The following is a 57,671-nucleotide window of genomic DNA, read 5'->3' on the forward strand; positions in this document are numbered from 1 at the left end:
TCGTGCGTGCAATTCGGAAATGTCAAAATGTAATTGTTCGTGACCTAATACCGTATCATTGACGCTTTCTTTTAGATACCAAGATTCTTGCGGATAAAACTGCGCCATGACTTTGGTTTCGTATTCTATTTTGTCACTGTTAGAATAGGTTTTTAAACTCAAACCATACGTAATTCCAGAAGCGGTAATCGCTACTGCATCCGAATCATAATCGGGTGTACCTTCAAAGTTTCCCCAATGCAGTTTTTGATGTGGCGACCACGTAATGGTTTCGTCACTTTGAACGAACAAAAGAATACATAGTATGCCAATCAATTTATACATTTATTTCCAGTGAAATTCGACTATTTTTTCAATATCAGGATGCAAACTGTAATGAACAGGACAGGTGTTTGCAGTGTTTTCTAGTATTTTTTTTGTTTTTTCATCCGCTTCAAACGGCAAATGTAATTGTACTTCTATCTTGGAAATACGTCTCGGATTGGAAGCCATCGTTTTGGTGACTTCTGCCGTTGTGTTTACCATATTTACGCCCAATTGTTCCGCTTTGATGCCCATAACAGTCAACATGCAACTTGCGAGTCCTGTCGCAACCGTATCTGTAGGAGAAAACGCTTCACCTTTGCCATTATTGTCCGTTGGCGCATCTGTAATGAATTCATTTCCAGATTTGATATGTGTAGAAACCGTTCTTAGATTTCCTGTGTAGGTCACTTTTGAAGTCATGTGTGTTGCGTTTTATTTTGCTTCTTTAATTTCCAATCCGTCATACTTTACAATATAAACACCTTCATTAAAAAAGCCGCCCAATAATTTTTTTCGGTAATCAAATTTATTTTCTACATAGCTCGTTTCAATGCCTGTTCGAACACTTTTTGCTAAGTTTTGATCGTAGAGCAATCGCACTAAAACATCAAACGTAACGTCAAATCCGCGCGTGGCAATTCGGCTTGGCGAAATACCATACTCCGCTTCGTATTTTTTTACAAATTTATTGTTTAAAGACGAAGGTTTGTCGATTGACGGATAGTGAAAACTAAGATTTGCCAAGTGACTGTGATAAATATTATCGCTGTTATCGTAGCTGTCATCTTTGTTGGTTGTTAACAATACGATTTTGTATTTTTCTTTGGCGGCGTACGAGTTTAAGACGGACGTTGCATTGGCTATTAAATTTAATTCGTCAGATTCTAGAATTACCCAATTTACCACATCTTCTCGCAAGTGTGGAAGAATGAGCGTTGGTTTGATGTAATTTCCTTCTTCCGGATTGAACATTTTATGATTAGGAAAGATGGATTGTAATTTCGCTTTTATCGCTGTTTTGTCTTTGTCTGCAATGATAATTACATTTTTATCTTGTCCATTTTTTTTCATGAACTCCAGCATTTTTCCCTCTAACAGTTCTTTGTCTGGAATACTTTGATACACATTTCTGTGATCTACTTTTTTACTGGTTAATGGAGAAATGACAGGAATTCCGTCAGATTTCAACTCAGAAGCCACAATATTGACGTTGCCATCTAAAAAAGGGCCAATTACGGCATGTACATCCGAAAAATCATTGTCATAAATTGCAGAACGTGTTGTGGAAGCACTTCCGCCGTTGTCTATCACTTTTACATTTACTGAAAAGCCTAAGCTTTTGATAGAATCCAACGCCATGAGCGAACCTGTGTAGAAGTCAGTTGCATAACTTAACAAGCGATCTTTTTGCAGTTTTTCTTTGGTTTGACTGATGGAATCCATGTTGATTTCGTTCAACTTGAACGGCAACATGAGCACAATATTGGATACGTTTTCAGGATTGGCGTTTTCTAAAAAGTTGAACTTATCCACAATTACCGCATCTACTACATCAATATTTTCTTCTTCCGTTTTAGCAAGTGGCAATTTTAAGACCATTCCTGCTTTTAAACCATCTTTCAAGGCTGGATTTAGCAAAACCAACTCTTCTTCCGTCACGTTTAGTTTTCGCGTGAGCGAATACATCGTCTGTTTCGGCTTAACATCATAAAACACATAGTTTTCAGTGCTGGCTACTTTCGGTTTTTTGGAACGAATCGGTAATTTAATTTCTTGTCCAATTTGCAAACCATCTTTGATTTCTGGGTTGATGTCTTCCAATTCATCAATGGTAAGTCCATAACTATGCGCAATTCCCCATTTGGTTTCTTTCGCTTTTACTTTGTAAATTTCAAACGAAGTTTCCTCGTTGTCTTTTTCATCTTTTGTATTCGTTTCAACGGTTTCTGTAGTTTCTTTTGGCTTTTTATTGAATTGTGGAATGGCGATTCGATCACCTTTTTTTAAGCCTTCTTTTGCAACATTTTCGTTGTATTTTAGAATATCTTCTTGCGAAATGCCATATTTTTTAGCGATACCATATAAGGTTTCTTTACGCTTTACTTTATGATTGATAAAGGTAACATCGGTATTTGAAGTAGTTTTTAAAGATTTTGAAGGAATGACCAACATGCTGTTTTTGCGCACGCCGTTTCTTGCTTCAGGATTGAGTTTAAGAATATCATCCACACTTACATCGTATTGTTTTGCAATACTTTCTACCGTTTCTCCTCTAGATACTTTATGGTTTTTGTACGATTGTGCTGTAGCAGAACAACCTGACATTAGTATCACTAAAAAAAATCCTAAAAGCTTTTTCATTCTATAATCAAATTTATTATTCCCACTCAATAGTTGCGGGCGGTTTTGAGCTGATGTCATATACTACTCTATTAACGCCTTTTACTTTATTTATTATGTCGTTTGATACTTTTTGTAAAAATTTATAGGGTAAATCTACCCAATCTGCCGTCATTCCGTCAGTACTTTCTACCGCACGTAAAGCGACTACTTTTTCGTAGGTTCGCTCATCACCCATCACTCCTACTGAATTTACGGGTAATAAAATTGCGCCTGCTTGCCATACCTTATCGTACAAATCCCACTGACGCAATCCGTCAATAAAAATAGCATCAACTTCTTGTAAGATACGAACTTTTTCCGCAGTGATATCTCCCAAAATACGAATTGCCAATCCTGGACCTGGAAACGGATGACGTCCTAAGAGTTGTTTGTCCATTCCCATAGAAGCACCTACTCTTCGCACCTCATCTTTAAACAAGGCTTTTAACGGCTCTACGATTTTTAATTTCATAAAATCTGGCAAACCGCCTACGTTGTGATGACTTTTTATAGTTGCACTTGGTCCGCCTGTAGCACTGACACTTTCTATCACATCAGGATAGATAGTTCCTTGTGCCAACCATGTAACGTCTTTGATTTGGTGTGCTTCATCGTCAAACACTTCTATAAACACACGTCCAATCGCTTTTCGTTTTTTCTCAGGATCACTTTCTCCAGCAAGAGCTTCCAAAAAACGTGCCGAAGCATCTACGCCTTTTACATTGAGTCCCATACCTTCGTACTGTTGTAATACGCTTGAAAATTCATTTTTGCGCAACAAACCGTTGTTTACGAAGATGCAATATAGGTTTTTACCAATGGCTTTGTGCAACAACATGGCAGCCACGCTAGAATCAACGCCGCCCGACAAACCTAAAACCACTTTGTCATTACCCAATTTTTCTTTTAACTCCGCTACGGTTTCTTCTACAAAGGCGTTTGGTGTCCAATCTGGATTGACGCCTGCAATGTGTACCAAGAAATTTTCTAGCAATTGTTTCCCATCGGTAGAATGGTATACTTCTGGGTGAAATTGAATGGCAAACGTAGTTTCACCTTCTATTTTGTATGCCGCATTTTCTACATCGTGTGTGCTGGCTAATAGTTTTCCGCCTGTTGGTAATTGTTTGATGGTATCACTATGACTCATCCATACTTGACTTCCCGCAGAAATTCCTCTTAAAAAAGGTTCATTTTCTTGTACAAAACTCAAATTGGCACGTCCGTATTCACGTGTGTTGGATTCGGCAACTTGTCCACCCGAAAAATGTGCTAAATATTGTGCGCCGTAGCAGACACCTAGCAATGGTTTTTTACCACGAATTTCGCTTAAATCTGGATGAAATGCTTTTTCAGAACGTACAGACATTGGACTTCCCGAAAGAATGACCGCTTTGTAATCGTGTACGTTGGTTGGAATTTTGTTGAATGGATGAATTTCGGAATAGATGTTCAACTCTCGAACTCTGCGCGCAATTAGTTGTGTGTATTGCGATCCGAAGTCTATGATTAATACCTTGTCGTGTTGCATACGCAAAAGTAGTATTTACATTTTAAATTTTAACTTTTGCCATGGAGATTTTTTCACAGGATATTCACAACCAAATAAGGAAGCTTTTTCACGATATCAAACTATAAAAATTATCCTAAAATTACGTCGCCAAATCATCTTCAACGATGTTCATTTCTGTTTTTGTTTTTCGTTCAAGTAGGGCAAATCCAAAGGTTAACACACCAACACGTCCAACAAACATAAGAATAATGACTAAAAATTTTCCAACCGCAGAAAGTTCTCCTGTAATTCCAGTACTTAAACCAACTGTTCCAAGTGACGAAGCGACTTCAAATAGTATTTTTTCAAATTCAAATGGTTCTGAATACGTCAGCAAGAAAGTAAAGAAAAATATCGTAATAGTATACAGAATGAACGTTGAAGTTGCCACATATAAGCGTTCAAAAGGAATTGTTCTGTTGAGAAATGAAATTCGTTTTTGACCAAATAATCTACTCTTTAATACCGACAACATTGCCGTAAGCGTTGTAATCTTTAATCCGCCCGCAGTTCCAGATGGCGATGCACCAATGTACATTAAGAAAACGACAAAGGTTAAAATTGGCATGCTCAGATTTCCTGTAGAAATGGTATTGAATCCTACCGTAGTCATAGCTGTCATTGCTTGAAAGAAAGATTCCGTGAAGCGAGCATCTGAGTTTTGGACGATTGGTTCTGTAAAGTATACCAACGCTGTTCCTATAAATAATAATAGGATAAAACCGTAAATGACTATTTTAGTCGTAAATGAAATTTTCTTCGATTTACGCCTGATTCTGTACCAAATATCCGTAATAACAATAAAACCCAACGAACCAGCAATTGCCAATACTGAAATAATTGTATTGATGAATGTGTTGTCGCTGTAACTTTCAAAACTATCACTAAACAAGCCAAAACCCGCAGTACAAAAAGTAGAAACACTGTGAAAAATGGAAAACCAAACCGCTTTTAACGATTCCATTCCTGTGTTTGTAAAGGCTATGTAAAAACAGATGGTTCCGATAATTTCCATCGCTAACGTAAATACAATCACACTTTTGATAAAATCCTTGATTTTGATAGTTTTTGGCATGGTGAATTCCGCATCAATTATGTTGTTATGCCAACGCGTGATTTTTTGCGTGGTGAATAACAAATAATACGTAGTAAGGGTCATATAACCAATACCGCCAATTTGAATGAGCGTCATAATGATGAACTGCCCAAAAAAGTTGTACGATTCGTAAATATCTACCGTTACGAGTCCTGTAGTAGAAATAGCAGACGTAGAAATGAAAAGATTGTCTAGCGCACCAACGCTATTTTTGTGAAATAACGGAATGCATAACAATAAAAAACCAACAAGTGTATATAGAAAAAATCCCCAAACCAAATTCATTTGAGGAGAATTGCTAATTTGAAATCGCTTATACCAACTTAGAATTTTGGTGAAGATGGTTCTTTTTTGGCTCATTTTACACGTTGGTTAGTCTATTTTTTCAAATATTGAAAATAGTGCTTTTTTAAAAACTTAGAAACGTAAAAACCGTAATTTTTCTTTACGATTTTATAGTTGCTACAACTCCAACACCAAAAATTCTCCTTGCAACGGTTGTAACTGTTCCACTAATGTGGGAATGAGATTTTCGCCGTATTCCAAATAGAATTCAGAGAAGTTTTGCTTGCGTTCTTGCAGTGTGTTTTTTGGGAAGAGTTGTTTTTGAATATCCCTACTTCTAGAAACTTTGTCTTTTAACATGCGTTTTTGTGCTTTGAGCAAGCGTTTTTCCAAATGCTTTAAGCCTTTAAGTTGCTTTTTTTCTTGTGCTGCTACAGCACCAATAAACGATTTATCGGTTTGTTCTGCAAGTTTGTATAAGTCTTTAAATTGCTGTTTGAGATGTTCTTTTTGCGGTGTGAAATCAATGTCGATTTTACTTAATTCTTTGACTTTTTTCGTAATGAAATCGTCTTTCGGCAAGAACAAATCGCGGTTGAAAATGTTGAGCTTTTCCATCTTTTTGGACTGTTTGGACGTTTTCAACACTACAGAATTTCGCAGTAGCAAGATGGGAAAAGTCACGTTTACCGCTTCAAAATAACTTTTCAATTCAAACCAATATGCCAATTCGCCGCCGCCGCCAATGTAACATAAGTTTGGCAGAATGATTTCTTGATACAACGGACGCAATAAGGCATTGGGTGAGAAACGTTCGGGATGTGTGTGCAATTCGGCTTTTAATGTTTCCGCGTTCCATCTCACGGAAGTGTTATATACGCCAAAAACACCATCTTGCTCCACAATACGCTCGCGGATTCCGTCATTAATATAAAATAAATTGATTTCTCTGGGATTGACTTGAATTTGATAATCGTCACTCGCTTTTGTTAACTTTTTCGCAGTTTCTGTCACTTTTTTGTGTGATGTTTGCTGAAAAAGTTCGTTTTCTATGAACGGAATGTACAATTCTTTTAGTGCTGCATCGTTTCCATCCACAATGACCAAACCGTACTGCTTAAAAAGTTCGTTGGCGATATAGCGCGTTGCATCTGTCAGATTATCGTGTTTGATGTATCCATCCTCAAAAAGCGATTGTAAATATTTTGCGTTATTACTGTTTCCGAGTGCTTTAGAGAATTTGCTAAATACTTCGTCTAATCCTTCTGTAGACAATTCGCCAACAGCGCCACTTGCCTCACGCTTCCAACGAAGTTTTTGGTCTTTAAAATTGAAAAAAGAAATTTCGTCAAAATCATGGTCTTCCGAAGCCATCCAATAGATTGGTACAAATTCGTAGTTGGGATATTTTTCTTTTAATTCCGTTGTGAGGTTAATCGCAGATATGATTTTATACAAAAAGTACAACGGACCTGTAAAGAGATTCAATTGATGTCCCGTAGTAATGGTAAAGGTATTTTCTGTAGCTAATTTTTCAATGTTTTGTTTGGTTTTTTCAGAAGTTGCAACCTTTTCATATTGTGCCAACAATGCTTTTGACAAAATAGCTCTTTGTGAAGCATTTGTGAGTGAAGATTCCTTTTTTTCAAGAAGTTGCGCTTCAAAGTTTTCCAATTTCGGAAAACGATGGTAAAATGGTTGCAATGATGACTTTTCAGCTAAATAATCACATATAATTGGTGTAAAATATCCAGTTTCTTGATAGGGAATACATTCAGTTGGCATAGTGGTTCGTCAGAGTTATAAAGTTGCAAAGATAAGGTTATTTGAAATGTGGTTTTCTCAAAATTTCGTTAAGAAATGGGAATCTATAGAATTACGGTTTTACCATACACTTTTTATGCAATGTATTTGTATTTTTAGGTCATAACTTAAACCAATACATCATGAAAAAAAGAAATTTTAAAAAATTATCGCTTCAAAAAAATGTGATTTCCAACTTTAAAAATACTGCTGTTAAAGGTGGTGCACCAACTAACGGGAAAAATTGTGATCCAGTTCCTCCTGCAGAATCTGAATTATGCGTAACATTGATAACTTGTTATTGTAGTGATATTAACGGATGTCAGCTTACATTTATCATTGATACTGACGGCAATTTAACTTGCTAATCTTAACAACACAATATTTAGTATAAAGCTACTTTTTCAAGTAGCTTTTTTTGATTTATTTAGTTAGCTTTGAGGCATATCTTAATTTACCAACTGTAATGAAGCATTATTTTTTTACGCTACTTTCATTTTTTATTTTTTCAACGACCGTTTTTGCTCAAAATATTCAATCGCCTAAGGAATTTTTAGGCTACGAATTGGGAACACGATTTACCAATCATTATCGTGTGGTCGATTATTATCAGTATTTGGCAAAAGCTTCTGATATGATTCAATTGGAAGAATACGGCAAAACCAATGAGCATCGTTTGTTGCAAATTGCCTATGTGTCCACGCCTGAAAATTTAAGTAATTTAGAAAATATTCGAAAAAATCATTTGGCAAATGCTGGCATTGGAACAGCAGAAAATAACGCTAATAAAGCCATTGTTTGGTTGAGTTATAATGTGCATGGAAACGAATCGTCGAGCACGGAAGCTTCCATGAAAACCATCTACGAATTGATTACCAATAAAAAAGCATGGTTGCAAAACACCGTGGTAATTATTGATCCGTGTATCAATCCTGATGGACGCGACCGTTATGTGAATTGGTACAATCAAGTGGCAAGTGTGCCTTTTAATTCGCATCAAAAAGCAAAAGAACACGATAGCGAACCTTGGCCTGGCGGACGTCCAAATCATTATTTGTTTGATTTGAACAGAGATTGGGCATGGGCAACGCAAGTTGAAACGCGTCAACGCTTAAAAGTATATAACAAATGGTTGCCGCATATTCATGTGGATTTTCACGAACAAGGCATTAACGAACCGTATTATTTTGCGCCTGCAGCAGAACCTTTTCATGAAGTAATTACCGATTGGCAACGTGATTTTCAAACGCAAATCGGGAAAAATCATGCAGGTTATTTTGACAAAGAAGGCTGGTTGTACTTTACGCGTGAGCGATTTGATTTGTTTTATCCAAGTTATGGAGATACCTACCCGACGTTTAATGGTGCGATTGGAATGACCTACGAACAAGCAGGTCACGGGCGCGCTGGTTTGGGAATTATGACCGATGAAGGCGATTTGTTAACGTTGAAAGACCGAATTGCGCATCATCATACCACGGGATTGTCTACGGTTGAGATTTCTTCACAAAATGCAGAACGATTAAATACTGAATTCAAAAAATATTTTGACAACAAGGATTTTACCTATAAAAGTTACGTGTTAGAAGGCAACAAAGACCGCATTCAAAAGTTAACAGAATTGCTTGATAGACATGAAATTAAATACGGTTTTACTACAAATGCTACCGTAAAAGGATTTGATTACGAAACGAATTCTCAAAAATCGAATCGTGTGTCTAAGGCGTTGGTGGTGAGTACGAATCAGCCAAAAGCGAATATGGTGAAAGTGTTGTTTGAACCAAATGCCAAATTGAGCGATTCACTGACCTATGATATTACCGCTTGGAGCATTCCGTATGCGTACGGATTGAAAACGACGGCTTCTAAAACCTTGATTTCTTCGACTGCTCCAACTAACGATTCTATAGTTTTCAACTCTGCTTATGGTAAAACCGCAGCTTATATCGCACCATGGAATACGCTCAAAGACGCCACATTTTTAAGTCAATTATTGCAAAAAAACATCCGTGTAAGATTTACTGAAAAGCCCATTATTTATAACCGTAAAACACATCCTAGAGGATCATTAATCATCACAAATAGTGATAATAAAAACATCGATAATTTTAATACTACTTTAGTGAATTTGGCAAATAATAATGAAATTGCCTTGACAAAAATTGAAAGTGGATTTTCAGATAACGGTGTCGATTTCGGTTCGCCCGATATTAAAGAAATTAAGCTACCCAAAATAGCGGTAATGTCTGGAAAAGCTTCACGCTCGCTCGGATTTGGTGAATTGTGGTACTTTTTTGAGCAAGAATTGAAATTTCCTGTGACGAATATCGATTCTGAAGATTTTTCATCCAACACGTTGTATTCGTTCAATATTTTGATTTTACCTGATGGAAACTACAGCAAACTTTTTGATAGCAAACAATTAACAAACTTGAAAAACTGGATTTCGCGCGGTGGAAAAGTGATTGCAATTAAAGACGCGATTCGTACGTTTGCTGGAAAAGAAGGTTTTGGCATCTCCAAAAAAGAACAAGAAAAAACAGAAAAAGAAAACGACCTTGTTTCGTATGCAAAAAGCGAACGCCAAAATATTTCAAACTATATCACAGGCGCAATTTTTAAGACTAAAGTTGACAATACACATCCACTCGCATTTGGATATAGCGATTCGTATTTTACCTTAAAATTAGGAAGTGCCGCTTATGAATATTTAGACAGTGGATACACCGTTACCTATTTAGAGGATAACACGGCAGTTTCAGGATTTGCAGGACACAACGCATTGAAAAACATTAAAAACACCTTAGTCTTTGGCGAACAAAAAATAGGAAGCGGAAGCATAATTTATATGGTAGACAATCCAATGTTTCGCATGTTTTGGGAAAATGGAAAGCTGTTTATGGCAAATGCAATTTTTATGGTGAATACTAATGTGGTTGAGCTTTAGATACGCTTACGCTTTTAGACTCGCGATTGCTTTAGAAACTAGACCGCTTCGCTTTTAGAGGCTGTCTTGATTCTTGATTCTAAAATTCAAAACCCAACATTCAAAATTCAACATTTAGAATTCCTTAAACCGGTTCTCCATACAAATCAAAATCTGCGGCATCGATGATTTTTACATCTACAAATTCGCCTTGCTTTACGTAGAATTTTGCAGCGTCGATTAAGACTTCATTGTCTACATCTGGTGAATCGAATTCGGTTCTCCCAACAAAGTAATTGCCTTCTTTTCGATCAATAATACATTTGAAGGTTTTTCCAATCTTTTCTTGATTCAATTCCCAAGAAATTTGCGATTGAATTTCCATGATTTCGTTCGCACGTTGCTGCTTTATTTCTTCTGGCACATCGTCTTCTAAATTGTACGCATGCGTATTTTCTTCGTGTGAATAGGTAAAACAACCCAAACGCTCAAAACGCATTTCCTCAACCCAATTTTTAAGTGTTTGGAAATGTTCCTCAGTTTCTCCTGGATATCCCACGATTAACGTAGTACGAATTGCCATTTCTGGAACTGCTGCTCTGAATTCTTGTAACAATTTAGTCGTTTTCGCCTGATTCGTTCCGCGACGCATCGACTTTAAAATATCATCGGCAATGTGTTGCAACGGAATGTCTAAATAATTGCACACTTTCGGTGCTGAGTTCATCACATCCAATACATCCATCGGGAAGCCAGTTGGGAATGCGTAATGCAATCGAATCCATTCAATGCCTTCTACTTTTACCAATTCGCGCAATAATTCGGCTAAATTTCTTTTTTTGTACAAATCGAGTCCGTAATAGGTTAAATCCTGCGCGATTAGAATCAATTCTTTCACACCTTTTGCCGCTAACTTTTCCGTTTCTTCCACCAATTCTTCAATCGGTTTTGACTTGTGTTTTCCACGCATCAGCGGAATCGCACAAAACGAACACGGACGGTCACAACCTTCGGCAATTTTTAAATATGCGTAATTTTTGGGAGTTGTAGTGATGCGTTCTCCAATCAATTCGTGTTTGTAATCGGCTCCTAACGCTTTTAACAATCTTGGCAAGTCTGAAGTTCCAAAATATTGGTCAACATCTGGGATTTCTGCTTCTAAATCGGGCTTATAACGCTCACTCAAGCAACCTGTTACAAACACTTTATCAACCACGCCATCTTCTTTCTTTTGCACATAATCTAAAATCGTATTCACACTTTGCTCTTTGGCATTATTGATAAATCCGCACGTATTGATGACTACAATATTGCCTTCTTCCTCGTGCGCAACCTCTTTGCCATTCGCTTTTAGCTGTCCCATCAATACTTCAGAATCGTACACATTCTTAGAGCAGCCAAGTGTAACTACATTGATTTTATTTTTCTTTAAGGTCTTCGTTCTCATATCCAAAAATTCAGTGGGCAAAGATACAATCTAATTTAAACCTTTGGTATATTTCGCAGTCTAAAAATCAAAACCTAGACAATGAACCGACCTTTTTATTTAGCTTCGCTGTTATTTTTTATTTTTTTCTGGAATTGTTCTTCGGAAGATGTAGATGAAATTCCACAAGAAGAAACTCCTATAATTGTCCCTGAATCATTATACTTTCCACCGTTAACTTCCAATACATGGGAAACTGAAAGCGCTTCTGAATTGAACTGGAACACCAATCAATTAGCGCCACTTTTAAACTATCTTGAAGAAAAAAACACCAAAAGCTTTATCATCCTTCACAAAGGAAAAATTGTCGTAGAAACCTATATGGACGGACACACCGAAACGTCTCCATGGTATTGGGCAAGTGCAGGAAAAACCTTGACAACCGCTGTTGCGGGAATTGCTCAGGAAGAAAATCTGCTCAACCTCAACGATAAAGTATCTGATTATATAGGAACTGGCTGGACAAGTGCTTCTTTAGACAAAGAAAACCTAATTACCTGTAAAAATCTGTTGTCCATGACTTCTGGTTTGGATGATGGCTTGGGTGACGGAATTGCACCAAACGACTTACAATACCTAGCAGATGCGGGAACACGTTGGGCATATCACGGTGTTTTTGTGAAAATGCAAGATGTCGTTGCTGCCGCGAGCAATCAATCGTGGGATGATTATTTTACGGCTAAATTGAAAAATCGTATTGGTATGACAGGCACTTGGATTCCGAATGGAAACGCTAATGTTTACTGGAGCACTACACGCAGTATGGCGCGTTTTGGTTTGTTGATGGCTGCCAACGGAAAATGGGAAAACACGCAGATTATTCCTGAAAGTTTTGTAAACGAAGCTACTTCTACTACTCAAAACATCAATTTGGCGTATGGTTATTTATGGTGGCTAAATGGTAAAACGAGCTATCGTTTACCACAAACGCAATTGCAATTTAGCGGCGAATTGATTCCGAATGCGCCACAAGATATGTATTGTGCGTTGGGGAAAAATGATCAAAAAATATACATTGTTCCAAGTAAAGATTTGGTGATTGTCAGAATGGGAAACGCTGCTGACGATGCCAATTTTGCTCTTTCTGACTTTGACAATGTACTTTGGGAAAAGATTAGCGCTTTTATCAACTAAACTCTCATTTTCACGCTATTATAAAATCACGTAGTTTTACGTTTATTCTTTTTAGTTTTCTGTTTTAACTTGCTTGTACAATTTTAAAACAGTGCACTTTCCTCCTAAGCATTGTTTAAAATTGAAGTATAACTTTATTAATAGTCAACATGAAAGGAAACGAAACACTTGCCGGTTACGACATGGTGCTCGCCTTGTCGCAAAACACCATTAATTATCAGTTTTCACAATTACACAAACGCAATATCATTCATAAAAAATGGGGCGTTTTGGGTGGAAAAACTACGAATAACAAAAATTTCCACATCACAGATCAAGATGCGGGATTTAAACAGAAAATTAACGATTGGATTGCCATTCAAAAAGAAATTGAAAAAGCTCGAGCAGCTAACAATTGGACGGAAATTGGCAATTTGATGAGTAGAGTACAATCGGAAAATCTAAACTTCACCTTTGGTTGGGATGCTGTTTTACTAGCGCCCGAAGTCAGTTTTATAAAAGACAATACCAAAGAAGTTTTTCTCGAACTCCGTTTTAAAAGTGGAAAATTGTACTACCGAGAAGAAGAAACCAAAGCGATTTCGATATTCGACTTGAAAGATGCTTTGTATGTTTTTAAAGTACCTATCGGACAGCTCAAAGTGTCTAAAGAAAACATGATTATGGACGCTGGTGAAAGCGCAAAAACCATCATTCGCGAAAGCGGTTTGTCTGATGAAGATTTTACGATTCAAAGTCTGTTTCTAAACTTTGAAAACGCCAATATTTCAAGTTTTGACGCTACAAAAAGTAAATTACCTGAGGGTAGCGACTCTGATTTCCAAAATGCGATTGCAAACTATTTTAATATGACGGTAGCTGGAAGCAATAATCCGTATGTATTGGGCTACGGAATGCATCGCAAGAAAATAAAAGCGTCCGAAAAAGCGATGTTTCAACCGACTTCGCTCACATTTTCCACATCGTACAGCAATAAAAACAAACAATCGGGTGTGTTTAGTGCGCTCAATTTTTTGATGATGCTCAACGATACCAAACCGCCAACTTCAACAACGGCAGGAATTCTTCCACATAGTTTAATTGAGCTCGGCAAAGACACTAGTAGCTCTACTGACGGCGTGTTTTCTATCCAACAAAATCATTTTAATACCTATTTAGATTCATTGGATGCGTATGTACAAAAAACATTCACAAACTTAGATGGCGTAGAACTACAACACGGTTTTGAAAATGGCGTGATGAAACTTAAAAAACATGACACACACAAAGACGATACCATTGACACCGTGTACACCATTACCAAAATAGCAGCGACAAATAATAGTGATAATACTGGAATTAAAGTTCGCTATAAAATTGAAATTAGTGTAGATGTGATTGTAAAAGCATGGTTTTTAAAAGTAGGAGAAAAAACACTGTCAACTAGCGGACAGTACACGAAAGATGAAATTAAGCACAAAGGTTCACCTGGATATTTAGATTTTACCATCAAAGCAGGAAAAACAGGACGTTTTGATTTAGATCATAACCTCATCAAACCAAATATTGCTTTTGACGAAAACCCGAATTTATTTGGAAATGGTTTTTGGAAAGATTTGCTAAACATTTTAAGCATTGTTGTGTCGTGGGTTATTATTGTTGTCAATGCCATTGTGACACAAATTACGGTCGATCTCGGAAAAGACAGTGCTTCGAGTTCTGGCTCTTTGATTGACAAACTCAATGATATAGATGTACTAAACCAAACCAACAAAGTGATTCTTCCGCTTGGAAAAGTATATGCCTTTAAAAATTTACGCATGGATGCTGAACGCGATATTGTAGCGTACGACATTGCCTATGCACCTGTAATTGAAAAATAATAGCCTTATGAACGTAGATCCAAAATTTCAAATAACGAAAAACGACAATGTAACTGTCGATTTTCAAAGTGAATTGATGCAAAATTACTTTCCAGAATCTGCCATAGAAGCTGGAACAACGATTCGCTCATTAATGGTCGCTCCCGAACAACCTTTTATTTTTTGTTTGACAACTGATGGAAAATTACAAGGTATTCTGCGCACAGAAGGTTCCGCTTCTGGCTGGACACAATTGCTGTTTTCTGAAGGAAAAGTAACGTCTTTCGAACTTGAATACAATACAGAGGAAGACTATTTCCAGCTTGCTAAAGTTGAAGACAATAAAGTGTGGATTTCTGATGAAATTCCGCTCAACACGACACAATTTACTACGTTAGATAAAAGCCTATCGTGGGAAAGTATGGAAGCGCTTGAGGCGGATGAAATCATCAATAAAGTTTCTATTGGTGTTGAAAGAGTCGTGTTCTCAACTACTACCAAAGGAAAAGATGCTAAGTATTATGTTGCCAATTTGGACGATTTAACTCCAAAACTATCCACACTGTTTGAAAATGGCATGAAAATTATTCAGTTTGAATTGGGGAATTTTCAATACAATGATGGTGTTTTTATGTTGTATGATATTGGCAAAGAACGCTCGTTTGTATTTCAATCGTTTCCGGATGAACGTTATGGAAAAACGTCCAAAGCGCGTTTTGAAAGTTACGATCATGTCAACTGTTTTGCACTTGTAGAATCTGACGATACCAACGATATTGTGTATGCCGCAGGGAAAAATATTCATCAATTTGTGACTGGTATTGAAGATGAGGAAGTAGATGTTACCAAATTACCAGGAACGTTTGAAGCGATTACCAGAATTCGTGCCGCGCGAAACGGTGATTATCACAGCGTTTGGTCGCTCAACGAACACGGATTGTACTATCAAACCAATCATTTTTTTGAGCAAAAAACACAACAATTTGTGTCCAATCAATGGACGCAACCAATTGTCATGGCAGATGATGCAGAGCAATTTTGCTGTGTAAAAGGCAACGGCATTCGCAATCAGTTGTTTTCCATCAATACCAAATACGGAAGCGAACTCACGAGTTTATGGCAAGATGCTACCACTACATTGTGGAACAAAAAAACGCTCTCAATCAAAGAAATTGATAGTTTGAAAAAAGTGAAATCCTATTCTGCCCATATCCGATTTCGCAGCAAAGCGACCAAAACGTTTCAAGGTTTGCACGTAAGGTTAAGTGCCGAAAGCAATTTGTTTGTGTATGTTGATAATGCAAGTTATCATATCGGACCTCATAAAGAAGCGCTGATTCCGTTAAATGTCAATGCGGAATTCACCGTGATTTGTCCTGTTCAAGAGTTGGGTTCTTGCCGAATTTTACTCAATGCAGATTTCTTAAAAAATACTGTTGCCATCAACTTAGCAAGTCAAGTGCTAGAAGATTTACAAAAAAAGGCTTCTTCTGGTAAAGACTTGGCATCTGCCCGCAAACAAAACGGCGATTTGTTAGTGCCAAAAGGAACTGACATCAACACCTTAAACAGTGCTGCTGACGGCATTCAGAAAATGTTGGACGCTGCCAAAACAATGGAAAGTGACGCTAGCACAAACTTGCAACGTTCGTCGTTTACTGTGGGACAACTCATCGCTCCAAACACACAAATGCGCGTTAGTCATGTGGCGGCAAGTAGTGTTTCGCAGCACGGATTGACTTTGGGCGATTTTTTACATTCCGTTTGGGATGGCGCGAAGCATGCTGCCGAATTTATCGTTGAAAAAGTAAAAGACGGTTTGCAATTTGTCATTAAAATTGGCGAACAAGTCTTTCATTGGATTGTCAAAACCATTCGGGAAATTGGTGCGTTTATTCAGAAAATATTTGATGCGATTAAGGTCTTTTTTAAAGATTTGTTTGAATTTTTGGCGTTTCTGTTCGATTGGGATGCGATTGTGGCAACTAAAAATACTTTTAAAGATTTTACCAACGTCGCCATCATTTCGCTAAAAGATGAAATCAAAAACATTCGCAAGTTTGTGGATGATACATTGGACAAACAAATTGAGAAATTTTCTCCTGAATTGGTAGACATTCCCGATTCACTCGGAAAAATAGATCCTTCTCAATCTTCTGATGAAAAAACTGCCGATCCGCGTGCCAATTGGTTAAATTCTAAAAAGAATTATTTACACGACAGCACAGGAAAACCGATTAGTTCACAAATTCCGACCGATTTTACAGAGGTTTTTACTTCGTTTACGACGCAATTAAAAGATATTTTGGTAAAATCGGGAGAAGGTTTCAAGCTGCAAATGGACATTATTTTTGATGGTTTCAAAAAGATGATTCAAGGAGAGATGACCTTTTTAGACTTCCTGAAATTACTCTTGCAAAAACTCGCGGGATTAAGTTTATTTTTAGTCAAACAACTCATGGATTTAATTTTTGTATCGCTCGATGCGCTGATTGGCTTGGCGCAAGTCGGACTCAATAAGCAATGGGAAATTCCTATCATCACACCAATTTATAAAGCAGTGACTAAAAGCGATGAATTGACATTTTTGGACGTCATGTGTCTTTTTGTGGCAATTCCAACCACCATTCTCTATAAAATTGGGGAAGGAAAAGCTCCGTTTGGCGCGGACAAAACCAAAGAGGAATTCATTAACAGAGGTAAAACCATTTTTCAACTCAACTTAAACTAACGCATCATGACACAAGAAATAGATAACTCAGCAGAAAATACTTTAAACGATGTAGATAAAATATTCTCCATTGGCGGCATGGCACTTTCCGGATTGGGACTGCTATTCTACGCTGCCGAAGAAGTTGCAGATAGTACCGAAACCGATTTAGGTTTTGTGGGAAGCATCACCAAAACGATTTCAATGCTAGGATTGCTCGGCACTTTTTGGTCCATGGGATTATTGTACCACCGAAAAATAGAAATTCCTCCTGTAATTAAATGGGTTTTAATTCCGATTCTCGTGTTACATATTTTGGTATTGGCATTGGTGCTTTCCATGCTCGCTCTCAAAACCAATAGTGTTTCTCATGTTGCAAAACTGGCTTTAAAATATGTAAAACCTGCGGTTTGTTCGCTTGGTGGTGCTGGTATCATTGTTGCGATGGCGGCAATGCCAAAACAACTTTTTAATATGAAATTTGTGGGAATGACCATTCATTATTTACCCGCAGGATTGGGATACGCACCTATTAACAAACATCCGTTTTATGCAATTGTCATCTTAGTTCGTGCAGGCGGACTCATAACAACTTTTGCAGGAAACTTTATTGATATCATATCTGACGACAAAAAAGATTCACCAGAAGATACATCAAAAATTGAAGAATAACGCTATAAAAAATTCATACCAAAAAGCACACTTTTACATGTTGAAGTGTGCTTTTTGATTTTCTTTAAAAAGAATTTATTTATTGATACTTTTTAGGTGCTTTACGCTTCTTAGAAGCTTGCTCGTAGGCATAGGCAAACTCTAATAGTTGCCGTTCCGTAAATGGTTTTCCTATGAATGTTAATCCTTTGGGTTCGCCTTTTTCAGTGTAGCCCATCGGAACGGTTAATGCAGGATATTCCGCCACCGCTGCATACGCTGCATGATAATTATTGATTGATAAAATCGCGTCCAAATTATGGACTTCCATTGGCTCGTTTAAGAATTTTTGACCGTTTTGTTTCAATACTTTTTTTATCTCGGCGAATTCTGTTTTGTTGGCTTTATCGTTCACAATTCCGTAGAATAATTTTTGTCCGTACGGCATTGCGTTGACAGAATCTTTTTTGTTGAAATCAATCACATCTTGCACCGATTTGAATGAAAGTGATTTGCTTCCATGTTGCTCAAAATACGCTGGCAAATCGTTTTGCATGTCTAAATTCAACAGATTGATAAATTTTGGAAGTGGTACCTGTGCTGCTTCAATTTCTACAATTTCTGCACCTTGCTTTTTAAGAACATCAATCGCGGCTACATAGAGCGAATCTTCCATCAAGTTTTTGAGCGCGCCAATTCGGTTTCCCATAAGTGAAATATCACCTCTCTTTACCATTTCATAATAATAACTTCCAGAATATTTTAGTGATTTACTTTTAGCATCCGTTGCATCGTAACCGTACAAAGCCCCTAAAAGAATAGCATTGTCAATCACATTTTTAGTCATTGGTCCAGGTGTATCAAGCGTACTCGAAATCGGCACAATTCCTGAGCGACTCAACAATCCGATAGTAGGTTTCAATCCCACAACCGAGTTTTGACTTGATGGTGATAAAATAGAACCTGCCGTTTCCGTTCCAACAGCAGCAACGGCGAAATTAGCCGCAACCGCTACACCACTTCCTGAACTCGATCCGCCAGTGTCAAATATTTTTCTTCCGTACGGATTTAAGGTTTGTCCACCAATGGCACTGTAACCACTTGGACAATCACCACAGAAAAAATACGCCCATTCGCTCAAATTGGCTTTTCCTAAAATGATAGCGCCTTCGTCTTTCAATCGTTTTGTGATAAACGCATCATTTGTCATATTATCTTTCAGTGCCAGCGCGCCTGCTGTAGTAGGCATGTTTTCTGTATTGATGTTGTCTTTCAACAAGATTGGCATTCCGAAAATAAGTGGCTTTAATCGCTTGTTAAAGAAATCACGATCGCGTTGTTGTGCTTCTGCAATTGCATTCGGATTAATACTGATGACGGAATTTAAAGACAACTCATTATTTCGGTCGTATTTTTTGATGCGATACAGATAAAATTTGACAAGCTGCTCATAGGTAAACACACCTTGCGTTCTGTATTGGTGAAGTTCTAGAATATTTTTTTCGAGAATATACGGTTTTAGGCGTTGATAATCAGCTTCGGTAAAATCTTCCATTTGCTTTAAAACAGCATTCCAGATATCGTTGTTTTCAATATTTTTTGAATCTAATACTTTAAATTCTCTGAACTCTTTAGCACTGATATCAGAAATATCATTCTCCGTTTGTACATTTTTTTGGGTATGGCAAGCTATTGACGAAAATAGCGCGAGTAGTACTATAATTTTCTTCATTTTAATGCGTTATTTATGGATATAAAGATACAATCTAAAAGTTTAACTGTTTGGATTTCTTGTTTTTTTAGCTTCTAAATGTCGAACTCATTATTGTTTTTATATATTTGTCATACACGAAAAAAAATTTTTATGAGAAAAGTAGTTTTACTTCTACTGATAGGATTTGCATTCTCATGTTCAGATGAGGTGCAAATTCCAGAGATTATACAACCTTGCCAACCTGTTGCCGCTTCTTTTGCTTCAGATATTACCAATAATTCCGCAAGACTTAACTGGTGCGGAACCGTAAATGACGCAGGCGAATGTTTACCTGTAACGGGCGTTACTTGGACAGCTTCTTGGGGAAGTCCAGGGTTCAATCCAGACGAAGGAACCATTATTGACACACCAACATCGAGCATCAATATTACAGGCTTATCTCCACAAACATCTTATGAATTTTATGTGAAATCTGATTGCGACTTAGGCAATAATGAATGGTATGGTCCAACAGAATTTACAACTTCGTGTCCAGCACCAACCAATTTAGGAGCTGCTGATATTACACAAACTGGTGCTACACTAACTTGGATGCCAGGTGGAAGTGAAATTGCTTGGGAAGTAAAATATGGTTTGGTAGGATTCAATTTGGAAGAAGCAGATGCGTTTGCTACTGGAGACAATTCAGGATATCCTATAACCAATCTACAACCAAATAGTGATTACGAATTTTACGTAAGAGCCAATTGTAACGCGACTACTGATGGAGATCAAACGGGAAGTTTTAGCGCCTTTTCTGGACCTTACAGATTTTCAACGTGTTTACCTCCTTTGAATTTATCTATTGATGATGTTACGCAAATTTCTGCAGGATTAAGTTGGGATTCAAACTCACAAACCGTTTGGGAAATTAGTTATGGAGAAGCAGCAACTTTTACACCTGATACTGGAACTATGGTTACGGTGAGCAATACCAATTATACGGTAACAGGATTATGTCCGTCAACCACCTATACTTTTGCTATCAGAACGCTTTGTGGAGTTACCACGCAAAGCTCATGGATTAACTTTGGAAATGTAACTACTCCAGCATTGGAATATACAGGAATGTACACGTATGAAGAAATAGGCAATACTGACGAACCTATTTTTGGAAATCCTACCACTGTTGAAATGGTACAAGTTTCTGATACTGAGAGAAGCATTACTGTAAAGTATTTAGCCAATTTGGATGTGATGAATACACAACCAACAATGACGTTCAATTTTACGCTAAATTGTGACGGAACGGTAACTGTGACAGATGATCAAGACACCAACTTTAATTGCGGTGGCGATAACGTGTTATTAGGACAAGGAATGGCAATGCCAGCATCGTACAATATAACAGACGATAGCACCATCGATATCCGATTTGTAGAAGACACTGCAAGTGCTACGTGTACAAATGCACCACAATCAGAAGTCGTGATTCGATTGACGAAATTGTAATTGTTTAGACAAAATATACCATAAGAAAAGCGGCTATTAAAGCCGCTTTTCTTATGGTATATTTTTTTAGACTTGCTTAGATTTTTAGATGAGTAGAACTTTTCTAAAACGTTTCTGCTTTGCAGAAATAACATCTAAAAGCGTAGCCGTCTAAGAAAGTTCGAGTCTGTGACTCGAACTGCGTCTAACAATCTATTTTTTAAAGAATGAATCTACAAATTCGTATTTATTGAATACTTGTAAATCTTCAATGCCTTCACCTACACCAATGTATTTTACAGGAATTTGAAATTGATCAGAAATTCCAATCACTACACCACCTTTTGCAGTTCCATCGAGTTTAGTTACGGCTAATGTCGTTACTTCTGTAGCCGCTGTAAACTGTTTCGCTTGCTCAAATGCATTTTGACCTGTTGAACCATCTAACACTAATAAAACGTCGTGAGGCGCGTCGTCAATTACTTTTTGCATCACTTTTTTGACTTTGGTCAACTCTTTCATCAAATTGACTTTGTTGTGCAAACGTCCAGCCGTATCAATAATAATCACATCCGCGTCTTGTGCTACTCCAGATTTTAAGGTATCATACGCTACTGAAGCTGGATCGCTTCCCATATTTTGTTTTACAATCGGAACGCCTACTCTATCTGCCCAAACTTGCAATTGGTCAATCGCTGCGGCTCTAAACGTATCAGCAGCTCCTAAAACTACTTTTAAGCCTTTCTTATTGAATTGATACGCCAATTTACCAATGGTGGTTGTTTTTCCAACTCCATTCACGCCAACAACCATCAATACATACGGTTTTTTATTGGCTGGAACGGTATATTCTGTTTCTTCTCCAGAATTGGTTTCAGACAGCAATCCTGCAATTTCTTCACGGAGAATTTTATTTAACTCGTCAGTTCCTAGATATTTATCTTTGGCAACTCTTTCTTCAATTCGGTCAATAATTTTCAGTGTGGTATCTACACCGACATCACTGCTCACCAATACTTCTTCTAAATTATCTAAAACTTCATCATCCACTTTGCTTTTTCCAGCGACAGCTTTGGTTAGTTTTGAGAAGAAACTTGATTTGGATTTTTCCAAACCTTTATCGAGGGTTTCTTTTTTTTCTGATGAAAATATTTTTTTAAAAAAACTCATAATGCGTGGGTAATTTTTTTAATTCTACAGATGGCAAAAACTATAAAACAAGATACTTAAATTTTGTCAAAATTTCACAGCGCTTTGCCTCCATTTTGCTGGCAATTATCCTGCCTAATTTACCAATCGGTAAAAGTGTCATGCATGCGTTAACGTATAAAAACAAAAAGCTACTCTCTTTCGAAAGTAGCTTTCTTGTGTGTATATAATTATATACTTATTTTTTTAACCAATCGTTTACTTCGTCTGGAGACATGATTGACTCAACAAATGTGTAAGCACCCGTTTTTGGTGACTTTACCATTTTGATAGCTTTTGTTAATCTTTTTGATCCTGTTTGTAAGGATGCTACTGCTTTCTTTGCCATGACTTATTATTTTATTTCTTTGTGAACAGTCATTCTCTTCAAGATAGGATTAAACTTTTTAATCTCTAATCTATCTGGAGTATTTTTCTTATTTTTTGTAGTGATATAACGTGAAGTTCCTGGTTGTCCAGAAGCTTTGTGCTCTGTACACTCTAGTATCACTTGAACTCTATTTCCTTTCTTCGCCATTGCTGTTGGTATTTATACTTTTATGACTGAATTACTTGATAAAACCTTTCGCTCTTGCTTCTTTTAGCACAGCTGAGATTCCTTTTTTATTAATTGTTTTCAATGCTGAAGTAGATACTTTTAAAGTAACCCACTTGTCTTCTTCAGGAATGTAAAAACGCTTTTTTGTAAGATTCGCATTAAATTTGCGTTTCGTTTTATTCATTGCGTGAGAAACATTGTTCCCAACCATAGCTTTCTTTCCTGTTAATTCACAAATTCTTGACATCTGTACTAAACTTTATATGTTGTTAAAAACGAGGTGCAAATTTACATTTTTTTATTTTCTCAGCAAATATTTATCAGGTGTTTTTTAAAATTTCTTCTAATAACATCTGAAAAGCTTTGGTAACGGCTTTGTTTACGACCTTTTCACGCGGCTGTCCAAAGTTAAATCCCTGAGAAATAGTTCCGTCAGGCGTTTTGAGTCCTATATAAACGGTTCCAACTTCCACATCGGAGTTTCCTTTGCTGGGACCAGCGTTTCCTGTAGTTGCCACTGCATACTCGGCTTTGTAGATTTTTGCTGCGCCTTCCGCCATTGCTTCTACAACTTCCGCACTGACTACTGAATGTTTGTCTATGAGCGCTTTCGGAACACCTAAAATATCTATCTTCGATTGCAAGGCATACGTAACTGCACTTCCATTGAAAAACGCCGAAACACCTGATTCTGCCGTAATTTGCGACGCAATTTTTCCGCCTGTACAACTTTCGGCAGCAGCCAATTTTTGACCTTTTGCTTTTAACAACTCGCCTATTTGCGTTACAATGGTACTTTTTCCTTCTTCACCTTGAATGATATCTCCAATAATAGGATAGAGTTTTTGCGCAGATTCGTCTACGGCTTTGATGATGGCTTCTTTATCTGTTCCTTTTCCTGTTAAACGCAAACGCACTTTACCGAAGTTTGGCAAATACGCAAGTTTCACATTTTCAGGCAGATTGTCTTCCCAATCTTCAATTTTCATGGCAATGCTACTCTCGCCCATTCCGTAGGTAAGAATGGTTTTGTGATAAATGAACGGACGCTCAAATTCTTCTTGAAGCTTTGGAATGATATGATTGGTCATTAATCCGCGCATTTCATACGGAACACCTGGCATTGAAATGAAGATGGTGTTGTCTTTTTCCAACCACATTCCCGGAGCAGTACCAAATTCATTCTGCAATACTTGCGCTTTGGAAGGCACTAATGCTTGCATGCGATTCATATTGGAGATAGGCGATGTTGTAGAGAATTTTTTAAATAATTCTTCAATATGCGCCAACACAGCATCGTTTTGCACCAATGTGTCTTCAAAATATTCACACAGCGTCAATTTGGTAATATCGTCTTTTGTAGGACCTAATCCGCCTGTGATTAATACCAAGTCTGCTTTGTGTTTGGCAGCTTCTAATGCTTCTAGAATGTGTTGCTTATCATCTTGAATCGACGTGATTTGATGTACTGAAATACCAATTTCATTCAATGCTTTGGAAATGAACACTGAATTGGTATCTACAATTTGACCTATAAGGATTTCATCACCAATCGTGATTATTTCTGCAATCATATATTATGGTAAGTTGAATTCTTTTTTAAGTTCCAAAATATTTTCATCAATCATTGCTTTCAACTTTGGAAAGTTTTCGGCAATGTCGTCCATATTGGTTTCTGCTTTTGCCCAATTGAGAATTTTAAAATTCAACTCAAAAGCGGCATCCATGCCTAACAATTCTAAATTCGGCTTTATTTTGTGACTTATTTGGTAAATTCCCTTGTAATGTTTTGCCACAATTTCTTTTTCAAACACGGTAAGGTCTGCTGGAATTTCCTCTATAAAAGCAACTACTACTGCTTCTATAAATTCGTTGTCTCCATCAGACATTGCGTGTATTTTTTCTAAATTATATCCCATTTTTTATTTTACTACTATTGAAAATAATTCTTGTCCTTCTAAATATCCTGTCAGTCGCTCGTCAGCATGTACTTTTGCTACGCCTGCAGGTGTTCCTGTAAATATGATGTCGCCAATTTTTAAGGTAAAATATTGCGAAACATACGCGATAAGTTCATCAATTTTCCAGAGCATTTGTTGCGTGTTTCCTTGCTGAACGACTTCTCCGTTTTTTTCCAACGAAAAGTTGAGATTGTTGATGTCGTCAAATTGCGCTTTGTCAATCCATTTGCCCACAACCGCCGAACCGTCAAAGGCTTTTGCTTTTTCCCACGGCAATCCTTTGGCTTTGAGTTTCGATTGTAAATCGCGCGCTGTAAAATCGATTCCTACGCTGATTTCGTTGTAATATTTGTGTGCAAATTTTTTGTCGATGTATTTTCCCAATTTATTAATTTTCACCAAAACTTCTACTTCGTGATGAATTTCCTCTGAGAAATCAGGAATGAAAAACGGTTGCTTTTTTAACAAAATCGACGTGTCAGCTTTCATGAAAATAACTGGATCTTTTGGTTTTTCATTTTCAAGCTCTGCAATGTGTTCTGTATAGTTTCTTCCGATGCAAATAATTTTCATCTGCTTAGTTTTTAATCGTAAAAAATATAATTAAAGCTTCGTATTAAGCTTTCGCAATTTGATTGCCGTCAATACTTTTTTGGTGTACAACGGAAAATTAGCGTTGAGAATCCAGCCAAAATAACCAGGTTCTTCTTCTAAAACTTTCGCTACTTTTTTCCCTTTGTGCTTTCCAAACGAGAAAATTTCTTCATCATCTTTGTCATAAATGATAAATCCTGCAAAATCGGCTGTTTTTTTACGCGTTGTGAATTCGCTCAACTTTTTTATATCATTTTCCAATTCGTCATAGCGATCTAGTTGCGATTTTAAGACTTCGTAGGTTGCATTGGTATCTGCTGCTGCGCTGTGCGCGCCTTCCAATTCTTTTCCACAGTAAAATTTATATGCGGCAGCCAACGTACGTTTTTCCATTTTGTGAAAAATAGTTTGCACATCAACCGATACTTTATTTTTCATGTCAAAGTCAATTTCTGCGCGCAACAATTCTTCTGCTAATAGCGGAATGTCAAAGCGATCAGAATTATATCCTGCCAAATCACTGTCTTTTATCATGTTGTAGATTTCTTTCGAAATTTGCTTAAACGTTGGCTCATTCGCTACTTTTTCGTCTGTAATTCCGTGAATTTCAGATACGCTAGCAGGAATTGGCATTTCCGGATTTACCAACCAAGTTTTGCTTTCTTTCGTTCCGTTTGGATGTACTTTGAGTATTGAGATTTCTACAATTCTATCTTTCGCTACTTCCACGCCAGTAGTTTCTAAGTCGAAGAAGCAGATCGGATTTTTTAGTTTTAATTCCATTATTTTGTTTAAAGCAGTAAATTTACCATTATTACAGGGCAAATAAAATTATTTCATGGTATAATCATTGATTTTAATTCATTCTTAACAATTATAGAAAAAATCGTATGCGGAAGTCAGTCGTTGCAATGCTTTTTATGTTTTTTTGTTGGATTTTTTCCGCGAAAGCACAATCAGAAGCTATTGAAATTGTAGAAGAGAAAGGCAAAAATACAATCGCCATTTACGCAATTAATCATACGCAAACTGAGAAAGAAGTTTTTTTTAAGATTGATGGCGAAGGATTTCGAAAAAGCAGCTATCGCCCTGTAATTAAAAAAGTTCCGCCACAAGAAAAAACACTACTTACGACGCTGATTCCCTTAAAAAATGTGACGCCCAAATACACCTATTTTCATTCGTTCGACAATTCGTTGGAAGAAGTGAATGTGGATGTTGTAAAAGTCAGCAATTGGAAAACACTGAATCAACTGATTGACAACGGAGAAACCATCATTTTTACGAAAGATGATTGCGCCAAATGCGAAAAATTGATTGGAATGTTAAACGCCAATCGCATTGCACACAAAGCGTTTGATATTTCTGAAAACGAGCGTTATAAAGAGTTTTTCTGGAATACCATTTCCAAAATGAAGCGCAAAGATGTGTTTATTTCGTCCATTCCTGTAGCGATTGTAAAAGGCAAGTTGTATGAAAGTTTGAATTTGATTTCGTTTGTGGAGTCTTTGAAGCAGTAGTTTTGTTGATTTGTTTATTTGTTTTTTGTTTTTCGTCGTTTCTGAGATTTTCTTTGAAACGCACACTTTTAAACTCTTAAACCTTTAAACTCTAAACCGTCACTTCGAGTGTTTTTCTGAAAGAAAAATGTATCGAGAAGTACTTTGAAACTTCTCAATGCTTTTTTCGTTTTTCGTCGTTCCTGAGGTTTTCTTTGAAACGCACACTTTTAAACTCATAAACTGATACACTAAAAAAAGAGTTCCCGTATTTGAGAACTCTTTTCGTTAAATGATATGCGTACTTTCTTATTAAATATCTCTGTCGCTGTCCCACGCTTCTAGGTAATCCGCGACTTGTTTTACGAATTGTCCACCAAGTGCTCCGTTTACCACTCTGTGATCGTAGGAGTGCGATAGGAACATTTTGTAACGAATTCCGATAAAATCACCTTCTGGAGTTTCAATCACCGCTGGCACTTTTCGGATAGCTCCTAACGCCAAAATCCCCACTTGTGGCTGATTGATAATCGGCGTTCCCATAATGCTTCCAAAGGTTCCAACGTTGGTTACCGTATAGGTTCCTCCTTGTATTTCATCTGGTTTTAGCTTGTTTTCTCTAGCTCTTCCTGCCAAATCGTTTACGGCTTTCGCCATTCCTACTAAATTCAGCTGATCTGCATTTTTGATAACTGGAACAATTAAGTTTCCGTCAGGTAAAGCCGCTGCCATTCCTAAGTTGATGTTTTTCTTTTTGATAATGGTATCACCATCCACAGAAATATTCATCATTGGAAAATCTTTCAACGCTTTTGCCACTGCTTCCATAAAAATTGGCGTAAACGTTAGTTTTTCTCCTTCGCGTTTTTCAAAAGCAGTTTTTACTTTTTTACGCCAGTTCCAAATATTGGTTACGTCAACTTCTACAAAACTTTGTACGTGCGCCGAAGTTTGTACCGAAGCTACCATGTGATGCGCAATGAGTTTCCCCATACGCGTCATTTCGATAATTTCGTCACCACCATTTACAGATACTGGAGTCGCTTGTGCTGATTTTGAAGCTACTGGTTTTGCCGCTTCTTTGACTGCCGCTTTAGGAGCTTCTGTTTTTTGAGGTTGTGCTGGTGCTTTTCCTCTATTTTCTACGTATGATAGAATGTCGTTTTTCGTGACTCTTCCGTCTTTTCCTGTTCCTGCAATGGCATCTAACTCGTCAACGGAGATTCCTTCTTCTTTCGCGATGTTTTTAACCAATGGCGAATAGAATTTTTCAGAAGTTGAAAAATCATTACTTACAGTTTCTTTTGCTTTTACAACTGCTTGTGCTGCCAATTCTGCTTCCGCAGGTTCGCCTTTCACTGCTACTTCAGGAGTTGGCTCTGCGGCTTCTGTTTCCGTGTTTCCTTCTCCATCAGTTTCTATAATAGCAACCGTTTCGCCTACTTTTACAACATCGTCTACATTGAACAGAATTTCAACTAAAACACCATCAACTTCACTTGGTAATTCAGAATCTACCTTGTCGGTTGCGATTTCCAACACTGCTTCGTCAGCTTCAATAGTATCGCCAACTTCTTTGAGCCATGATATAATTGTTGCTTCTGCAACACTTTCTCCCATTTGTGGAAGTTTTAGTTCAAATTTTGCCATATCCTTAATCTAAAGATGTTATTTTTATTTTTTTTGCGAAAATACTAAATTATATCGTTTTTTATTGAATTATTTTTAATTTAATTCTACGTTAACAATCGTACTTCAACTAGTTCAGTAACCGTACTTCGCCTCTATTTTTGGAGGAATCGCTTCCGAGGATAAAAGTACTGTTTTTTGGCAATATTTTGTAATATCCGAATTGCTTTTCAATGATTTGAATGCTGGTTTTGTAATCCACAAAATGAGTATCTAATACAATTTCAATGTGTTTCTTGTTTTTTATTTCGCTGAAAAGGTGTCCCAAATTTTGCACTCGAACTCCTTTTTTTTCACGATACACGTTTTCAATCTGCTTGAAACGTTCTTCCGAATCGCTGATAAAAATATAGGACTGAATTTCTTTGAGCGTTTTGGATTCCCCTTTTGATAGCAACGGAATTAATTTCGCGCCAAGCGTCACCGCCACATCATATAACAGATTTCGCTTGAAATGCTTTTTATAGAATAATTGCATAGCGCCGTAAAAACGTTTTGCATAGGTTTTGTCTTTGAGCGTGCTTTCTCCTTTGTAATGAATGACCGTTGTGTTGCCGTAATAATAGTTTTGAAATCCCGCTTTTTTAATTTTGTACGATAAATCGATGTCTTCGCCGTACATGAAATAGTCTTCGTCAAATCCGCCAACGCTGTCATACACCGCTTTTTTCATCAACATAAACGCTCCGACGAGAATATCCACTTTCCCGATTTCGTCCTTGTGTAATTCTGAATAGTAGCCTGAATTTTTACTGCCCATTATTTTTTTAACAGAAACCATCGGCGTGGGAATGTTTCGTTTGCTTTCGGGTAAAAACGCGCCGCTTCCGTCAACGAGTTTACAACCAACACTTCCTAGATTTTCGGTGTTTTCTGCGAATGTTAGTAATTGTGTAAAGGTGTCTTCCGCAACAATGGTATCAGGATTTAAGATACAAACGTATTCACCATTCGCTACTTTTACCGCTTGATTGTTCGCCTTTGCGAATCCGACATTTTCGTTGTTGGCAATGAGTTGAATGTTGGGAAAAGTGGTTTTCATCATCTCGCAACTGTCGTCAGGCGAATTGTTATCAACGACGATTATTTCCGCGTCCATTTCCGCAATAGCGGCTTGCACACTGCGAATACAGGCTTCTAAAAAGTAGCGCACATTGTAGTTGAGAATGATGACCGAAAGTTTCATACAAGTTAAAAGTTAGGAACTTTTCAGTGAGTTTTCAAACGGAACTCTGTTGACGATGCTTCTTCCCAACGTGACCTCATCGGCGTATTCCAATTCGTCACCCACCGAGATTCCACGAGCAATGGTTGAGGTTTTTACCTCGTAGTTTTCAATTTGCTTGTAGATGTAAAAGTTGGTCGTATCGCCTTCCATCGTTGAACTTAACGCAAAAATAATTTCCTTGATTTTTCCTTCTTTGACTTTTTCTACCAAACTAGCAATGGTCAAATTATGTGGCCCGATGCCATCTAACGGAGAAATTTTCCCGCCAAGGACATGATACAAACCTTTGTATTGCGCTGTGCTTTCAATTGCCATGACATCGCGAATATCTTCTACCACACAGACAATATCTTGCTGACGATTCGGATTGGCGCAGATATCACAAATCTCCACATCTGAAATGTTGTGACAGTTGTTGCAGTGCTTGATTTCCGTGCGTAATTCCTGCAACGAATTGACCAAGTGCAGCGTTTGACTTTCTGGCTGTTTCAACAAATGCAATACCAAACGTAAGGCAGTTCGCTTGCCAATTCCAGGCAATTGTGAGACTTCGTTTACGGCGTTTTCTAAAAGTTTTGAGGAGAATTCCATAGTGCAAATTTACAACTTTTTGAACTTGAAATTGAAATCGAATTTGAATTCTTCTAGCTATTGACAACATTGCAGTTGGTTGATGTGTTATTTAATACGAATAAATTTTACAGTGGAATATTAATAGTGCAAAAAAACCGGCTATGTTCTACTCTTGAAGAGCCTAATTTCTACACTTGAGTAGAAATATTTTTACTCAAGAGCAGAGAATAAGAGCTCTTGAGTAGAGAATCTGTGCACTTGAGTAGAAATTTTGTGAATGCAACCGTTAGAAAATGAGGAGATGATTGCACAACACTTGTACTGATGAATCAAATCTTTTATCTTTCAATTATTTAATTCAAAAAAAGTCACAGAAGTTTGTATTTTGCAAACAAGAAAATTTACACATGCAACCAATTCACATTTTACTACTGATTGCCAGCTATTTTGGCGTTTTGATTTTAATCTCGTATTTGACAAGTAAAGACGATAGCAACGAAACGTTTTTTAAGGCTTCGCGAAAGTCGCCTTGGTATGTGGTGGCTTTTGGAATGATTGGTGCTTCGTTATCAGGCGTTACGTTTATTTCCGTGCCAGGTTGGGTTGAGGCTTCACAATTTAGCTATATGCAGGTCGTTTTTGGTTATTTGGTGGGTTATTTTATCATTGCGTATGTACTGATGCCTATTTATTATCGTTTGAATGTGACGTCGATTTATCAGTATTTGGAAGATCGATTTGGCGTGGTGAGTTATAAAACAGGCGCTTTTTTCTTTTTGATTTCTAGAATTCTCGGCGCTTCGTTTCGTTTGTATTTGGTGGCGATTGTGTTGCAACAATTTGTGTTTGAAGCGTATGGAGTTCCGTTTGCCGTTACCGTAATTCTTTCTATTGTGTTGATTTGGTTATATACCTTTCGCGGGGGAATTAAAACGATTGTTTGGACAGATACGCTACAAACCTTGTTTATGCTAATCGCAGTTGGCGTTGCGATTTATTTAATTTTGGGAGATTTAGACCTAAGTTTTGGTGAATTTTGGAATTCCGAAAGCTTGGCGCAATACGATCAAATTTTGTTTACCGATAATTGGCTCGCTAAGAATTATTTTCTAAAATCGTTTGTGGGTGGATTGCTAATTGCAGTGTGTATGACTGGTTTGGATCAAGATATGATGCAGAAAAACTTGACGTGTAAAACACTCAAAGATGCACAAAAGAATATGGTTTCGTTTAGCTTAGTGCTTATTGTGGTGAATTTTATCTTTTTGCTGTTAGGCGCTTTGCTTTTTATGTATGCTAGTAAAAACGGCATTGAAACTCCACTGATGAACGGAAAACCAAAGACCGATTTGTTATTTCCAGAAATCGCCATTAAAGGAGAACTCGGCGTATCGCTTGCGATTGTCTTTTTACTTGGTTTAATCGCGGCAGCGTATTCGAGTGCGGATTCTGCGTTGACTTCGTTGACGACTTCTTTTTCTGTCGATTTTCTCGGAATTGAAAAGAAACCTAAAGAAAAGCAAAAAATGACACGTCAGTTAGTGCATGTAGGAATGTCTGCTGTGCTAATTATTGTCGTTATTATTTTTAAAATATTGAATAACGATAGCGTTATTGATAGTATTCTTGTCATTGCAGGTTATACATATGGACCATTGTTAGGCTTGTTTGCTTTTGGAATTTTCACCAAATACAACGTTATTGACAAGCACGTATGGATTGTAGCCTTGGTTTCCATCTGTCTTACGTACGTGATTGCAAATGCAGGCTCGTATTATATGTATTTCACCGAAAATGTTGCCAATCTCGCGGAAGCGGAAAAATTAGCCAAAAGCAATTGGTATCAATTTGGATATGAATTGTTAGCTGTAAATGGATTGCTAACGTTTATCGGTTTAGTACTGATTAGACGCCAACATGACTAAGGTACACGCTGAGACACATTGTACACCTTTTTCTGTTAACTGCTCAAAAAAATCTGGATTTTCTGTTCCAGGATTAAAAATAACACGTTTGGGTTGTAACGAAATGATATACTCGTAGTATTCTTCTTGAGCTGTCGGATTCAAGTACAAGGTAATGGTATGAATATCAGCATATTTGTTTAACTCTGTATCGATTGTAACTCCGTTAATTTCTCCTTCTTTACGTCCAAATGCTACAACTTCATGATGGTGATCCACCAATCGTTGTACTGCTTTGTATGAAAATCGATGCGGCTTGGTAGAAGCACCTAAAACTAATGTTTTCAATAGATTACGATATTTAGATTTACAATTTGGGTATGACTCGCTGGTAACGAGGTTGTAAATGTAGCAATTTTCATGAGAACAGTTTTGATTTGTTAAAATATGTTAAAATTCATCCTACAGCGTAACACAACCTATTTTACTTCGTCAAGTATGCATAATTCTAGTTAGACTAGAAATCATCAAAAAATAAAAACGAACTAATTACATGAAAAAACTATTCTCACTATGCATGCTTATGCTATGTATTGGCTTGCATGCGCAAACACCATCCCCAAAAATCGGAACTGTAGAAGGAAAAGTCATAGACGCTGCTACGAATGAAGCAATTCCTTATGCAACGATAGTTATCAAATCAAAAGCAGATAGCAAAGTACTTACGGGAGCTATTACGGATGATTCAGGAAATTTTAAAATAGAAAAAGTCCCTACTGGCGCGTTAACTGTCGATATTCAATTTATCGGTTACGAAACTATCACAAAAGAGGTTAATATAACTAATGAAGCAACGGTTGCGCTGTTAGGCACAATTTCACTTGCAGAAAGCGCAACTACGCTAAATGAAGTTGAAGTAGTTGCCGAACGTACAACTATTGAACAAAAAGTAGACAGAAAGGTTATTACTGTTGGAAAAGACTTAGTGACTGCTGGACCAACAGCTTCTGACATTATGAACAATTTACCTTCCGTAAACGTAGATCAACAAACAGGAGATATTAGTTTGCGTGGAAATCAAAACGTACGTGTGATGGTTGATGGAAAATTATCTACCATTCCAACAGCTCAATTGTTACGTCAGTTACCTTCAAATTCTATCAAAAAGATTGAATTAATTACCAATCCATCTGCAAAATACAATCCAGAAGGAATGAGTGGAATTATCAATATTGTATTGCGCAAAAACGTGAATATTGGGTTTAACGGAAATGCAACTCTTGGTTTTACTCGTGAGCGTGAAGCAAAGTTTAACAGTGCGCTTGATTTGAATTACCGTAACGGGAAATTTAATCTGTTCGGAAACTACTCAAACAATATTGCTAAAAACCGAAATGCTGGAGATATTTTTAGACCTGATGAAAATTCTTTACAACTTTTTGACAATTTAGACAATCAGAAGAATCACCTCATCAAAGTAGGTATTGATGTGTATTTGAATGACAAAAACACCATTTCTTTCTTTACCAATCAAAATATTACAGATGTAAAAAGTAACGGATTTGTAAGTGTACTATTTCCAGATGCTCCAGAATTCAACAACTTTCAAGACTTTTTAGCCTTGAATGATAATTTAGCGTCTCAATACAACTTTAACTATAAGTATAATATTTCGGAAGAAGGAGAAAGTATTGAACTAGAAGCCGATTACAACGTATTTGATGCTGATAATCAATTTGACTTTGTGTTTAGCGGTGCAAATACATTTCCAGATTATACGGACTTTGCACAGACAGATAGAGACCGTACAACGATCAATTTAGATTATGTAAAACCTTTAAAGAATAAAGCAAAATTAGAAGCGGGAGCGGAAGCGCGCTTGTTCAATTCAGAAATTGACTATCAATCTACTGGATTTACATTTAACGAAGCTGGCGTTTTACGCAGAACACCAAGTACCGATTTTAACTATAGTAGAGATATATACTCTTTATATGTAACGTACGGAAAACAATACGAAAAATGGTCATACCAACTTGGACTTCGTGGAGAAACGGTTCAAGTAGATGCCAATGCGTTGTCTACAGAAGTTGAAACTCCTGATACTGACAATATTATTTTTGAGAACGATTACACGCAAGTGTATCCATCAGCGTTTTTCACGTATTCACCTTCTGAGAAAAACTCATACCAATTGAGTTATAGTAGACGTGTAGATCGTCCTGGTATTGGACAAGTAAATCCAATTAGAGAATGGGCAACACCGTTGATTACTTCTTTCGGAAACATCAACTTGCAACCGCAGTTTACCAACTCTATGGAATTGAATTACACGCGCAAACTTGGAAACAAAGGAACTATTACAGGTGGTGTTTTCTATCGTATTATTGAAGATGAAATTAACAGAGCTGTTTTTGTAGACAGAACCGATTTGAACAGAATCATCTTAACACATGACAACTTTGATAATACTTCTGCGTACGGAGTTGAAATTTCGAGCAATTTCAGACCAACAAGTTGGTGGAGTTTCAATACGAGTTTTGACTTCTTCTCGCAAACACAACGCGGAATTACAGAATCGTTAAATGTACCAACGGATGTAGCAACGGTAGATAATATTGTGCGTGAAACGAGACAAGTAGACAACCAAGCGTGGAACTTTAGAATGTTTAACAACTTTACGGTTACTAAAAAATTAAACCTTTCTGCTTTTGGTTTTTACAGAGGAAGCGTACAAGGCATTCAGTTTGAAATGGAGCCAATGTATTTTGTAAATGTAGGAGCTCGTTATGCGTTTGCAGAAGGAAAAGGAACACTAAGTGTCAACTACAATGATATTTTCAACACCATGCGTTTTGGTTTTGACGGACAACGACCTTTCCGCCAAAGCGGTGAATTTAGATGGGAAAGCAATACCATCAACGTAAGCTTATCATACCGTTTTGGAGGTGGAAAATACCGTGCAAAATCGCGTAAGCAACGTGACAAAGATGTGAAGTCTGGAAGCGGTGGATTCCTATAAAAGCATAAAAACTCATTACAGATTAATAACTTCAATTATTATTGATGGTTAGTGTTAATTGAACGTTATTAAAATGTGAAGACCTTGGTTGTGCACAGCCAAGGTTTTCTATTTTTCACAAACACCAACTGTTATTAATCTATAAAGTTGTGTATTTTGACAAAAAAACTGTTAAAATTGTATAAATGAGCAATCTAATTCGAATAAAAACGTCGAAATTTGCAATATTCATAAAGTATACTGTATTGTTATTAGGTTAATTATTCGAATTTAGCACTCTAAAATTTACCATTTATATTGCACAAAGTATACTAGATATTATCAAAAAAAATCCCAAGCACGCTAGTACTTGGGATTTTGTTTGTGTATGTTTTAATTACCATTTTATAATTACACTTCCCCACGTAAATCCACTTCCAAAAGCTGCTAATACAACCGTATCACCTTCTTTTATTTTTCCTTCTTCCCACGCTTCTGTCAATGCAATAGGAATGGAAGCTGCTGTTGTGTTTCCGTAACGCATAATGTTATTATACACTTGGTCATCACCTAGTCCAAATTTTTTCTGAATAAACTGTGCTATTCGCAAATTCGCTTGGTGCGGAATGAGCATATCAATGTCTTCCTTTTTCAAGCCGTTTTTCACCAAACCTTCCATAATGACTTCGCTAAAACGAACTACGGCATTTTTGAATACAAATTGTCCGTTCATATATGGAAAATAAGAAGTATCTTCTTCATCATTGTCTAAATCTTTAATAATATCATTCACCCAGCGTTTTCCCATTCCTGGCGCAATTAACGACAATTCTTCGGCGTGTTCTCCTTGTGAATGTAGGTGTGAAGATAAAATTCCTCTACTGTTGTCTTCACTTCTTGTCAACACGGCAGCGCCTGCGCCATCACCAAAAATTACGGAAACAGCTCTTCCACGCGTGGTCATATCCAAACCGTGAGAATGCAATTCAGAACCAATCACTAAAACATTTTTATACATTCCAGTCTTGATAAACTGATCGGCAACAGAAATTGCATATACAAATCCTGAACATTGATTACGAACGTCCAACGCTCCTACCGTTTTAATGTCTAACTCCTTTTGCACCATCACACCTGGTCCTGGAAAGTAATAATCGGGACTCAAAGTGGCAAAAATGATAAAATCAATATCGTCTTTGTCAATTCCTGCGCGTTCAATGGCAATTTTGGCTGCCTTTACGCCCATTCCTGAGGTTGTATCTTCGGTGCCTTTTACGGCAAATCTTCGTTCTTTGATTCCTGTTCGTTCCTGAATCCAAGCATCATTGGTATCCATTATTTTAGACAAATCGTCATTGGTAACCACATTATCTGGAACGTAATGTCCTAATCCTATAATTCTAGATGTATACATAAATTATCAACTTTATATTTTTTCGTATGAAAACGGTATATAAAACTACGATTTCTTAAAAAACTAAGCTACAAAATTAAGCATTAATAATTATATCTGTCATTATTATCTAATGTAGTGCAACAAAAAAGCACATTCATACAATATAAATGTGCTTTAAAAACAACCTAACCAATAAATAAACAATTGATTAAGGAATTATTGTCTATACTTTACGATTTCTATCCTTAATCATAGGCGATAAATCGAGATTTTGACCTAAACCTTACAAGAAATACTGTTTTTTTATAAAGTTTTAGACTTTTTTTAGATAGCTTTATCGCTCATCAACCATAAATACTGAAAAAAACATGAAAAAAACCTATTTACTTCTCCTATTTCTCCTTCCCTTTTTAGGAATACACGCACAAGAAAATCTTGGCTATCAACTACCTCCACAAGAAATTTTAGAACTCGCCGATGCAAAACCTGCTCCTATCGTTCGTATGGATGATGCTGGAAAAAACTTTTATTTTGCTTACAGAGATAATTATAAAAGCATCGCTGAGCTTTCTGAAAAAGAATTACGCCTAGGCGGTTTGCGCATCAATCCAAAAACAAATATTGGTAGTAGACAAAACTATTCCAATCAAATCAAAATAAGAGTTGGTAGAGATAACGCAGAAGAAACCGTTGCCGGATTGCCAACAAAAGGGCGTTTTGCAAACATGAGCTGGTCTCCTGATGAAACCAAACTAGCATTGACAAATACTGTTGAAACTGGAGTTGAATTGTGGATTATCGATTTTAACACCAAATCGGCAACAAAAGTAACCGACGCTAACCTAAATGCCAATATTGGCAGCCCTTTTATGTGGTTGAAAAACAGTAACGAATTACTCGTGAAAAAAATTCCTAATAGCAGAAAAGAACTCATCAATACTGCAAGTACTGTTCCTGTTGGACCTACCATTTCAGTAAGTGAAGAAGGTGTCAAAGCACAAAACAGAACCTATCAAGATTTACTAAAAAATAAAAACGACGAATTCAACTTTGAGCAATTAGCCACTGCTGAATTGTATAAAGTAAGTTTGGATGGTACAACAACCTTATGGAAAGAAAAAAATATGTATCGCGGGATGTCTGTGTCGCCAAATGGTCAATATGTGATGTTGACTACGATTGACAAACCGTTTTCCTATTTGGTGACCTACGGAAGATTTCCGTCAACATCTACCATTTATGATATTAATGGAAATAAAGTATACGAAGCGTTAAAAGTGCCACTTATCGAAGACTTACCAAAAGGATTTATGTCAACACGTACAGGTCGTAGAAACATTTCTTGGCGCGATGATCAACCAGCAACCATTTATTGGGCAGAAGCACTGGATGGCGGCGACCCAGCAAAAGAAGTTCCGTATAGAGATGAAGCCTTTCAACTAAAAGCACCATTTACTGGAACACCGACATCATTAATGAAAACTGTGGGACGTTTTTCTGGAGTCATTTGGGGAAATAGTACTACTGCAGTTGCGTATGATTATTGGTGGAACACGCGAAATACGAAAACATACTTGTTCAATCCTTCAGACAATACTAAAAAAGCAACTATTATTTTCGATAGAAACTATCAAGATAGCTACAGTAACCCTGGAAATTTTATTACTTCTGAAAATGAATATCACGAATCAGTGTTAAGCATTGAAAAAAATAATCTGTATTTAATTGGTGATGGCTACAGCAAAGATGGTAAAAAGCCTTTTGTGGATAAATTCAATATCAAAACACTAAAAACCAAGCGCATTTACGAGTCCGATTACACCAATAAAACGCTTGATATTATGAATGCGGTTGACTTAAAGAAAGGTACTTTTTTGATACGACTTGAATCGCAGAGTGAATATCCTAACTACTACATTCAAAACCTAAAAAAGAATACGCCTGCAGTGGCATTGACCAACTTTAAAAATCCTTTTGAAAGCATTAAAGATGTTAAAAAAGAAGTCATAACGTATAAGCGTGATGACGGATTGGAGCTTTCAGGAACCTTGTATTTGCCTACAGATTATGAAAAAGGCAAAAAATACCCAATGATTCTTTGGGCATATCCAAGAGAATTTAAGGACAAAAGCAGTGCAAGTCAGGTAACTGCAGATGCGAACGAATTTACTTTTCTATATTACGGCTCGCCGATTTATTGGGTAACGCGCGGTTATGTAGTGTTGGATGATGCATCTTTCCCTATTATTGGTGAAGGAGATGAAGAACCAAACGATACGTTTATAAAACAATTAGTAGCCAACGGAAAAGCAGCCATTGATGCAGTTGACAAATTGGGCTATATCGACAGAACCAAAGTGGCTGTTGGCGGACATTCCTACGGAGCATTTATGACCGCAAACTTACTCACACATTCTGACTTATTTGCTGCTGGAATTGCGCGAAGTGGTGCATATAACAGGACTTTAACACCGTACGGATTCCAAAGTGAAGAGCGTAGTTATTGGGAAGCTCCTGAAATCTATTATAACATGTCGCCGTTTATGCATGCAGACAAAATGAAAACGCCATTACTTTTAATTCATGGTGAAGCGGATAATAACTCAGGAACCTATCCACTGCAAAGTGAGCGTTATTTTAATGCACTCAAAGGAATGGGCGCACCTGTGCGTTTGGTGATGTTGCCAAAGGAAAGTCATGGATATAGAGCTAAAGAATCCATCATGCACTTGTTGTGGGAACAAGACCGCTGGTTGGAAATGCATTTAAAAAACAAAAAACCAGATTCCAAGTAATTTCTTTTACATAAAACTATAAACTCCGCTTTTTGGCGGAGTTTTTTTGTATTCATAAAGATTATTTAAAGAGTTTAGTATACGCAAAAAAATTAGTGTACATCAACAAACAGATTGCCACAAGTTTTTGCAAAACTTTCGCAAAGACGTTTCAAATAAGTTCAATATTTCAATTCTTCAATATTTTAATCTTTTAATCAAAAATAATGACAGCATTTATGTCATCTTGTCACTTGTGTGAAAATGGTATTTTTTTTGGGAAGTTATATTCCATAATCATGAAAATAATTAATAACAACTAAAAAGATAACACATGGCAACAGGAAATATTAATGTATCTGTAGAAAATATTTTTCCTCTCATTAAGAAATTTTTATACAGCGATCACGAAATCTTTTTAAGAGAATTGATTTCCAACGCTACCGACGCCACTTTAAAACTTAAACATTTAACCAGCATTGGCGAAGTAAGTGTAGAATATGGAAATCCAATCATTGAAGTTAAAGTAGATAAAGAAGGTAAAAAACTGCACATCATTGACCAAGGAATTGGAATGACTTCTGAGGAAATTCAAAAATATATCAATGAAGTAGCCTTTTCGGGTGCAGAAGAATTCTTAGAAAAATATAAAGATTCTGCCAAAGATTCAGGAATCATCGGACACTTCGGACTTGGTTTTTACTCTGCCTTTATGGTGGCGGAAAAAGTAGAAATCATTTCAAAAAGTTACAATGAAGACGCAAAAGCAGCACATTGGATCTGTGATGGTTCGCCACAATTTACATTAGAAGAGCACGACAAAACGGATCGTGGAACAGAAATTATTTTACACATCGCTGAAGATTCTACTGAATTCCTAGAAGATGCAAGAATTCGTGAATTGTTAGTGAAGTACAACAAGTTCATGCCAATTCCAATCAAATTTGGAACTAAAGAAGAAACTCTACCGCTTCCAGAAGATGCTGAAGAAGGCGCTGAACCAGAAAAAATTACAGTTGATAATATCATCAACAATCCAAATCCTGCATGGACAAAACAACCAGCCGATTTGGAAGAAGACGATTATAAAAAATTCTACCGCGAATTGTATCCAATGCAATTTGAAGAACCGTTATTCAACATTCACTTAAATGTAGATTATCCGTTCAACCTTACGGGAATTTTATACTTTCCGAAGCTTGGAAACGATATGAACATGCAAAAGGACAGAATCCAATTGTATCAAAACCAAGTGTTTGTAACAGACAATGTGGAAGGAATTGTGCCTGAGTTTTTAACGATGTTAAAAGGTGTGATTGATTCGCCAGATATTCCATTAAACGTATCGCGTTCGTACTTGCAAGCCGATGGAAACGTAAAGAAAATTTCGTCGTACATCACACGAAAAGTGGCAGACAAGTTAACCTCATTGTTCAAAAACAACAGAGAAGATTTTGAAGCAAAGTGGAATGATATCAAAATTGTAATTGAATACGGAATGCTTTCTGAAGAGAAATTCTTTGACAAGGCAGATAAATTTGCGTTGTATCCTTCGGTTGACGGAACGTATTACACGTACGAAGAATTACACGAAAAAATTAAGGATGCGCAAACCGATAAAGATGATAAAACTATCATTCTGTACGCATCTAACAAAGACCAACAACACAGCTATATTGAAGCCGCGAAAGAAAAAGGCTATGAAGTATTGTTGTTAGATTCGCCGATTGTTTCGCACTTAATCCAAAAGCTAGAAACGTCTAAAGAAAATATTTCATTTGCGCGTGTCGATGCAGACCACATTGACAACTTAATCAAGAAAGATGAGGAACAAATCTCAAAACTTTCTGATGAAGAAAAAGAAACTTTGAAAACTACGCTTACAGAAGTTGTTCCTGCAGATAAATATACAGTTCAACTAGAAGCGATGGACTCTAACGCGTCACCGTTTATGATTACGCAACCAGAGTTTATGCGTCGTATGAAAGAAATGCAGCAAACTGGCGGCGGTATGTTTGGTATGGGGAATTTCCCAGAAATGTACAACTTGGTCGTAAATACGAATCACGAATTGGTTGGACAGATTTTAAACACAAAAACACGCAAAAAACAAGAACGTTTAATCAAACAATCACTGGATTTAGCGCGTTTATCGCAAAATTTATTGACAGGTGAAGAGTTGACACAATTCATCAAACGTAGTTACGAAATGATTAAATAATCACATATTTTTCACTATCTTAAAACCGCTTCTCACAAGAAGCGGTTTTTTTGTAACCAATCGTAAATATGTTCGTCATATTCACATTCATTCAATCAAAAAATTAATCAAATCAAAAAAACATGAAAAAAACACTTTTAAAAAATTACCTCTTCCTTCTTTTACTTGCAATTCCGTTGCTGCACTATGCACAAAATGATCTCACAGAAATTGATAATTTGATGAGCGAACAATACAAAGAAAATGCTTCTGGAGCTACCATTTTAGTAGCAAAAGACGGAGAAGTTGTATTTCGCAAAGCGTACGGAAAAGCCAATCTAGAACTCAATGTAGACATGAAACCTGAAAATGTCTTCGAAATCGGTTCTATCACCAAACAATTTACCGCCGTTGGTGTTTTAATGTTGTTGGAAGAAGGAAAGCTTTCGCTGGAAGATGAAATCACAAAATACCTTCCTGAGTATCCTACACAAGATACCAAAATCACCATTCATCACTTATTGACACATACCTCTGGTATTAAAAGTTACACCTCAATGCCTTCGTTGCAAGAGTATGCTCGAAAAGATGTCACTCCAATGGAATTGATTGATAGTTTTAAAAACGAACCAATGGATTTTAAACCTGGCGAGCAATATCTGTATAACAATTCTGGGTATGTAATTTTGGGATACATCATTGAAAAAATTACTGGAAAATCGTATGAAGAATTCATTCAGAAGCGCATTTTTGACAAATTAAACATGAACAACTCCTATTACGGAAGCAAATCAACACTTATTGAAAATCGTGCAAACGGTTACCAACAAGGCGAATCGGGGTATGTAAATGCCAACTATTTAAGCATGACCATTCCGTATGCTGCGGGTTCACTTATGTCAACTGTAGATGATTTATTTACATGGAATACCGCAATTCGCAATCACAAATTAATCTCGAAAGAAAGTACCAAAAAAGCCTTTACCAATTACACACTCAACAACGGAAGCCCAATCAATTATGGCTATGGTTGGCAAACTGTGCAAATTAAAGATGTTCCTGTAATTGCACATGGTGGCGGCATTTTTGGTTATACATCGCAAGGCGTATATGTGCCGAGCGAAAATGTGTATGTGATTATTTTGACCAACTGCAATTGCAATTCGCCATCGGAAATTGCCTATAAAGTTGCAGCAATTGCTATTGGAAAATCGAATCCAAAGGTTGCCGACGCTATTAAATTGAACAAAGAACAATTACAAAAATGGGTTGGCGCGTACAAATTTGAAGATGGTACTACGCGATTTATCACGCTAGAAGACCATCAGTTGTACAGTCAACGTATGGATGGCAATACTAAATTTAAGATCTACCCGATTTCGGAAAATCAATTTTTCTTTGCAGATAGTTTTTCAGAATTTATTTTTTCTGACACACCTGAAAAGACCGCAATTTTCAGAAATCAAAATGGCGAAGTAACGGGCGTTTGGAGTGATGAAAAAATGCCAGCACCTAAAAAGGAAATTCAATTACCTGAAGAAATATTGCAAACCTACATAGGAACCTACGAATTGACTCCTAATTTATTAGTCGAAATCACCCTAGAAGACGGGAAAATTTTTGCGCAACCGACCAATCAATCGAAAGCGGAATTGTTTGCAGAATCGGAGCGTGATTTCTTTTTAAAAGTTGTTCCGGCTACTATCACATTTACCGTAGACGAAACTACAAAATTACCTATTAGCTTTACACTAAGTCAGGGCGGAAGAGAAATGGTCGCGAAAAAAATCAAGTAATATTTATAAAAAAACACGAAGCGCTTGAAAACGTTTCGTGTTTTTTATGAATCGTATGTTCAACTTCTTAATTCCTTCTTCGCGTAGACGAACGAACAGTGTTTTTTATTCGTGTATTATTAATCGTATGTATTCGCACAACAGTATCTTTTACCACACGCACTGTGGCAGTTACAGGTATGGTATTCCCTTCCAATTCTGACTCTCTCATGGTAGATTCATCAACAGTAATATCGTCTGAAGTGCAGGCTGTCATTAGTATAACGAGCAAACATACGGTAGAAAATAGTGCTTTCTTTAGATTCATAATGGCTATTTAGAAAGATTAAATATAAGACATATTTTAGAAAGAAAGTATGTTTTGCTGGCAATACTTTTTTGTGCGACTTAAAATATAATGCCTTCACGCCTATAAATACTTGTCGATTGTTATTTTTGTAAAAAGATTGTTTTTGAAACTTCTCGAAACTCATATTGTCTCTCAACTCACGAATCCACAACGAATTCAAGAGTATGATGTTTCTCATTTTAAAAGTGTGGCTACCAAAAGTGCTTTTAAAAAAATGCTTAAAAAACAGTTGATTACTGTAAACGACAAAAAAGCAACTACTGCAACTTATGTTTCTGAAAATGATGTCATTAAAATTCATGAAGCAGAAACTATTGTCAAAAAAATATTCAAGTTGAGTATTCCTGTTATTTTTGAAGATAACGATATTGCTATTATCAATAAACCCGCAGGATTTCCCACGAATGGTAATTATTTTAAAACCATTGAAAATGCGTTGCCACACAATTTAAAAGTTTCAACTGCTCATGATGCGCTTTCCTATCCAAAAGCGGTACATCGATTGGACAATCCGACAAGTGGTATTTTAATCATTGCGAAAACCAAAAGTGCGCAACGAGAGTTATACCGACAGTTTGAACAACAAAAAATTAACAAGATTTATGAAGCCATAGTGATTGGTAAAACCAATGAAAAAGGCGAAATTACCTCAGCAGTTTTTGAAAAAGAAGCGTTTACTAGTTACAAAACGCTTCAAACCGTTCCATCTCTTCAAAACAAATTTTTATCACATGTACAATTAGTTCCAAAAACAGGACGCACACATCAATTGCGTGTACATTTAGCCAGCATCAATCATCCTATTGTGGGCGATCAATTGTACGGAAAGGAAGCTGAAAATTATAAAAAAGGATTGTTTTTGTGCGCGACTTCAATTGCATTTGCACATCCCAAAACGGGAGAAAAGTTAGCGTTTTCCATTCATCCACCTAACAAATTTAAAAGCTTATTAGTGCGTGAAGCGAAACGATTTTTGAAGTTTAATGATTAGATTTCTTCGAAATTAGACTGTTTTAGACTTCTTTGAAGTTAGACTTTGTTAGATTTTTGGAATTCTTCGAAGTTAGATTGTTTTTTTCCAAAAAAATCTCCAAAATGAGCGCTTGATGTGTCAAACTTTTCATGTTGGAGATTGTTTTTTATCTTTTTTTAAATTTACTAAGAAGAAATATATTGTGTAATGGCGTTCATGGCTTTATCTGCCATTTTTGCTTTGTTCACAGTAGTTTCTTGAGTTTCTGTTCCACCTTTGATGGTAGAAACATTTTTAATTTTTAGTGCTGTTAACTTTTGTATCATAATTGTATGTTTTGGTAATTTTCTACTGCGTTACGATTGCATTAGCTGTGTTATTTTATTGTGCATTTTGTCTGCACTTTTTCTTCTTTCCGTATCGCTTTCTTCTCCTCCGACAATTTTAGCCGCGTTTGTAATTTTGAATGCTGTTAACTTTTGTATCATAATTTTAAGTATTTGGTTAATAATTAGTAAGATACAAAAAAAAGCGAACCGAAGTTCTCTCTATTTTCATTAATCTAACCAGCAGTCCCACCAAGTATTGCAAGCAGATCCAACACCCGAACCTCCTTTTACCTTGTCAATTTCAGTTACTTTTAGTTTTGAAACGCGCTTTTTAGATAAGTTTAATTTTTTTAGATTTCTTTTTTTCATGATTTGATTATTTATGGTTAATAAAAAGTTAATTAGCAGAAATATCTATTCCCATTGTGTGGTTGCCGTACAATTTGTCTGACAGCCGGTTTGCTGTTGATTGCTTTGCGTGGCTCCACCTTTAATGGCTGCTGTGTCAAACGTTGAAATAGTTTCTTTTGCTAAATTCAAATTGATTAGTCTTTTAGATTTCATGCTGTAATTTTGTTTGTTAATACTTAAATCTATAAAAACTAATACGGAATGAATTACGGGAATACCGTATTTTCCACTTTCAAAAAAGTTGACGTTTATTATATCATACCTCCGTCACATAAATAACCTGTAGAGCCTTGCGAACCAAAAGTCTGGCACCAACCTGCCGTATTACAACAGTTGCCTGGTCCACATTCTCCATGTGAACTGCATTGTCTTTTTCCACCTGTGATAGCTTGTTGTTGTACTTTTTCTAATAATTGCACTCCGTCTAATTTTAAAATATTTTGCAACATAATTCTTATGTGTTTTATTGGTTTATACAATCGGAAAATTAGACAATCATTTTCACTGTTAAGTATGGTAAAACCTTACTTAACAAATAATTAAGATACTTGAATCTTGCATATTTATAATAGAATAATGTATTCCGTGGCTGTAGCGCCGCCTGTAATATTTTCTGTGTTTGTGATTTCGAATTCTTGAAGTTTGTCTACCATATTTTCTAAATTTTAAATGAATTACTACGAAAGTATAAGTTCCAAAAATCATGTTACTTTACAGGAAAATCGAAATATTTATTATAATATGGCTCGCCGCGAAGTGTAAAATGCCACCATTCTTTCGGATAGTTTCGGAAACCGTTTTCCAACATCACTTTTTGCAATAGTTGACGATTTTCTAGTTGTTTTTCGGTTAACTCTTGATAGGAAACCCACGATATTTCTCCAAAAAAATCATACGAACTTCCCATGTCCAATTCCTGATTGGTTTTTAAATCGATAAGTGTAATATCAACCGTGCTTCCACTACTATGACGTGATTTGGTTGCGATGTATTCCAAGCGAAATAAATCTTTTTTGGCAACATTAGGATAAAACTGAGACTTCATCAGCGTATCGTTCAAATCGTATGCCCAACGACGAAAATGATCCACAGCACGTTGCGGTCGGTACGCATCAAATATTTTGATTCCTAACTGTTGCTTTTTGAGTGATTTTTGTACGTTTTGCAATGCTTTCGTAGCAGGTAAGGTCAAAATACACTGTTCGGCTTCGTAACCATCAATTGGAGTTCCTACAAAATTATTTGAGCCAAAATAGCGCAATTCCAATTCAACATCGGGAATATAATCTGTGACATATACGAAGCCTTTAGGCAATTGAGAAGATGAATGTATTGAAGATATACATATGAGAATAAATAGTATCTTTAAGAACTTTAGCATTAGACAAATTTACTATTTGTAAAATTACACATTAAAACCGCATGAACAAGACAAAAAAATCGAGTAACGATAATTTTTGGAAAATAATGACAACCATTATCATTGGAGGAACACTTTTAATTTTGGCTGTTTACTTTGGAAAAAAATATAAAGCTTCTCAAAAAACAGTAGAAATTACTAAATTTTATAATCAATTCTCAGATGATGATTATATCGATTTTGCAAAACAGCTTGAAGCATCAATATACGAAAATCGCCTTGAAGAGTTTAACAAGAAAGTAAATATAGCTTCACTATTAAATTTTTCAAATCAAGAACTGGCAGGAAGTTACAAAAAACGTACAGCCGTTAATTTTCTCAAATCATATATAAAAATTGGAAACTCCATAACAAATCAATTAGCACGTCCTAAGGATTTCAAGTATCTAAACTTTTACAAAAAAGAAGGAGTACCACATATTGTGTTTAGAGTTTATCGCTCTGATATCATAAATTTTATGGATTTTACTTTAGGGATTAAAAAAGATAAAATCATTATTAATGATATTTATAATTTCTTTTCGGGAGTTGCTTTTTCAGAAATGGCGTCAAAACTATATTATGAAGCGATGAACGAAGAAAATCAGTCATTTGAAGCTATAAGAAAGTATCAATCAGTCCAAAATTTCATCTCAATTGGCGACTATGAATCTGCTTATGATCTTTTAAAATCTATTGGTATTGAAAATAGAAATGACAATCATTATGGTTTTTTATTAATTACCGCTTCAAATCTTAGCTTTGATTTGCTTTTGGAAGTCATCACAGAAATGAAAACCCAGTTTTCAGAAGATGAGCGATTGCAAGCCTATTTGGATTTTCATGAAAAAGCCATCACAGGTGATTTGAAAGATTTGAGTGCCGCAGCAGAACATTTAAAAAAATACACAGGCGATGATATTGTGTACGATTTGTACAAAGGAATTTACTTTTATTTAAAAAATGAATATGAAGAAGCCTTGATATTCTTCAATCGTACGATTCAAAAAGATCCTACTTTTTTTGACGCATACAATTACAAACTCTTTAGCCTACTAATGCTGAATGAAGAAGAGAAAGCTCTGAATGTACTTGTTGAGTTGAAAAAAGATTTTTCAATTAGCGAAGAAACAATCATACTTGAGCTTCAAGATTTTCCTGAATTTATAGCATCTGAGGCGTTTCAAAACACTTTTAAAAATGCTGAATAAAATAAATCCTCAAGGTTTTCCTGTGCATCTTCCTGAAGCTGACATCACGTATTACCCAAATTTTATTGCTCCAAAAGAAGCGACTCGTATGTACGAAACCTTACTGAAAGAAACACCTTGGCAACAAGACGATATTAAAGTGTTTGGCAAAGTGTACGCGCAACCGCGATTGACAGCTTTGTACGGAACCAATCAAAAATCATATAGCTATTCGAATATAGAAATGACGCCGCACAAACTGACACCTTTATTGCAAGATTTAAAACAAAAAGTTGATACAATCTGTGATGAAAATTTTACAACCATGCTTCTTAATTATTATAGAGACGGAAAAGATAGCAACGGCTGGCACGCTGATAACGAAAAAGAATTAGGCACCAATCCTGTAATTGCTTCTTTGAGTTTTGGTCAAGAGCGGTATTTTCACTTAAAACATCGCACCAATAAAAGCTTGAAGCATAAAATTTTATTACAACACGGAAGTTTGTTGTTAATGAAAGGGGAAACACAACATAAATGGTTGCATCAAATTCCGAAAACCGCGCGAAAAATTAACGGTCGCATCAATATTACATTTCGCATAATTGCATAAAAAAAGCATCCCGAAGGATGCTCTTTTTTTAACTAACCAACCAAAAATGTAACAAGCTCTTTTTAGGAAGTAACCAGCTTCGCTAAACGTCGTTGCATTGTTACACTATACTGTAAACAAACCGCGTGCCAAACTTATTTTTTAAGCAAAAACTATTGCTAGTACTGATAAAATTGAATTTAAAAAAAACGTTTACCGAAATTTAATGGCATAGTTCTTAGTAAAATATAAAATTATTTTTATATTTTTATGATATCATTTTAATATCAATCTAAAATTCATCATCATGAAAGAAGAAAAAATTATTATCCCTGCAAACGGTTATTTAATGTTGTTTGTATTTTTAATCCTGTTTTTTGGAAGCATCACTGCCATGATTCTCTTGAAAAATCCAGTATTTATTCCTGTAATTATCATTGCATTGGTATTGGCGTTCGGTTTTATCATGGTCAATCCCAACGGTTCGCGCGTATTATTATTATTTGGTAAATATGTCGGCACGGTAAAGCAAAACGGTTTTTATTGGGTGAATCCTTTTTACACAAAGAAGAAAATTTCATTACGCGCTAGTAATTTTGATAGCGAACGCTTAAAAGTGAACGACAAACTCGGAAATCCTATCATGATTAGCACAATTTTAGTATGGCGTGTAAACAATACCTACAAAGCGGCTTTTGACGTTGACAATTACGAACATTTTGTGCGCGTACAAACCGATGCGGCAGTTCGAAAGTTGGCAAGTATGTATCCGTATGATAATTTTGCCGATGAAGGACACGATGAAGACATTACCTTGCGTTCTAGTGTCAATGAAGTTAGCGAAGCGTTGGAAAAAGAATTGGAAGAACGCTTATCCATTGCAGGAATTGAAGTATTGGAAGCGCGTATTGGATACTTGGCGTATGCACAAGAAATTGCTAGTGCTATGTTAAAAAGACAACAAGCAACCGCGATTGTTGCCGCGCGACATAAAATTGTAGAAGGCGCTGTAAGCATGGTCGAAATGGCGCTTCACGAATTAAACCAAAAAGAATTATTGGTACTTGATGAAGAACGAAAAGCAGCGATGGTAAGTAATTTATTAGTGATTTTATGTGGTGATAAAGAAGCTTCTCCGGTAGTAAATACAGGAACCTTACATCAATAAGATATCATGAAAGAATACAAAGTAGTAAAACCCAATTTGGGTTGGAAAAGTAGAAGTGAAAAACTTGAAGAAATTCTAAAAAATCATGCAAAACAAGGTTGGATTTTACACACCGTAACCAAACATGAAGGTTTTGTACAAATTATTTTTGAACGCAGTCAACTACTTCGGGGAAAGCCCACGAAGCATTCAGCAGAAACTATTAAAACATTTCGACGCAAGCGTCGGAGCATTATAAATCTCGATTATCGAGTAAAAACAGATAAATGTTACACAACAACAGACCTAAAATAAAAGTTCCTTTAGAACCTATTGACACAATCATAGAAGCAACTACAGCTGCATTGCTACTTGCATTATGGCTATATGTGATTGTTACGTACATGTCATTGCCAGAAACGATTCCGACACATTTCAATTACAAAGGAGAAGTAGATGGCACAGGTACTAAAAACATCATCTGGTTTTTGCTTGGTATCACAACAGTGATTGCCATTGGAATGCATGTGTTGACAAAGTTTCCACACATTCACAATTATATGGTCAATATCACAGAAGAAAATGCTGAACACAATTACCGATTGAGTAGTAGAATGTTGCGGTATGTAAACTTTCTTACGCTACTTTTATTGGCGTATGTATGTTATGCCATGATGCAAAAAGCATTAGGAAACAATGCTTTTACAGGAGAAATTATGACTTATATCATGATTGTATATGCGGTTATCATGCCGATTGTATTAATTGTATTTATGTTGAAAAATCAAAAAGCTCCAAAATAAACTTCTGCAGAAGTCAGAATGTATAACAAAAAACTTTTCGCCGCGAGTAACAGGATAATCAAATCTCGAATATCGAGTCAAAAAAATAAGTATGGCAAAAAAGAAAGCCTTTGCATTACGAATCAATGAAGAAATGTTGAAAGCTATTGAAAAATGGGCAGCAGACGAATTTCGCAGTACCAATGGACAAATAGAATGGATGCTGATGCAAAGTTTAAAAAATGCAAAAAGAGCACCCAAAAAACGAACAGATGATACGCAACAAACGCCCGACTAATGCTTCGGGAATTTGTTGTGTGTTTCTTTCAAAACCTCAAATTGCAATATCTTAACATTAATTAACACTCTTAGCTGTTACATTTTGAAAAAAAACGTACTAATTGCAACGTTGAATGTAAACAGAAAAATTATGCTCAGAAAAAAATTAGGAATTCTTGCCGCTGCAACTATCTTATTGGCAAGCTGTAATGCAGGAAAAGTTGGAACTGATGCCAACAAAGATATTGTCACTACGATTGACTTGGTCAATGTGGTGGAAGATAAAGTAAAAGTAGAAGTCAATCCTGGAAAGTTTCAAACAGAAACTGCAACGTTCAATATTCCGAAAACTGTTCCTGGTACGTATAGCGACGACAATTACGGCAGATATATTGCCGATTTCAAAGCGTATGATTACAAAGGAAATGAAGTTCCTACCTCAAAAGTAGATCAAAATTCATGGTTGATTCCCGATGCTAAAAAAGTGGACAAAGTTTCCTATTGGGTAAATGATACCTACGACACTGAGTCCGAAGAAAAAGAAGCCGTTTTCTCTCCTGCTGGCTCAAATATTTTAAAAGACAAAAACTTCGTATTGAATTTGCACGCCTTCGTAGGCTATTTCAGCGGAAGCGAGCAATATCCGTATCAAATCAAAGTACACTATCCTAAAAACTTGGAAGGTGTCACTTCCTTACCAAAAGTGGTTTCTGAACAAGAAGCTTTCAATATTGATACCTTTGGCGCGTCGCGTTATGCAGAAGTTACCGATAATCCAATCATGTATTCTGAGCCTGACATTGCTAGTTTTCAAGTAGGTGATATGAATATTTCATTAAGTGTGTATTCGCCAACAGGCGTATATTCAGCAGAAAAATTGAAAGGAAATATTGAAAAAATGATTTCGGCTCAAAAAAAGTTTCTCGGTGGCATTGATGCCACCAAACAATACAATATTTTACTGTATTTATCTACACTAAAACCTGATGATGCGAGAGGATTTGGAGCGTTAGAGCACAATACCTCAACGGTTGTGGTTTTGCCAGAACAAATGCAGCAAGCTGCTATAGAAAATGCACTAAAAGATGTAGTTTCACACGAGTTTTTTCACATCGTAACGCCATTGACGGTACATTCGGAAGAAATTCACTATTTTGATTACAACAATCCGAAAATGTCGCAACACTTGTGGATGTATGAAGGCGTGACTGAATATTTTGCCAATTTATTCCAAATAAATCAAGGGTTGATTGACGAAGAAGCATTCTACACCCGAATCAACACCAAAATTAAAAATTCGCGTTCACGCTACAACGATGCCATTTCATTTACCGAAATGAGTGCCAATATTCTTTCGGACGAATTTAAAGACGAATACGCCAATGTATATGAAAAAGGGACGCTTATCGCGATGGTTGTGGATTTAACAATTCGCGAAGAAAGCAATGGTGAAATGGGCATTTTAGACGTAATGAAAAAACTATCTGAAACCTACGGAAGTGAAAAACCGTTTAAAGATGATGAGCTTTTTGATAAAATCATCGAATTTACAACACCAAAATTAAGAAGCGTTATCGACACCTACATCAAAGGAAATACACCAATTCCGTACGATGAATTCCTTTCAAAAGTCGGATTGGAATTGGGCGAAACGCTTGATGAAACAGGATATTTTCTAAATGGACAAGTTCCATACATCAGTGTTGACAGACAAACAAAAGAAATTTTCATCATCCCAAATGGTGCGTTGAATTCGTTCCTAACCGACATCGGATTGCAAAACAGTGACATCATTACTGAAATCAACGACGTTGCGTATTCGCTTGACAATGTATACGACTTAATTGGAGCTTCAAGAAGTTGGAAAGAAGGCGATGCTATTACGATAAAAATCAAGCGTGATGGAGAAGTAAAAACCTTAACAGGAAACATTACCAAACCAACCACAAAAGGTACAGGAATCACCGTAAAAGACTTGCCAGAAAACAGCAAAGAAGTACAATTGCGAAAAGCGTGGTTGTATGAGTAGATTTTAGGTGTTGGGTTTTGGGTTTTTGGTTATAGGTGTTAGGCTTTTCACTTAAATTAAAAATATGAAACGTCATTGCGAGGAAGTATGACAAAGCAATCTGTTTGTATCAAATTCTCGCAATGACGTTTCAAAAACAAAACTCTATTTTGATTCTGAGCTTTGGTTTTTATGTTCATAAAAACAATTAGCTACTGGCACAAACTTTTCTAATTTAATTTTGACAATTATCTTTTTATAAATTCAAATTTTGGTATTTTGCGGCATAAACCATCCGATTATGTTAAAAAAAGCCGCTGCATTCCTCCTATTTTTGATGTCGTTTACGGTATTTTCACAAAACCTAACGATTGATAATATCGAAAGCAAACAACAAAGCTTCAACGCAAAAGTTACGATTGATTCTATTGCCTTTACAGGATTTGATTTAAAAATTAAAGTCAACGATTCGTTTGCTAGTATTGAAAATATAAAAAACATTCAAAAATCGTTTTTAGCAAATGGCGATTTCAAATTTGACATAAAAAACTCAGAAGCGTCTATTTCATACAAAGGAGACGAGGTATATTCTACCGTAAAACCGTTACTGCTTTTTGAACTCTCCAACACACCCAAAAAAGGATTTTCGGACGTGATTTACGAATTTACCGAAGTGAATTTTTACAATGGTGAGCAAACAATTACGATTCTTCCCAAGAAACAAAAAATAAAGAAAACCATCATTCACCCAAAACCATTTTTTAGCAGCGACAAAGTGGTTTTCGGAATTTTAATGCTGCTTTTAGGTTTTGTTTTTTATACAGAAGCGAGCAAAAATGCAGGTTGGAAAAAGTTTTACAAATACGTTCCAGCCTTATTAATTTGCTATTTATTGCCTGCCATTCTAAGTTCGTTCGGAATCATTTCCGATAAATATTCAGAAGCGTATTTCATTGCGAGTCGCTTCCTATTGCCCGCTGCATTAGTATTAATGACCTTGAGTATTGACTTAAAAGGTGTGTTCAATTTAGGACCGAAAGCGTTGATTATGTTCTTTACAGGAACCGTCGGAATCATTATTGGTGGACCGTTGGCAATTTTGTTAATCTCTATATTTTCACCAGAAACCGTTGGCGGCGCAGGACCTGATGCAGTCTGGCGTGGATTATCTACCTTGGCGGGAAGTTGGATTGGCGGCGGTGCCAATCAAGCAGCCATGTTAGAAATCTTTGAATACAGTCAAGACAAATACGGCGCAATGGTCTTGGTGGATATTGTCGTAGCTAATTTATGGATGGCGATTTTACTTTTCGGAATTGGAAAATCGAAAAAGATTGATAAAAAACTAAACGCAGATACTTCTGCTATTGAACGATTAAAAGAACGCGTTTCAGCATTTACCGATAAAATAAAACGAAATCCAACCTTAACCGAATTGATGATTATTTTGGCATTAGCGTTTGGTGGCGTTTCTTTAGCGCATTTTGGTGCAGGTGCCATTACAGACTTTCTTGGACAGTTTGCAATTGTTAAAAATGATGATGGCGCGTTGTCCTTTTTAGGTTCGTCTTTCTTCTGGATGATTACCATTGCTACTGCGTTTGGAATTATGCTATCGTACACCAAAGCCAAAAATTATGAAGGTGCTGGCGCGAGTAAAATTGGAAGCATTTTTATTTACATATTAGTGGCTTCTATCGGAATGAAAATGGACTTAGGAAAAGTACTAGAAAATCCAGGATTGTTAGCGGTTGGACTCGTTTGGATGGCGATTCACGCAGGCTTGTTGATTTTAGTCGCAAAACTCATTCGTGCGCCATATTTCTTCCTCGCTGTGGGAAGTCAGGCAAATGTTGGTGGTGCGGCTTCTGCTCCGATTGTGGCTTCTGCTTTTCACCCATCGTTAACATCGGTTGGTGTCTTGCTGGCAGTCTTTGGTTATGTTGTGGGAACCTATGGCGCTATTTTGTGTACTGTTTTGATGGAAATAGCTTCGAAAACTGTAGTTCCTTAAACTAACAAAATCATTGCTTAAATAACCCTAATTTTCCATGAAAACAGTTGCTTTATTTTTTGGTAAAAACTGTGTTTTTTGCCTTAATCGTATGGCATTTTCTTAAAGAATCTAATAGGTTATTTAAGACTAATTTAGCTATATTTGCGCTCTTTAAAACTCAATACAATGTTCAGAAAATGTTTGATACTCCTAGCGATTTTAGGATTTATTGCTTGTGGGAAAGAAATAAAAGGAAATTTAACCATAACAGGAAATATAGACGGTTTAAAAGAAGGAACGCTCTATTTGCAAAAAGTGCAAGACACCACTTTGGTAAACTTAGATTCTCTTGTCGTGAATGGCGATGCTCATTTTACATTTCACACCACTATTGAAGAGCCAGAAGTATTGTACATGTATTTGGACAAAAAGGATTTTAACGATTTGAATGATCGTGTAGAGTTTTTTGCAGAGTCAGGCGAAATGACTTTCAATACGACCTTGCGCCGATTTGTAAACGATGCCAAAGTAACAGGTTCTAAAAACCATAACGATTTGGTGACTTTTAAAGAATTCATGACCAAATTCAACACCAAAGAATTGATGCTATTGCGCGACGGAATGGACGCAAAGAAGGAAGAAGATGTAAAAAAGGTTCAAGAAATCAACACGCAAATTTCGAATTACGCGAAAAGTCGTATGCGTTACATCTTAAACTACGCCATCACCAATGGTGATAAAGAAATTGCACCGTATGTAGTTACGACGGAAGCCTCTGACGCCAACGAAAAGTTTTTAGATACCGTTTACAAGCGACTTTCTCCAAAAATCGCGGATTCTAAATATGGCAAAAAGTTGAAGGAATTGTTGGAAGCGCGAAAGGTTGAGGAAAAGGAATAAGTTTTATAGCTTATCCAGCACTTTTAAAATTTTTTTGGTGAATTTTTCTGTTTTGAGCGGACTATGTTTGTATTCGTAATGCTCAATCACTTTCCGTGTTTTATTAATGTTATCAATCAAAACGACATACAAAACACCGCTTTCCAAATCGCCAAAATAACCATTCGTACACAGAAAAATACTATACGGTTTTCCTTCGGTTATAATTTCCTTTGGTGCTTCTATCGCTTTAAAAGTAAGTCCAGTTTCCAATTTTCTGTTTATGGTGTATGAATCTAGAAACATAAACGGAACTTCCACATACGGCATGTCGGGAAATTTTTGTTGAATTGTAGTCAACATCACTTTTCGGAGTGATTCTCTTTTTTGTGGATGCTTTATGAATTGTCCTTTACGCTTTTCTTTCAATTCAGTTTTTGGCGTAATGATTTGAATATCTTTTAACGGAATCTGAAGGTTTTTAGTTACATTTTTATTTGCAGAAACTTCTTTCGGTGCAGCACAGCTTACGAGTAAAATTAGGAGTGAAAATGAAATTACAAAGCAAGTTTGACAAAATATCTTTTGTGGCATCATGTGCAGATTTTTTTGAGCAGTCGATATAAAATCAATTCAACCCATCCATAAATTCCAGCTTAACTTTGGTGAGTTTTTCGGTATCAAAGTACAATTCACTGCCTTTTTTTAGTGGAACTTTGGTTGTTTTACCTGGAGTTAATTCAATTTCTCGGAAAATTTTTCCTTTGTACTGCACTCTGATTGAAAACGTATATTTACCAATATTTTCAACAATCGCAATGCTATTTCCGTCTTTATACGGATTGATAGCGCCATCTTGTCCAGGACCTTTTCCAGTCATCAACATGCTTTGCTGCGGTTTGATTTCGAAAATGGTATGGTCTTTCTGCGCGTAGGATTGCAACGCAAAAAGCATCGCAAAAAGTATTAGGTAATTTTTCATTAGTTTAGGTTTTAATGTTATTCTATGATTTCTCTAAGATACAATTTATTTAGGTGTTTATATAAAGGCTTTTGTTTAAAAGAAGATTTTTCTAAACCTAAAAAAACAGATTACTTCGTCATTCTTCCTCGTAAAGACGTATCAAAAAATTAAAGTATAATCAAGAAGTTACTTTTCACAATACGCTCCAACTTCGCCCGATTCTATTGACTTAATAATCACCCTTTTCCCAGAACCTAAAAAGCTTTTGTTCTTAGCAATTATAAGAGCATTTGGAATATTATTAATATAGATAGTATCATTTCGAAACTGCATTTGAACAGAATTGAATAAATCCCCAATATAGTAACCACCGCAATATTTCCACATTCCCTTTTCTAACTCAGAAGTTTTAAATGAACACGAAATAAAAAAGATTGAAAGTATAAAAATTGATATGTGTTGAGGAAATTTCATTTTAATTTTTGATTTATATCGTTAATCAAGAAAGCATTATATTTCATAGCATTTCTCGATACAAATTTGCTTTATTTCGACAAGCTCAATAATAGCAAATTCACTCGAAATGACGATTGAAATTCATTATAAAAAATCAAAAATCGTACATCAACAATCTACAATCGTACATCCTCTAATA

The 57,671-nt window shown here is 36.3% G+C and carries 54 protein-coding genes (2 of these 54 cut by a window edge); 23 read left to right on the plus strand and 31 right to left on the minus strand.

Features of this window, described 5'->3' with window-relative positions:
- From C8N46_RS18080 to bshC, 6 genes are all read right to left on the minus strand, one after another.
- Positions 1-315 carry the 5' portion of a DUF922 domain-containing protein gene (locus tag C8N46_RS18080; protein ID WP_158269199.1) on the minus strand. The gene continues 231 nt to the left of window position 1, outside the view, so the window shows 315 of its 546 coding nt (coding positions 1-315); the start codon lies at positions 313-315; the stop codon falls past the left edge of the window.
- A 9-nt stretch (positions 316-324) separates the two neighbouring features.
- Positions 325-726, minus strand: a complete 402-nt coding sequence (locus tag C8N46_RS18085) for an OsmC family protein (RefSeq protein ID WP_108116519.1) — start codon at positions 724-726, stop codon at positions 325-327.
- Between the two features lie 12 nt (positions 727-738).
- Positions 739-2,667, minus strand: coding sequence for a LysM peptidoglycan-binding domain-containing protein (locus C8N46_RS18090; RefSeq protein ID WP_158269200.1), 1,929 nt, complete (start codon positions 2,665-2,667; stop codon positions 739-741).
- Positions 2,668-2,683: 16 nt separating this feature from the next.
- Complete coding sequence (gene guaA, locus C8N46_RS18095; RefSeq protein WP_108116521.1) at positions 2,684-4,219, minus strand: glutamine-hydrolyzing GMP synthase; 1,536 nt, start codon at positions 4,217-4,219, stop codon at positions 2,684-2,686.
- Positions 4,220-4,340: 121 nt separating this feature from the next.
- Entirely contained in the window at positions 4,341-5,696 is a 1,356-nt protein-coding gene (locus tag C8N46_RS18100; RefSeq protein WP_108116522.1) for a TrkH family potassium uptake protein, read from the minus strand.
- 102 nt (positions 5,697-5,798) lie between these two features.
- Complete coding sequence (bshC, locus tag C8N46_RS18105) at positions 5,799-7,406, minus strand: bacillithiol biosynthesis cysteine-adding enzyme BshC (protein ID WP_108116523.1); 1,608 nt, start codon at positions 7,404-7,406, stop codon at positions 5,799-5,801.
- A 161-nt stretch (positions 7,407-7,567) separates the two neighbouring features.
- On the opposite strand from bshC, the gene C8N46_RS18110 reads away from it, so the two are divergent.
- Positions 7,568-7,792 carry a hypothetical protein gene (locus C8N46_RS18110; protein WP_108116524.1) on the plus strand — a complete coding sequence of 75 codons (225 nt, stop codon included), beginning with the start codon at positions 7,568-7,570 and terminating at the stop codon, positions 7,790-7,792.
- 98 nt (positions 7,793-7,890) lie between these two features.
- Positions 7,891-10,371: a M14 metallopeptidase family protein gene (locus C8N46_RS18115; protein ID WP_108116525.1), complete on the plus strand. Its 2,481-nt coding sequence runs from the start codon at positions 7,891-7,893 to the stop codon at positions 10,369-10,371.
- Positions 10,372-10,495: 124 nt separating this feature from the next.
- On the opposite strand, the gene rimO is transcribed toward C8N46_RS18115, so the two are convergent.
- Positions 10,496-11,797 carry a 30S ribosomal protein S12 methylthiotransferase RimO gene (rimO, locus tag C8N46_RS18120; RefSeq protein ID WP_108116526.1) on the minus strand — a complete coding sequence of 434 codons (1,302 nt, stop codon included), beginning with the start codon at positions 11,795-11,797 and terminating at the stop codon, positions 10,496-10,498.
- 81 nt (positions 11,798-11,878) lie between these two features.
- Between rimO and C8N46_RS18125 the strand changes: the two genes are divergently transcribed.
- From C8N46_RS18125 to C8N46_RS18140, 4 genes are all read left to right on the plus strand, one after another.
- A complete protein-coding gene (locus tag C8N46_RS18125) occupies positions 11,879-12,970 on the plus strand; it encodes a serine hydrolase domain-containing protein (protein ID WP_108116527.1) in 1,092 nt (363 codons plus the stop codon).
- Between the two features lie 149 nt (positions 12,971-13,119).
- Positions 13,120-14,832 carry a hypothetical protein gene (locus C8N46_RS18130; RefSeq protein ID WP_108116528.1) on the plus strand — a complete coding sequence of 571 codons (1,713 nt, stop codon included), beginning with the start codon at positions 13,120-13,122 and terminating at the stop codon, positions 14,830-14,832.
- 7 nt (positions 14,833-14,839) lie between these two features.
- Positions 14,840-17,542, plus strand: a complete 2,703-nt coding sequence (locus C8N46_RS18135; protein WP_146169876.1) for a hypothetical protein — start codon at positions 14,840-14,842, stop codon at positions 17,540-17,542.
- Positions 17,543-17,548: 6 nt separating this feature from the next.
- Complete coding sequence (locus C8N46_RS18140) at positions 17,549-18,193, plus strand: hypothetical protein (RefSeq protein ID WP_108116530.1); 645 nt, start codon at positions 17,549-17,551, stop codon at positions 18,191-18,193.
- A gap of 79 nt (positions 18,194-18,272) precedes the next feature.
- On the opposite strand, the gene C8N46_RS18145 is transcribed toward C8N46_RS18140, so the two are convergent.
- Positions 18,273-19,904 (minus strand): amidase family protein, encoded by a 1,632-nt coding sequence (locus C8N46_RS18145; RefSeq protein ID WP_108116531.1) that lies wholly within the window; start codon positions 19,902-19,904, stop codon positions 18,273-18,275.
- Between the two features lie 132 nt (positions 19,905-20,036).
- On the opposite strand from C8N46_RS18145, the gene C8N46_RS18150 reads away from it, so the two are divergent.
- Positions 20,037-21,377 (plus strand): fibronectin type III domain-containing protein, encoded by a 1,341-nt coding sequence (locus tag C8N46_RS18150; protein ID WP_158269201.1) that lies wholly within the window; start codon positions 20,037-20,039, stop codon positions 21,375-21,377.
- Between the two features lie 192 nt (positions 21,378-21,569).
- Here the strand turns inward: C8N46_RS18150 and ftsY are convergent, their stop codons facing one another.
- The 8 genes from ftsY to C8N46_RS18190 form a co-directional block, all read right to left on the minus strand.
- Positions 21,570-22,526, minus strand: a complete 957-nt coding sequence (gene ftsY / locus C8N46_RS18155; RefSeq protein WP_108116533.1) for a signal recognition particle-docking protein FtsY — start codon at positions 22,524-22,526, stop codon at positions 21,570-21,572.
- A gap of 217 nt (positions 22,527-22,743) precedes the next feature.
- Positions 22,744-22,893, minus strand: a complete 150-nt coding sequence (locus tag C8N46_RS18160) for a DUF4295 domain-containing protein (protein ID WP_108116534.1) — start codon at positions 22,891-22,893, stop codon at positions 22,744-22,746.
- A 6-nt stretch (positions 22,894-22,899) separates the two neighbouring features.
- Positions 22,900-23,082, minus strand: a complete 183-nt coding sequence (rpmG, locus tag C8N46_RS18165) for a 50S ribosomal protein L33 (RefSeq protein WP_007094744.1) — start codon at positions 23,080-23,082, stop codon at positions 22,900-22,902.
- Between the two features lie 31 nt (positions 23,083-23,113).
- Positions 23,114-23,350 (minus strand): 50S ribosomal protein L28, encoded by a 237-nt coding sequence (gene rpmB / locus C8N46_RS18170; RefSeq protein WP_007094745.1) that lies wholly within the window; start codon positions 23,348-23,350, stop codon positions 23,114-23,116.
- A 73-nt stretch (positions 23,351-23,423) separates the two neighbouring features.
- A complete protein-coding gene (locus C8N46_RS18175) occupies positions 23,424-24,677 on the minus strand; it encodes a competence/damage-inducible protein A (protein ID WP_108116535.1) in 1,254 nt (417 codons plus the stop codon).
- A 3-nt stretch (positions 24,678-24,680) separates the two neighbouring features.
- Positions 24,681-25,022, minus strand: a complete 342-nt coding sequence (locus C8N46_RS18180) for an Hpt domain-containing protein (protein WP_108116536.1) — start codon at positions 25,020-25,022, stop codon at positions 24,681-24,683.
- A gap of 3 nt (positions 25,023-25,025) precedes the next feature.
- A complete protein-coding gene (locus C8N46_RS18185) occupies positions 25,026-25,637 on the minus strand; it encodes a fumarylacetoacetate hydrolase family protein (RefSeq protein WP_108116537.1) in 612 nt (203 codons plus the stop codon).
- 30 nt (positions 25,638-25,667) lie between these two features.
- Positions 25,668-26,441 carry a 3'-5' exonuclease gene (locus tag C8N46_RS18190; RefSeq protein ID WP_108116538.1) on the minus strand — a complete coding sequence of 258 codons (774 nt, stop codon included), beginning with the start codon at positions 26,439-26,441 and terminating at the stop codon, positions 25,668-25,670.
- 107 nt (positions 26,442-26,548) lie between these two features.
- Between C8N46_RS18190 and C8N46_RS18195 the strand changes: the two genes are divergently transcribed.
- Positions 26,549-27,178, plus strand: a complete 630-nt coding sequence (locus C8N46_RS18195; RefSeq protein ID WP_146169877.1) for a thioredoxin domain-containing protein — start codon at positions 26,549-26,551, stop codon at positions 27,176-27,178.
- 291 nt (positions 27,179-27,469) lie between these two features.
- On the opposite strand, the gene C8N46_RS18200 is transcribed toward C8N46_RS18195, so the two are convergent.
- The 3 genes from C8N46_RS18200 to recR form a co-directional block, all read right to left on the minus strand.
- Positions 27,470-28,807, minus strand: a complete 1,338-nt coding sequence (locus C8N46_RS18200) for a dihydrolipoamide acetyltransferase family protein (RefSeq protein ID WP_108116540.1) — start codon at positions 28,805-28,807, stop codon at positions 27,470-27,472.
- A 109-nt stretch (positions 28,808-28,916) separates the two neighbouring features.
- Entirely contained in the window at positions 28,917-30,032 is a 1,116-nt protein-coding gene (locus C8N46_RS18205; protein ID WP_108116541.1) for a glycosyltransferase family 2 protein, read from the minus strand.
- A gap of 12 nt (positions 30,033-30,044) precedes the next feature.
- On the minus strand, positions 30,045-30,665 hold the full coding sequence (gene recR / locus C8N46_RS18210) for a recombination mediator RecR (RefSeq protein ID WP_108116542.1): 621 nt from the start codon (positions 30,663-30,665) through the stop codon (positions 30,045-30,047).
- A gap of 389 nt (positions 30,666-31,054) precedes the next feature.
- On the opposite strand from recR, the gene C8N46_RS18215 reads away from it, so the two are divergent.
- The gene (locus C8N46_RS18215) at positions 31,055-32,572 is read left to right on the plus strand and encodes a sodium:solute symporter (RefSeq protein ID WP_108116572.1); all 1,518 of its coding nucleotides are present in this window, start codon (positions 31,055-31,057) and stop codon (positions 32,570-32,572) included.
- On the opposite strand, the gene C8N46_RS18220 is transcribed toward C8N46_RS18215, so the two are convergent.
- Entirely contained in the window at positions 32,543-32,899 is a 357-nt protein-coding gene (locus C8N46_RS18220; protein WP_108116543.1) for a CoA-binding protein, read from the minus strand. The genes C8N46_RS18215 and C8N46_RS18220 overlap by 30 nt on opposite strands.
- Before the next feature lie 205 nt (positions 32,900-33,104).
- Here C8N46_RS18220 and C8N46_RS18225 point away from each other — a divergent pair, with 205 nt between their 5' ends.
- On the plus strand, positions 33,105-35,573 hold the full coding sequence (locus tag C8N46_RS18225; protein WP_170110102.1) for an outer membrane beta-barrel protein: 2,469 nt from the start codon (positions 33,105-33,107) through the stop codon (positions 35,571-35,573).
- Positions 35,574-35,949: 376 nt separating this feature from the next.
- Here the strand turns inward: C8N46_RS18225 and C8N46_RS18230 are convergent, their stop codons facing one another.
- Positions 35,950-36,966 (minus strand): 3-oxoacyl-ACP synthase III family protein, encoded by a 1,017-nt coding sequence (locus tag C8N46_RS18230; RefSeq protein WP_108116545.1) that lies wholly within the window; start codon positions 36,964-36,966, stop codon positions 35,950-35,952.
- A 350-nt stretch (positions 36,967-37,316) separates the two neighbouring features.
- On the opposite strand from C8N46_RS18230, the gene C8N46_RS18235 reads away from it, so the two are divergent.
- From C8N46_RS18235 to C8N46_RS18245, 3 genes are all read left to right on the plus strand, one after another.
- On the plus strand, positions 37,317-39,743 hold the full coding sequence (locus C8N46_RS18235; RefSeq protein WP_108116546.1) for an alpha/beta hydrolase family protein: 2,427 nt from the start codon (positions 37,317-37,319) through the stop codon (positions 39,741-39,743).
- Positions 39,744-40,056: 313 nt separating this feature from the next.
- Positions 40,057-41,943, plus strand: a complete 1,887-nt coding sequence (htpG, locus tag C8N46_RS18240; RefSeq protein WP_108116547.1) for a molecular chaperone HtpG — start codon at positions 40,057-40,059, stop codon at positions 41,941-41,943.
- Positions 41,944-42,065: 122 nt separating this feature from the next.
- Entirely contained in the window at positions 42,066-43,718 is a 1,653-nt protein-coding gene (locus C8N46_RS18245) for a serine hydrolase (RefSeq protein ID WP_108116548.1), read from the plus strand.
- A 67-nt stretch (positions 43,719-43,785) separates the two neighbouring features.
- Here C8N46_RS18245 and C8N46_RS20215 read toward each other — a convergent pair whose 3' ends face one another.
- Positions 43,786-44,025: a hypothetical protein gene (locus C8N46_RS20215; RefSeq protein WP_146169878.1), complete on the minus strand. Its 240-nt coding sequence runs from the start codon at positions 44,023-44,025 to the stop codon at positions 43,786-43,788.
- 145 nt (positions 44,026-44,170) lie between these two features.
- On the opposite strand from C8N46_RS20215, the gene C8N46_RS18250 reads away from it, so the two are divergent.
- Positions 44,171-45,058, plus strand: coding sequence for an RluA family pseudouridine synthase (locus C8N46_RS18250; RefSeq protein WP_108116573.1), 888 nt, complete (start codon positions 44,171-44,173; stop codon positions 45,056-45,058).
- Positions 45,059-45,225: 167 nt separating this feature from the next.
- Here C8N46_RS18250 and C8N46_RS20665 read toward each other — a convergent pair whose 3' ends face one another.
- The 6 genes from C8N46_RS20665 to C8N46_RS18260 all read right to left on the minus strand — a co-directional run bounded on the left by C8N46_RS20665 (position 45,226) and on the right by C8N46_RS18260 (position 47,095).
- Positions 45,226-45,366, minus strand: coding sequence for a hypothetical protein (locus C8N46_RS20665; protein WP_158269202.1), 141 nt, complete (start codon positions 45,364-45,366; stop codon positions 45,226-45,228).
- A 30-nt stretch (positions 45,367-45,396) separates the two neighbouring features.
- Positions 45,397-45,528, minus strand: coding sequence for a hypothetical protein (locus C8N46_RS20995; protein ID WP_262498091.1), 132 nt, complete (start codon positions 45,526-45,528; stop codon positions 45,397-45,399).
- A 69-nt stretch (positions 45,529-45,597) separates the two neighbouring features.
- Positions 45,598-45,738, minus strand: a complete 141-nt coding sequence (locus C8N46_RS20670; RefSeq protein ID WP_158269203.1) for a class I lanthipeptide — start codon at positions 45,736-45,738, stop codon at positions 45,598-45,600.
- A 45-nt stretch (positions 45,739-45,783) separates the two neighbouring features.
- Entirely contained in the window at positions 45,784-45,933 is a 150-nt protein-coding gene (locus tag C8N46_RS20675) for a hypothetical protein (protein WP_158269204.1), read from the minus strand.
- Between the two features lie 98 nt (positions 45,934-46,031).
- On the minus strand, positions 46,032-46,229 hold the full coding sequence (locus C8N46_RS18255) for a hypothetical protein (protein ID WP_108116549.1): 198 nt from the start codon (positions 46,227-46,229) through the stop codon (positions 46,032-46,034).
- A 257-nt stretch (positions 46,230-46,486) separates the two neighbouring features.
- Complete coding sequence (locus tag C8N46_RS18260; protein WP_108116550.1) at positions 46,487-47,095, minus strand: M15 family metallopeptidase; 609 nt, start codon at positions 47,093-47,095, stop codon at positions 46,487-46,489.
- A gap of 107 nt (positions 47,096-47,202) precedes the next feature.
- On the opposite strand from C8N46_RS18260, the gene C8N46_RS18265 reads away from it, so the two are divergent.
- The 9 genes from C8N46_RS18265 to C8N46_RS18305 all read left to right on the plus strand — a co-directional run bounded on the left by C8N46_RS18265 (position 47,203) and on the right by C8N46_RS18305 (position 56,073).
- Positions 47,203-48,390 (plus strand): hypothetical protein, encoded by a 1,188-nt coding sequence (locus tag C8N46_RS18265; protein WP_108116551.1) that lies wholly within the window; start codon positions 47,203-47,205, stop codon positions 48,388-48,390.
- Positions 48,380-48,982, plus strand: coding sequence for an alpha-ketoglutarate-dependent dioxygenase AlkB family protein (locus tag C8N46_RS18270; protein ID WP_108116552.1), 603 nt, complete (start codon positions 48,380-48,382; stop codon positions 48,980-48,982). The genes C8N46_RS18265 and C8N46_RS18270 overlap by 11 nt, the downstream gene beginning before the upstream one ends.
- A gap of 286 nt (positions 48,983-49,268) precedes the next feature.
- Positions 49,269-50,129, plus strand: a complete 861-nt coding sequence (locus C8N46_RS18275; protein ID WP_108116553.1) for an SPFH domain-containing protein — start codon at positions 49,269-49,271, stop codon at positions 50,127-50,129.
- Between the two features lie 6 nt (positions 50,130-50,135).
- Positions 50,136-50,423, plus strand: a complete 288-nt coding sequence (locus C8N46_RS18280) for a DUF4177 domain-containing protein (protein WP_108116554.1) — start codon at positions 50,136-50,138, stop codon at positions 50,421-50,423.
- Positions 50,396-50,911 (plus strand): DUF1648 domain-containing protein, encoded by a 516-nt coding sequence (locus C8N46_RS18285; RefSeq protein ID WP_108116555.1) that lies wholly within the window; start codon positions 50,396-50,398, stop codon positions 50,909-50,911. The genes C8N46_RS18280 and C8N46_RS18285 overlap by 28 nt, the downstream gene beginning before the upstream one ends.
- Positions 50,912-51,002: 91 nt before the next feature.
- A complete protein-coding gene (locus C8N46_RS18290) occupies positions 51,003-51,188 on the plus strand; it encodes an Arc family DNA-binding protein (RefSeq protein WP_108116556.1) in 186 nt (61 codons plus the stop codon).
- 132 nt (positions 51,189-51,320) lie between these two features.
- Complete coding sequence (locus C8N46_RS18295) at positions 51,321-53,198, plus strand: M61 family metallopeptidase (RefSeq protein ID WP_108116574.1); 1,878 nt, start codon at positions 51,321-51,323, stop codon at positions 53,196-53,198.
- A gap of 721 nt (positions 53,199-53,919) precedes the next feature.
- Positions 53,920-55,191 carry a DUF819 family protein gene (locus C8N46_RS18300; protein WP_108116575.1) on the plus strand — a complete coding sequence of 424 codons (1,272 nt, stop codon included), beginning with the start codon at positions 53,920-53,922 and terminating at the stop codon, positions 55,189-55,191.
- A gap of 168 nt (positions 55,192-55,359) precedes the next feature.
- Positions 55,360-56,073 (plus strand): DUF4369 domain-containing protein, encoded by a 714-nt coding sequence (locus tag C8N46_RS18305; RefSeq protein ID WP_108116557.1) that lies wholly within the window; start codon positions 55,360-55,362, stop codon positions 56,071-56,073.
- Positions 56,074-56,076: 3 nt separating this feature from the next.
- On the opposite strand, the gene C8N46_RS18310 is transcribed toward C8N46_RS18305, so the two are convergent.
- From C8N46_RS18310 to C8N46_RS18325, 3 genes are all read right to left on the minus strand, one after another.
- Positions 56,077-56,649 carry a hypothetical protein gene (locus tag C8N46_RS18310; protein WP_108116558.1) on the minus strand — a complete coding sequence of 191 codons (573 nt, stop codon included), beginning with the start codon at positions 56,647-56,649 and terminating at the stop codon, positions 56,077-56,079.
- A gap of 31 nt (positions 56,650-56,680) precedes the next feature.
- The gene (locus C8N46_RS18315) at positions 56,681-57,034 is read right to left on the minus strand and encodes a hypothetical protein (protein ID WP_146169879.1); all 354 of its coding nucleotides are present in this window, start codon (positions 57,032-57,034) and stop codon (positions 56,681-56,683) included.
- Positions 57,035-57,665: 631 nt separating this feature from the next.
- A protein-coding gene (locus C8N46_RS18325) for a DEAD/DEAH box helicase (RefSeq protein WP_108116561.1) crosses the window boundary here: on the minus strand, positions 57,666-57,671 show its 3' end. 1,230 nt of this gene lie beyond the right edge of the window; only the last 6 of its 1,236 coding nucleotides appear in the window; its start codon lies off the right edge, out of view; its stop codon occupies positions 57,666-57,668.

The organism is Kordia periserrulae (genome assembly GCF_003054265.1).
GTDB lineage: Bacteria > Bacteroidota > Bacteroidia > Flavobacteriales > Flavobacteriaceae > Kordia > Kordia periserrulae.

Coding starts and splice junctions, on each gene's coding strand:
- htpG (WP_108116547.1), top strand. CDS start 40,057: ATGGCAACAGGAAATATTAATGTATCTGTAGAAAATATTTTTCCTCTC.
- C8N46_RS18145 (WP_108116531.1), bottom strand. CDS start 19,904: ATGAAGAAAATTATAGTACTACTCGCGCTATTTTCGTCAATAGCTTGC.
- rpmG (WP_007094744.1), bottom strand. CDS start 23,082: ATGGCGAAGAAAGGAAATAGAGTTCAAGTGATACTAGAGTGTACAGAG.
- C8N46_RS18245 (WP_108116548.1), top strand. CDS start 42,066: ATGAAAAAAACACTTTTAAAAAATTACCTCTTCCTTCTTTTACTTGCA.
- C8N46_RS18315 (WP_146169879.1), bottom strand. CDS start 57,034: ATGAAAAATTACCTAATACTTTTTGCGATGCTTTTTGCGTTGCAATCC.
- C8N46_RS18150 (WP_158269201.1), top strand. CDS start 20,037: ATGAGAAAAGTAGTTTTACTTCTACTGATAGGATTTGCATTCTCATGT.
- C8N46_RS18100 (WP_108116522.1), bottom strand. CDS start 5,696: ATGAGCCAAAAAAGAACCATCTTCACCAAAATTCTAAGTTGGTATAAG.
- C8N46_RS18160 (WP_108116534.1), bottom strand. CDS start 22,893: ATGGCAAAGAAAGCAGTAGCATCCTTACAAACAGGATCAAAAAGATTA.
- C8N46_RS18085 (WP_108116519.1), bottom strand. CDS start 726: ATGACTTCAAAAGTGACCTACACAGGAAATCTAAGAACGGTTTCTACA.
- C8N46_RS18125 (WP_108116527.1), top strand. CDS start 11,879: ATGAACCGACCTTTTTATTTAGCTTCGCTGTTATTTTTTATTTTTTTC.
- C8N46_RS18205 (WP_108116541.1), bottom strand. CDS start 30,032: ATGAAACTTTCGGTCATCATTCTCAACTACAATGTGCGCTACTTTTTA.
- recR (WP_108116542.1), bottom strand. CDS start 30,665: ATGGAATTCTCCTCAAAACTTTTAGAAAACGCCGTAAACGAAGTCTCA.
- C8N46_RS20670 (WP_158269203.1), bottom strand. CDS start 45,738: ATGAAAAAAAGAAATCTAAAAAAATTAAACTTATCTAAAAAGCGCGTT.
- C8N46_RS18130 (WP_108116528.1), top strand. CDS start 13,120: ATGAAAGGAAACGAAACACTTGCCGGTTACGACATGGTGCTCGCCTTG.
- C8N46_RS18295 (WP_108116574.1), top strand. CDS start 51,321: ATGCTCAGAAAAAAATTAGGAATTCTTGCCGCTGCAACTATCTTATTG.
- C8N46_RS18180 (WP_108116536.1), bottom strand. CDS start 25,022: ATGGGATATAATTTAGAAAAAATACACGCAATGTCTGATGGAGACAAC.
- C8N46_RS18115 (WP_108116525.1), top strand. CDS start 7,891: ATGAAGCATTATTTTTTTACGCTACTTTCATTTTTTATTTTTTCAACG.
- C8N46_RS18290 (WP_108116556.1), top strand. CDS start 51,003: ATGGCAAAAAAGAAAGCCTTTGCATTACGAATCAATGAAGAAATGTTG.
- bshC (WP_108116523.1), bottom strand. CDS start 7,406: ATGCCAACTGAATGTATTCCCTATCAAGAAACTGGATATTTTACACCA.
- C8N46_RS18200 (WP_108116540.1), bottom strand. CDS start 28,807: ATGGCAAAATTTGAACTAAAACTTCCACAAATGGGAGAAAGTGTTGCA.
- C8N46_RS18135 (WP_146169876.1), top strand. CDS start 14,840: ATGAACGTAGATCCAAAATTTCAAATAACGAAAAACGACAATGTAACT.
- C8N46_RS18275 (WP_108116553.1), top strand. CDS start 49,269: ATGAAAGAAGAAAAAATTATTATCCCTGCAAACGGTTATTTAATGTTG.
- C8N46_RS20675 (WP_158269204.1), bottom strand. CDS start 45,933: ATGAAATCTAAAAGACTAATCAATTTGAATTTAGCAAAAGAAACTATT.
- C8N46_RS18110 (WP_108116524.1), top strand. CDS start 7,568: ATGAAAAAAAGAAATTTTAAAAAATTATCGCTTCAAAAAAATGTGATT.
- C8N46_RS18270 (WP_108116552.1), top strand. CDS start 48,380: ATGCTGAATAAAATAAATCCTCAAGGTTTTCCTGTGCATCTTCCTGAA.
- C8N46_RS18190 (WP_108116538.1), bottom strand. CDS start 26,441: ATGGAATTAAAACTAAAAAATCCGATCTGCTTCTTCGACTTAGAAACT.
- C8N46_RS18195 (WP_146169877.1), top strand. CDS start 26,549: ATGCGGAAGTCAGTCGTTGCAATGCTTTTTATGTTTTTTTGTTGGATT.
- C8N46_RS18230 (WP_108116545.1), bottom strand. CDS start 36,966: ATGTATACATCTAGAATTATAGGATTAGGACATTACGTTCCAGATAAT.
- C8N46_RS18255 (WP_108116549.1), bottom strand. CDS start 46,229: ATGTTGCAAAATATTTTAAAATTAGACGGAGTGCAATTATTAGAAAAA.
- C8N46_RS18310 (WP_108116558.1), bottom strand. CDS start 56,649: ATGATGCCACAAAAGATATTTTGTCAAACTTGCTTTGTAATTTCATTT.
- C8N46_RS18175 (WP_108116535.1), bottom strand. CDS start 24,677: ATGATTGCAGAAATAATCACGATTGGTGATGAAATCCTTATAGGTCAA.
- C8N46_RS18185 (WP_108116537.1), bottom strand. CDS start 25,637: ATGAAAATTATTTGCATCGGAAGAAACTATACAGAACACATTGCAGAG.
- C8N46_RS20665 (WP_158269202.1), bottom strand. CDS start 45,366: ATGATACAAAAGTTAACAGCACTAAAAATTAAAAATGTTTCTACCATC.
- C8N46_RS18140 (WP_108116530.1), top strand. CDS start 17,549: ATGACACAAGAAATAGATAACTCAGCAGAAAATACTTTAAACGATGTA.
- C8N46_RS18305 (WP_108116557.1), top strand. CDS start 55,360: ATGTTCAGAAAATGTTTGATACTCCTAGCGATTTTAGGATTTATTGCT.
- C8N46_RS20215 (WP_146169878.1), bottom strand. CDS start 44,025: ATGAATCTAAAGAAAGCACTATTTTCTACCGTATGTTTGCTCGTTATA.
- C8N46_RS18225 (WP_170110102.1), top strand. CDS start 33,105: ATGAAAAAACTATTCTCACTATGCATGCTTATGCTATGTATTGGCTTG.
- C8N46_RS18285 (WP_108116555.1), top strand. CDS start 50,396: ATGTTACACAACAACAGACCTAAAATAAAAGTTCCTTTAGAACCTATT.
- C8N46_RS18265 (WP_108116551.1), top strand. CDS start 47,203: ATGAACAAGACAAAAAAATCGAGTAACGATAATTTTTGGAAAATAATG.
- C8N46_RS18090 (WP_158269200.1), bottom strand. CDS start 2,667: ATGAAAAAGCTTTTAGGATTTTTTTTAGTGATACTAATGTCAGGTTGT.
- C8N46_RS18280 (WP_108116554.1), top strand. CDS start 50,136: ATGAAAGAATACAAAGTAGTAAAACCCAATTTGGGTTGGAAAAGTAGA.
- C8N46_RS20995 (WP_262498091.1), bottom strand. CDS start 45,528: ATGATACAAAAGTTAACAGCATTCAAAATTACAAACGCGGCTAAAATT.
- ftsY (WP_108116533.1), bottom strand. CDS start 22,526: ATGAGTTTTTTTAAAAAAATATTTTCATCAGAAAAAAAAGAAACCCTC.
- C8N46_RS18215 (WP_108116572.1), top strand. CDS start 31,055: ATGCAACCAATTCACATTTTACTACTGATTGCCAGCTATTTTGGCGTT.
- C8N46_RS18235 (WP_108116546.1), top strand. CDS start 37,317: ATGAAAAAAACCTATTTACTTCTCCTATTTCTCCTTCCCTTTTTAGGA.
- guaA (WP_108116521.1), bottom strand. CDS start 4,219: ATGCAACACGACAAGGTATTAATCATAGACTTCGGATCGCAATACACA.
- rimO (WP_108116526.1), bottom strand. CDS start 11,797: ATGAGAACGAAGACCTTAAAGAAAAATAAAATCAATGTAGTTACACTT.
- rpmB (WP_007094745.1), bottom strand. CDS start 23,350: ATGTCAAGAATTTGTGAATTAACAGGAAAGAAAGCTATGGTTGGGAAC.